This window comes from Hymenobacter caeli, assembly GCF_013294115.1.
Classification (GTDB): Bacteria; Bacteroidota; Bacteroidia; order Cytophagales; family Hymenobacteraceae; genus Hymenobacter; species Hymenobacter caeli.
On record NZ_JABSNP010000022.1, the window covers coordinates 1 to 55,523 of the forward strand.

Sequence of the window (55,523 nt, forward strand, 5' to 3'; positions counted from 1 at the left end):
TCGTTCAGCAAGTGCCGCGCGAGCCATTATAACCGAATTAAAATTGCTATTGACCAGCATAATTTGGAAATCACCCTGCTTTAAGCCACTACCTTATTTTATTGTTTTTTGTATCATCGGTTGCGCCGCCAATTGACAATTATTCGCGCACTCCCTGGCACAGTATGAAATTTGGCACCCTGATGCTTTTTCTATTTGTTGGCTCAACAGGCATAACTGGTTGCCAGCCCAACCAATCACCGTTTGCCTCTAGAACCAGTAAACCAGCAGCTACAACTGACCTTCAAAGACTTACGGGTGTTTGGGTACGTCAGGATACCAGCGGAGAATACAAAGGCGGTTTTCAGTTAATGCGTATCAACGCTGACTCAACCGGCACTTTCGCTTTCTTTTCTGACAATGCAAAGACGAGCGGCAAGGCATTTTTTATTCAGCATCCAGAAGCACCGCGCTACTATTTCAAGGAAGGGCCGATAAAGGTTCGCTACCGGCCAAAACCTCCTGGAAAACTCATTTACATTCCTGATATCGAGGTGCAAGTTTGGACATCTGGGTTTCGATTTGATTATGAGCTGAGTGGTGATACGCTGCGGGAAATCGATAAAATGGGTTACCAAGGCTCGCTGGTGCGGGTTCAGCGCGGTGTAGTTTCCAAGACAAGATAAAGGCCCCTTTAATTAACCGCCCTACCTTTGCCCGCAAGCAGTGCGCCACTCCACCGCGGCGGGGCAACCCGGCGAGGAAAGTCCGGGCAACGCAGGGCACCCTGCTTCCTAACGGGAAGGACCGGCCAATCGGGCCGGGACAGCCAGTGCCACAGAAAATAACCGCCTTTTTTTAGCTGCTGGCTATTAGCTATTAGCCCTCGTTCAACCGAAAAGGCTAACAGCTAATAGCCAGCAGCTAACAGCTAAAAAAAGGTAAGGGTGAAAAGGTGCGGTAAGAGCGCACCAGCGGCTGGGCAACCACGCCGGCTGGGTAAACCTCAGGGGTTGAAAGACCAAATAAGCGGACACGCGCGCTGGCTCCGGCCGGCGGGCAACGGGCGGCCCGCCCGGGTCCGCGGGTAGGTCGATGGAGCCTTTCCGCGAGGACTGGCCTAGATAAATGGTGGGGACGGGGCCCCCGGGCCCCGGACAGAACCCGGCTTACCGGCGCATTGCCTAGTTTTGGCGGCCGCTCCTGCTTCAGCGGGGGCGGCCGTTTTTTATTTAAGCGAACTTTAAGGTCTTGGCGTACGCAACTCCCGGCCCCTGCCGTTTTAAGCGCTTCGCCCTCCGCTTACTTTTCCTGCCAATTTCCCGCCCATGCCCCGCATCCTCATCATCGACGACGAAAAAGCTATCCGCAACACGCTGAAGGAGATTCTGGAGTTTGAAAGCTACACCGTGGACCAGGCCGAGGACGGCCCCGCTGGCCTCGACCTGCTCATCCAGCACAAGTACGACCTGGTGCTGTGCGACATCAAGATGCCCAAAATGGACGGCCTGGAGGTGCTGAGCCGCGCCCAGACGCTGGCCCCCGACACGGCCTTCATCATGGTGTCGGCCCACGGCAACATCGAAACCGCCGTGGAAGCAACTAAGAAAGGGGCCTACGACTTCCTGCCCAAGCCGCCCGACCTCAACCGCCTGCTCGTGACGGTGCGCAACGCCCTGGACCGCACCAAGCTGGTGACGGAAACCAAGACCCTGAAAAAGAAGCTCTCCGTCACCAAAGGCTCGGCCATGATTGGCTCGTCGGCGGCGCTGGGGGCCGTGCGCAAGGCCATCGAGAAGGTGGCGCCCACCGACGCCCGCGTGCTCATCACGGGCCCCAACGGGGCGGGAAAGGAGATGGTGGCCCGCCAGCTGCACGACCTCAGCCCCCGCGCCCAGGGCCCGCTGGTGGAGGTGAACTGCGCCGCCATCCCGTCGGAGCTGATTGAGAGCGAGCTGTTTGGCCACGAGAAAGGCTCGTTCACGTCGGCCGTGAAGCAGCGCATCGGCAAGTTCGAGCAGGCCGACGGCGGCACGCTGTTCCTGGACGAAATCGGCGACATGAGCCTCTCGGCCCAGGCCAAGGTGCTGCGGGCCTTGCAGGAAAGCAAAATCACCCGCGTGGGCGGCGAAAAAGAGATTTCGGTGAACGTGCGCGTGCTGGCCGCCACCAACAAAGACCTGCTCCAGGAAATTACCGACAAGAACTTCCGCGAAGACCTCTACCACCGCCTCTCGGTCATCCTCATCCAGGTGCCGGCCCTCAACGACCGCCGCGAGGACATCCCCGACCTCATCCAGAAGTTCCTGGCCGACATCGCCGCCGACTACGGCAACAAGCCCAAGAAAATCGACGCCGGGGCCCTCAAGTATCTGCAAGCCCTGGACTGGCGCGGCAACATCCGCGAGCTGCGCAACGTGGTGGAGCGGCTCGTTATTATGAGCGACGACACGATTACCGAAGCCGATGCGAAGGCATTTGCGGGCAAATAAGGCCCCCTGTACGGCAAAGCGCGGCCGCCCGCCCGGGCCCGCCGCTTCCGTCGTAACTTGTTAGTCTACTAATTATTTCCCGCGCCATGAATCCGCTTTTCGCCGACGAGCCGTTGGTTTTGGACGACCCTTACATGAGCCGCATGAGCGAGGCCGAATTTTTCGACTTCTGCCAGCAGCACCGCAAGTGGCGCGTCGAGCGCAACGCCCAGCAAGAAATCCTGATTATGGCGCCCACGTTTTCGCTCACTGGCAAGCGCAACGCCCGGCTCATCGGTCAACTCTACGCCTGGTGGAACCAGCACCCGGAAGCCGGCGAAATCTTCGACTCCAACGCGGGCTTTACGCTGCCCAACGGAGCCGTGCGCTCCCCGGATGCTTCGTGGGTACCGGCCGCGCAGTGGAACGCGCTGAACCCGGAGCAGCAGGAGAAGTTTGCGCATATCTGCCCGCCGTTTGTAGTGGAGCTGCGCTCCAAAACGGATTCTTTGAAAGTGCTGCTGACCAAGATGAAAGAATACCGCGCGAACGGTACTGCGCTGGGCTGGCTGCTTTCCTGCGACGATGAAACGGCTTACATTTTCCGCGCTGGGCAGGCCGGCTACGAAACCGTGTTAGGGTTTGAGCAAGAGCTTTCGGGCGAAGACGTGCTGGCGGGGTTTGTGCTGGATTTGCGGAAACTGCGGTAAGTTTCTCAACTCACAATTCATGGTTGACTTCGACCCACACAATGAACGTAACCAAACCCTTTTAGCCGCATTAGACTTTAATCCACCGGCTGACTATTTGAGCTTTGTCGCTTCCAACAATATTATTTACAACGACCAACAATACAGTTATTTAAGCGAATGTGGTGATTATCTCTGCGCGGTTAATGAACTTATTAAATTTAATTTAGAATACAATAACGCCGAAATTTATACCGGCTATTTCTTAATTGGTTCGGACGGTTGCGATGAAGCATATGCTATTGAAAAGACCACCGGATATTTTGTCAAAACCCCATTTATTGGGCATGACGACGATACACCAATTGTAGTCGGCCAAACCTGGCCAGAGTTTCAAAAACACCTCTACGACAACGCCGCCTAAAAGCCCCGCCGCCCCCGCGCCGGGGCTCTTTCGTACCTTTAACCTACCGTTTCCCACCCGAAAACCTGCCCATGCACCCCGCTCCCACCGCGCCCTATAAGCCCAAAAACCACCTGCGCATCGTCACGGCCGCCGCTTTGTTCGACGGGCATGACGCGGCCATCAACATCATGCGCCGCATCATCCAGAGCAGCGGCGCGGAGGTCATCCACCTGGGCCACAACCGCTCGGTGCAGGAAATCGTGGATTGCGCCATCCAGGAAGATGCCCAGGCCATTGCCATCACCAGCTACCAGGGCGGGCACAACGAGTACTTCAAGTACATGCACGATTTGCTGAAGGAGCGCGGCGCGGGCCACATCAAGCTCTTCGGCGGCGGCGGCGGCGTGATCTTACCCACCGAGATTGCCGACCTCATGGACTACGGCATCACCCGCATCTACTCGCCCGACGATGGCCGCGCCATGGGCCTGCAAGGCATGATTAACAACCTGCTGGAGCAGGCCGACTTCCCCACCGGCCAGAACCTGAACGGCGAGGCCAGCCACGTCAAGGAAAAGGACGCCCGCAGCATCGGCCGCCTGATTTCGGCGGCGGAGAATTTCCCGGAAGAGTTTGAAAAAGTGCGCGGTCAACTAGCTATCGGCGCAGAGCCGTTAGCTGATAGCTCCGGTTCTGACGAAAAGCTAACAGCTAACAGCTCTCAGCTAACAGCTCAAAACATAGCTCCCATCCTCGGCATCACCGGCACGGGCGGCGCGGGCAAATCGAGCCTGGTGGATGAGTTGGTGCGGCGGTTTCTGATGGACTTCCCGACCAAGACCATCGCCATCATTTCGGTGGACCCCAGCAAGCGCAAAACCGGCGGTGCGCTGCTCGGCGACCGGATTCGAATGAATGCCATCAACTCGCCGCGGGTGTACATGCGCAGCCTGGCCACGCGCCAGAGCAACCTGGCCCTGAGCCGCTACGTGCAGGACGCCGTGGACGTGGTGAAGGCCGCCAACTACGACCTTATCATTCTGGAAACCAGCGGTATCGGCCAATCCGACACCGAGATTATCGAGCACTCCGACGCCAGCCTCTACGTGATGACGCCCGAGTACGGCGCGGCCACGCAGCTGGAAAAAATCGATATGCTCGATTTTGCCGATGTCATTGCCCTCAACAAATTCGACAAACGCGGGGCCCTGGATGCCCTGCGCGACGTGCGCAAGCAGTACCAGCGCAACCACAACCGCTGGGATTCGCCCACCGACACGATGCCCGTGTTCGGCACTATCGCCTCGCAGTTCAACGACCCCGGCATGAACCGGCTCTACCGGGCGGTGCTGAAGATGCTGGAAACCAAAACCGGCGCCACCTTCGCCTCGCACCTGGAAACCAGCACGTCGGACTCGGAGAAGATTTACATCATCCCGCCGCACCGTACGCGCTACCTCTCGGAAATTGCCGAAACCAACCGCGCCTACGACCAGCGGGTGCGCGAGCAGGCTAACATCGCGGAAGTGGCCGGCGCGTTTGCCAAACTGGAGCAGCACTACCGCGACGAGAAAAAGAGCAGCGCGGGCATGGTGGAGGAATTCGCCAAAAATAAGCAAACCCAGCTCCGCCGCCTCGATGCCGATAGTCAGAGCATCCTCGAAAACTGGGCCGGCACCTTGCAAAACTACCGCAACCCGGAGTATGTGTACTCGGTACGGGGCAGGGAAATCCGGGTGCAAACGCACACCAAGTCACTGTCGGGCAACATGATACCGAAGGTGTCGGTGCCGCGCTACACGGGCTGGGGCGACCGGCTGCGCTGGGCCATGCAGGAGAACTTCCCCGGCGAATTCCCCTACACGGCGGGCGTGTTCCCGTTCAAGCGCGAGGGCGAAGACCCCACCCGCATGTTTGCCGGCGAAGGGGGCCCCGAGCGGACAAACAGACGTTTTCACTACGTGAGCATGGGCCTGCCGGCCAAGCGCCTGAGCACCGCCTTCGACTCGGTGACGCTCTACGGCGAAGACCCGGACGTGCGGCCCGACATCTACGGCAAAATTGGCAACGCGGGCGTGAGCATCGCCTGCCTCGACGACGCCAAGAAACTGTATTCGGGCTTCAACCTGGCTAACCCTGGCACGTCGGTTTCGATGACGATAAACGGCCCGGCGGCGACGCTGGCGGCGTTTTTCATGAATGCGGCCATCGACCAGCAGTGCGAGCTATATATTAGGGAGCACGAGCTGACGGAGGAAGTTGATGCCAAGGTCGACCAGATTTACGCGGCCAAAAACCAGCCCCGCCCCCGCTACCAGGGCGAGCTGCCGGCCGGCAACGACGGCCTCGGCCTGCTCCTGCTCGGCGTGACGGGCGAAGACGTGCTGCCCGCCGACGTGTACGCCGCCATCAAGGCCCGGACGCTGACGCAGGTGCGCGGCACTGTGCAGGCCGACATTCTCAAGGAAGACCAGGCCCAGAACACCTGCATTTTCAGCACCGAATTTGCGCTGCGCCTGATGGGCGACGTGCAGGAATATTTCATCACCGAAAAGGTGCGGAATTTCTACTCCGTGTCGATTTCGGGCTACCACATTGCCGAGGCGGGGGCCAACCCCATCACCCAACTGGCCCTCACGCTCAGCAACGGCTTCACGTTTGTGGAATATTACGTGAGCCGGGGCATGAGCGTGAACGACTTCGCACCGAACCTGAGCTTCTTCTTCTCCAACGGCATCGACCCCGAGTACGCCGTGATTGGGCGGGTAGCGCGCCGCATCTGGGCCAAGGCCATGAAGCTGAAGTACGGCGCCGACGCCCGCAGCCAGATGCTGAAGTACCACATCCAGACGTCGGGCCGCAGCCTGCACGCCCAGGAAATCGACTTCAACGACATCCGCACCACGTTGCAGGCCCTCTACGCCATCTACGACAACTGCAACAGCTTGCACACCAACGCCTACGACGAGGCCATCACCACGCCCACCGAGGAATCGGTGCGCCGGGCCATGGCCATTCAGCTCATCATCAACCGCGAGCTGGGCCTGGCCAAAAACGAAAACCCGCTGCAAGGCTCCTTCATCATCGAGGAGCTAACCGACCTGGTAGAAGAGGCGGTGCTGCTCGAATTTGACCGCATCACGGAGCGCGGCGGCGTGCTCGGAGCCATGGAAACCATGTACCAGCGCGGCAAAATTCAGGAGGAAAGCATGCACTACGAGATGCTGAAGCACACCGGCGAATACCCCATCATCGGCGTGAATACCTTCCTCTCGTCCACGGGCTCGCCCACGGTGGTGCCGGCCGAAGTCATCCGCGCCACGGAGGAGGAAAAGCAGTACCAAATCGACATGCTCACCCTGCTGCACCAGCGCAACGCCGCCGAAACCCCGGCGCGCCTCCAGCAGCTCCGGCAAATCGCCGTGGCCAACGGCAACCTCTTCGCCGAGCTGATGGAAACGGTGAAATACTGCTCGCTGGGCCAGATTACGAATGCGCTGTTTGAAGTCGGTGGGCAGTATCGGCGGAATATGTAGGATCACCGATGGAACGGATTTTAACGGATTGAACGGATTTTTTTACAACGATTAGCATGGAACAAGGTCCGTTCATTCCGCTCACTTCCGATTATGGCTTCAAGGCCACGTTTGGGAATGAAACCAACGACTTGTTTTTACGCACGGCTTTGCAGGCGCTCATCAAATCGCCGGTGCCGATTCGGGAGGTGCAGTTGGACAAGAATGCCTTTGAAGCCCTGACGCTGGACAGTCGCAGCGGCATTTTTGATTTGGCTTGCACCGATGCGGAAGGCAACCATTTTATCGTGGAGATGCAGCTGGCGCACAGCCCGCATTTTGTGCAGCGCATGAAATTCTACGCCCTGCACAAATTCAACACAGTGGTGGAACGGGGCCGGTTTGACTATGCCAACTTGCCGCGCATCTACTGCATTGCCATATTGGAGAAGGGCATTCTGCCCACGGCCAACTACCACACCCTGGCCAACCTGCGCGACGAGCAGGGCGCATTAATAGACGGGCAAATGGCGTTGATATTGGTGGAATTGGCTAAATTTGACAAGCCCGTCGTCGCCATCACCACCGACCTGGATAAGCTGATTTACACCATGAAAACGCTGCACAACGCCCCCGCCGACCCCATTCAGTGGCCCAAGTTCTGGAACGAGGAATGGCTGCAACGAGCCATCGACGAATTAAACACCCGGAAGATGACACCGGAAGAACGGTTCCAGTTTGCCCGCTACACCGCCATCAACGCGGAGGCAGTGAATGCGGAGCGCACCCATCTGCGCGGCATCATCCAACGCAGCCTGCAAAAAGGCCTGACGCTGGAAGAAATAGCTGAAATCCACGAGTTAAACCTCGACTACGTGCGGGAGCTACATACAGCACCAGACACCCAATGATGCTAGCACCGGCCGAAGTCATCCGCGCCACGGAGGAGGAAAAGCAGTACCAAATTGACATGCTCACCCTGCTACACCAGCGCAACGTCGCCGAAGCCCCGGCACGCCTCAAGCAGCTCCAGCAAATTGCCATGGCCAACGGAAATTTATTTGATGAATTGATGGAAACTGTGAAATTCTGCTCGCTAGGGCAGATTACCAACGCACTATTTAAAGTCGGCGGGCAGTATAGAAGGAATATGTAATTACGATAGGCATCAAAATGACACTGTACAACAAATCATTCTACAGCAACCTAAATCTTCAAACCGGCAGTTTTCCATCTTGGGATTCTATATCCGATGAAGAATGGCGAAAAGTGCTCAGCAATTACGTATTCAAGATTGCAGACAGTTTTGCTTTCAGTAGCGTTTTTAAAAAGGCGGATTTATATCCAGATGGCTTAAACTATTTTGCTGACTGGGTGCTTGATATCACGGACTTGGCCGAAGCCGATGGGGATATAGTTTGCAAATTCCAGCTCAATGATAATTGCCGCTCTAAACTTTTAGAATATGAATTCGCAGTTCATCATTTTGAAAGCAAGAAGTTTCTCAATTATTACGAATTCGATTGCCTTTATTTTTTCAGTGGCGAACGATTAATCGCAATTTACATTAATCATGAAAGCGAGATTATGTTTCTCGATTTGAATGATGATGAAGCAGCGCTAATCGAAACTTTGGAACCACATATAAAAGGTTCTTTTGTCGATTCTTCTGTTTTTAGAGCAGCTGTAAGAGCGAGCAGAGAATCTTGAGTCAGGAAACGCAACTTACACCCTGCCCTCCCGAGGTTGGGAGAGCAGGGTGTTGTGCGTAAAGGGGCACTACCCACGCGGGCCAATCGGACGCAGCACGGCGATTCATCAACAGCTTCCCCCGCCTCCCCAGCCACTCAAGCGGCGGCGGGGGCGCTGGGGGCGGGGCGGGCGGGAGCAAATAATAGGGTGTGAACTATCGAACCAATCGTCTCAATATATTTCTATCAAGCTAATAACCAGCACTTGCATGGTTTAAGCTGCGTTAAACTCGCGCCAGTGCAGTTGCTATTTCGCCGCGTTGAACCGGGCGCGGTACACGGTGGTGTCACCGGGGCCGAAAACGATGCGGCGATTGTCTTTTTCTTTTAACTCGTAATCGCCGTTCACGGTGAATTTTATTTCGGTGACTTTGTAGCCGGTGTGCGTGGTGACGACGGCTCGGTAAATGCTGTCTTTGCTGGTGGGAATCAGGGCAAGGTCGTGGTCCCAGCTCAGGGGTTTGTCGCGGCCGCGCAGGCCCACTTGCCGCACGTTGGGCAGGCCGCGCACGTCGAGCAGGTACACCACGGTTTTGTCGGTGGCTTTTTGCACGCAGCTAGGCAGCGCGGGGGCCGCCAGGGCGAATGCTACCAGGCGGGGCCGGACGCGCGGGGCGGGCGACTTCATCAGCAGGTAGTCGAGCCCGAAGCGCCCGGAGCCGAGCACCAGTGCCGGCAGGGCGGCCCACAGGAAGCCCATGGCGGGCAGCATGTTCCACAGGCCCTGGTGAAACTGCTGCATGAACACGGCCACCAGCATGGTGCAGCAAACCAGAAACGCCGCCGGCCGCGTGAGCAGGCCCAGCACCAGCAGCAGCCCGCCCACGGCTTCGCTGAAGCCGCCCACCCAGGCAAAAAAGACGGGAAACTGGGCGAAGATGCCCCCGTAGGCCGCCACGTCGTGCGGGAACCAGAAGGCCACCTCGAACAAGCCCAGGTTGTTGTCGGGCGGCGACCAGGGCAAGCCGAATTTGGCGGCCCCGAAGTCCGACGTGAGCAGGTAGCCGCACACCACGCGGGGCAGGGCGAGCAGGGCATCCTGCCCCCAATGGGGCAGGGCGAGGGGGCGGAGTAGTTGGCGCATCTAACGTAAAAGAGGGAGTGAAACCAGTGCCCCCCGGCGGCCGGGGCGAACGGGTGCAAAGCACGCCGCTGCCGCGAAGCCCCGCGTCCCACATCATGATGTGGGCCCCGTAATGCCGCGATTTTGGGCCTCATCGATTGATTTGAGCCTTCTGCCGTGGGAGGGGGCACGCCTTTTTGCCTGGGTGCTCGAACATTCGGATGGGTAAACCGTCTTGCACGGCACACTCCATCACTAGCGCCATGACCATTACCATTGCCCCCAACTCGGCCCATCCCCTCACCGTCAGCCGCCTGGGCTACGGCACCATGCGCCTCACGGGCCCCAAGATATGGGGCGAGCCCGCCAACCGGCCCGAAGCCCTCGCCATTCTGAAAGCCGCCGTGGCCGGCGGCGTCAACTTTCTGGACACGGCCGACTATTACGGCGACGACGTGACCAACCGCCTGATTGTGGAGGCCCTGCACCCCTACCCGGCCGATTTGGTCATCTGCACGAAAGTCGGGGCCACCCGCCGGCCTGATGCCAGCTGGGTGCCCTTCAACACGCCCGCCAACCTGCGCACCAGCATCGAGAACAACCTGCGCACCCTCAAGCAAGAGCAGGTGCAGCTGGTGCACCTGCGCCTGATGGGCCACGGCGCGGTACCGCTTGACGAGCAGCTGGGGGCCATGTTCGAGATGCAAAAGGAAGGCAAAATCCAACACGTGGGCCTGAGCAACGTGGGCCCCGAGGAGCTGGCCGCCGGCCTGAAGATGGGCGAAATTGCCACCGTGGAGAACATGTACGGCTACGCCCAGCGCACCACCCTGCGCGAGGCGCACGGTGAAACCCGCGGCGGCGAAGAGGTACTGGCTCTGTGTGAGCAGCACGGCATTCCGCTGGTGCCGTTTTTCTCGCTCATCCACGGCCTGCCCAAGGCCGGCGACAAGCTGGCCGCCCTGGCCCGCGAGCGCAGCGTGTCGGAAGCCCAGCTGAACATCGCCTGGCTGCTGCACAAATCGCCGCTGCTGCTGCCCATTCCCGGCACGTCGTCGCTGGCGCACCTGCGCGAAAACCTACAGGCCGCCGAAATTCAGCTAAGCGCAGACGACATGGCGCGGCTGGGCTAGCCCGCGGCGGGCGCGGATGCCCGGGGCCGGCGGCGTGGGCAGCGCCCGGGGCCCGCCGTATTTTCACGGCATGAGACGTAGTTTTTGGTACGGATTGGGGGCCTGGCTGCTGGCCGGGCCCCTGCAAGCCCAGTCCCTGGCCGGGGTGTGGCAGGGCGTGGAAACCGACACTGGCGTACCGGACGGCTACTGGCCGGCGGTGCTGCGGGTGCAGAAAAGCCGGGGCAACGGCTTGTTTGGGGTGCTCTACCAGGAGTTGGGCGGCAGCCCGGGCGTGTCGGTCACGTTCCAGATGCAGGGCGTGCGCGCCGGCGGCGGGATGCGACTCGAACACGTCCGCAAGCTCAACGAAACCGGGCACGCGCGCTCCAGCTACTGGTGCGATGGCTCCATTACGTTCATTTACGACGCGAACCTGGAAAAACTGACCGGCCACGCCACCTACCGCCCGGTGGGCGACTGCGACGTGGGCACGTTCGCGCTGTACCGCATCAAACTAAAATCGGCCGCCACGGTGCCGGCCGGGGCCCTCAGCACCGTGCGCGTGTCGGGCCGCGACGTGCAGTGGTTTGCCGACGCCGACCTAAAGCAGCCCCTGGCCACCGGCAACACCTACCGCACCAAGCTCGGCAAAACCACCACCTTTTATTTAAAACAAGACTACTACCCCACCGACCAAAGCGCGGTGGTGCCCATTACCATTCGGGTGGCCGGGACCAAGGCCAAGGCGGGGCCCCCGCCGCCCGCGCCGCCCGTTGCGGCCCCGCCGGCTTCGGGGCCGCCCGCGGCGGCGCGGGCGGATACTGCACGCCCCGCCCCGCCGCCCACCGCCGCCCCGCCGCTGGCGGGGCCCGCGCCGGTGCTGCTGCCCACCGTGCTCTTTCAGGTGGGCAAAGCCAAGCTGCTGCCCAACGCACGCCCCGCCCTGGACCAGCTGGCGGCCGAACTGAACAGCCGGCCGGCCGTGCGCCTGCGGGTTCTGGGCCACACCGACCGCGTGGGCGAGCCCGACAAAAACCAGTTGCTGTCCGAGCAGCGGGCCGCCGCGGTCAAGGCCTACCTGGTGAAAGCGGGCGTCGCGCCCGAACGCGTCGACGCCGTCGGCTACGGCGATGCGCGGCCGCTGTACCCGTCGCCCGACGCCCGCAACCGGCGCGTGGAGGCGGAAGAAGTAAATTGACGGTTTGGCCACAATCTTTAAAGCAGTTGGGCATTTCCTTTACTTTTGCCCGGAGCCCTTTGCCCAGGGGCCCTTCTCGCCAACTCCCCGCAATGCTTAAAACCCTGCTTTCCGTGCTAGCTTTTTGCCTGCTGGCTTCGCGGCTCGTGGCCCAACAGGTCCCCGGCCCGGCCCCCGTCCCCGCCCCGGCCGCCCCGGCCCCCGACCCGCTGCGCACCGACTGGGCCAACCTCGCCCGTTACGCACCCGCCAACCAGCAGCTGCCGGCCCCGGCGGCCGGTAAGCCGCGCGTGGTGCTGATGGGCAACTCCATCACCGACGGCTGGCCCCGGGCCGACCCGCCGTTTTTCGCGGACCCGCGCTACGAGCTGGTCGGCCGCGGCATCGGCGGGCAAACGTCGCCGCAAATGCTGCTGCGCTTCTGGCAGGACGTGTTGGACCTGCACCCCGCCGCGGTGGCCATCATGGCCGGCATCAACGACATCGCCGAAAACACGGGGCCCTACCAGCCCCAGGCTACGCTGAACAACCTCATGGCGATGGCCGAGCTGGCCCACGCGCACGGCGTGCGGGTAATTCTGTGCTCGGTGATGCCCGCCGCCGAGTTTCCCTGGCGTCCCGGGTTGGGCCCGGGGCCCAAGGTGGTGGCCCTCAACGACCAGATCAAGGCTTACGCCCGCCAGCACCGCTTCGTGTACCTTGATTACCACGCGGCGCTGGTCGACGACCATTTGGGCATGAAGGCCGGCCTGGCCAGCGACGGCGTGCACCCCACCCTGGCCGGCTACCGCGTAATGGAGCCGCTGCTGCAACAAGCCGTGGCCGAGGCCCTGAAACACAAGCAATAGGCGGGCCGTACGGCGCAGGCCTCTGCCCGGCGCCGTACGGCCCGCGCCACCCCAAGCTGCGTCCAGGGGATTTAGGCGACTGTGTGGCAGCGTGCGGCAACTATTTTTGGCTACGCAATCGTTTACTTTACGCTGCATGCATAACAAATTATGCAGCCGGTCGTACCTTTGTACCACTACGCTACCCACTTATCTTGTCATGTCATGAAGAAGACTACTGCTTTCTCATCGCTCCTGCTGCTCGGCGGCTTTGGCTCGCTGGGCCTGTTGGTTGCCCGCCTGCACTCACTCAACCTGCACTTTAGCCTGCACGGCGAAGAGGCGGCCGATTACTGCTAGCCGGCAGCTTTTTTGTGCGGCGGCCCGTAATGGGAGTAGCCCTGCCCGGCGGCAGGGCTTTTTTGTGCGCCGTGCGCGACCTTTGCGGCCGGTTTTTTTCATCTCCCAACACTTTTTTTACATGACGCTTGACACCAACCAGCAGCAGGTGAGCTACATCATCGGCCGCGACCTGGCCCGCAATTTTTCCCAGCAAGGCCTGGAGCTGGACGTGGACATCCTGGCCGCCGCCCTGCGCGAAGGCCTCCAGGGCCTGCCCAGCCGCCTCACCCCCGAGCAAATGCAGGCGGCCATGCAGCAGCTGCAGGAGCAGCTCGGCGGGGCCCCCGATGACAACGACGACGACGACGACAACCCTGACCCCACCGCCATGACCAACAACAAAGCCGAAGGCGAAGCCTTCCTCGCCGCCAACGCCCAGAAGCCCGGCATCACCACGCTGCCCAGCGGCTTGCAGTACGAAGTACTCACCGAAGGCACCGGCAAAAAGCCCACCCTGAAGTCGTCGGTGACGACCCACTACCACGGCACGCTGCCCAGCGGCACCGTGTTCGACAGCAGCTACCAGCGCGGCCAGCCCGCCACCTTCCCCGTGAACGGCGTAATTGCCGGCTGGACCGAAGCCCTGCAACTGATGCCCGAGGGCTCGAAGTGGCGCTTGTACATCCCCGCCGACCTGGCCTACGGCAAGCGCGGCGCGGGCCGCGACATCGCCCCCGACTCGGCCCTGGTGTTCGACGTGGAGCTGCTGAAAGTGAACAACTGAGGGGCCGCCATCGACGACGCCCCGCCCCCCGAAGCCGCCGCGGAGCCCTCCGCGGCGGCTTTTGCGGCCCCGCCCCCGCCTGCCGACGAGCCCGCTGCGCTTCCCTTGCGCGGCCCTAGCGGCCAAGTACTGCTCACGGCCACGGCCCTCACCGTGGGCGGCCAGTCGTTTGCCCTGCGCGAGCTGGAGCGGGCCGAGCTGGCGCGGGTGCGCTGGTTGCTGTGGTACCTGCTGGGCGGCTTGGGCCTGGCCGCCGTCATGATTGCCTTTTTGCAAAACTGGCTGCGCACGGGGCCCGCCATGCTCGGCATGGCCCTCACGGCCCTGCTGCTGGCCCACGGGCAGCGCGGCACCAACCGCCTGCGCCTGCTGCGCCTGGGCCGCGAGGCGGCCCACTTCGCCCTGCCCGGCGACACCGCGCCCTGGCAGCGCTTCGCCGCCGAGCTGAACCGCCGCATCGGCCGGGCCCACGACAGCGCCGCCGCCGAAGCCGCCGCCCTGCTGGCCGCCGCCGATACCGCCCGGGCCGCCGCTGCCCAAGCCGCGGCGGGACCGGACGGAGCCGGTTCTTCGGGCCCCGGGCCCGGTTGAGGCAATAACCCGGCGGTACTGGGCCGGGTTTATCTTAGCGTCCGCGCCCCGCGCACACCCAAGCTTCACTTTGTTTTATGGATTCCAAACATTCGCACACGGCCGTTTCCGGGGCGGGGCTGCTCATCGCACTGGGCATCATTTACGGCGACATCGGCACCTCGCCGCTGTACGTGATGAAGGCCATTGTACCGGCCCTCATCGACCCACGGCTGGTGCTGGGCGGCATCTCGTGCGTGATTTGGACGCTCACGCTCCAGACCACTATTAAGTACGTGCTCATCACCCTGAACGCGGACAACAAGGGCGAGGGCGGCATTTTTTCGCTCTACGCCCTGGTGCGGCGGCGCGGGGCCTGGCTCTCGGCGGTGGCCATCGTGGGGGGCTCGGCCCTGCTGGCCGACGGCGTGATTACGCCGCCCATCTCGGTGGCCTCGGCCATCGAGGGGCTGAAGCAGGTGTACCCCGGCCTCACCCAAAACCTGGTAGTGTACATCGTCATCGGCATCATCGCGGGGCTGTTTCTGCTCCAGAGCTTCGGCACCCAGATTGTGGGCAAGGCCTTCGGGCCCATCATGCTGCTGTGGTTCACGATGCTGGGCGTGCTGGGCGGCGGCTGGGTGCTGCAACACCCGGCCATCCTGCGGGCCTTCAACCCGTACTACGCCTACGATTTGCTGGCCCACTACCCCGGCGGCTTCTGGCTGCTGGGGGCCGTGTTCCTGTGCACCACCGGGGCCGAGGCCCTGTACTCCGACCTGGGCCACTGCGGCAAGGGCAACATTCGCATCAGCTGGACCTTTGTGAAAACCACGCTGCTGCTCAACTACCTGGGCCAGGGCGCGTGGCTGCTGGCGCACCAGGGCCAGCAGCTGGCCGGCCGCAACCCGTTTTACGAGCTGATGCCGGCGTGGTTCCTGCTCATCGGCATCGGGGTGGCCACCATCGCGGCCATCATCGCCTCGCAGGCCCTCATCACGGGCTCGTTCACGCTCGTGGCCGAGGCCATCCGCCTCAACATGTGGCCCAAGGTGAAGCTCAACTACCCCACCGACGTGAAGGGCCAGCTTTTCGTGCCCAGCATGAACCGGCTGCTGCTGCTGGGCTGCATCGGGGTGGTGCTGTTTTTCCGCGAAAGCGCCAACATGGAGGCCGCCTACGGCCTGGCCATCACCCTCACCATGCTCATGACCACGATTTTACTGAGCACGTGGCTTAGGTTGAAGAAGGTGGCCCTGCCGCTCATTGTCTTGTTTGCGCTGGTGTACGGCCTCATCGAAGGCGCGTTCCTGGTGGCCAACCTGGTCAAGTTTCCGCACGGCGGCTGGGTGTCGCTGGCCATCGGGGCCACGCTGATGAGCGTGATGTACGTGTGGCTCAAGGCCTACTACATCAAGCGCCGCCTCACCGACTTCGTGCGCCTGGAGCCCTACGTGGAGGGCCTCAAGCGCCTGAGCGACGACGAAAGCATCCCCAAATACTCCACCCACTTGGTGTTCCTGACCGGGGCCGAGCGCAATTCCGAAATTGAGCAGAAAATCATCTACTCCATCTTTCAGAAACGCCCCAAGCGGGCCGACATCTACTGGTTCGTGCACGTCGAAACCACCGACGAGCCCTACACGATGGAGTACAAGGTGACCGAGGTGGCCCCCGACGACGTGTTCCGCATCAACTTCCGGCTGGGCTTCCGGGTGCAGCAGCGCATCAACCTCTACTTCCGCAAAGTGGTGGAAGACCTCGTGCGCAACAAGGAAGTGGACATCACCTCGCGCTACGAGTCCCTGAGCCAGCGCCACATCACCGGCGACTTCCGCTTCGTGGTGCTGGAAAAATTCCTGAGCGTGGAAAACGACTTCCCCGCCCTGGAAAAGCTCGTCATGCAGGCCTACTTCTACATCAAGCAGTTCATTGCCTCCGAAGACCAGTACTTCGGCCTCGACACGTCCTCGGTGAAAGTAGAAAAAGTGCCGCTCGTCATTGCCCCGCCCCGGGAAGTGGCCCTCACCAGAATTCGCTAAATCTTCATCCCGTGCCGTTTACATTGGCGGGGCCGCTACGTGGCGGCCCCGCTTTTTTGTATCCTATGCTGTACGCAGGTTGGGAATTGCTGAACTGGGTAGCGCTGTACCTGGTGGCCCGGGCCGTTTTTAAAGCCTTGAGCCTCGTCGTTAGCGAATGGGGGATTCTGAAAGCAGGCGCGCTTTTCATCATCTTGCTCAGCACCTGCCACGGCCGGAGCCCGGCCCCCGCGGCCGGACAAGCGACATCGGTGGCGGCCACCGGCGACGCCAGCGGCGTAGACAGAGGCCCCCATCTCGTGACGATAGCCGAGGAGCCGATGGGTAGCGTCGTGCTGCTGGTGACCAAAGGAGCGCTCATCAACCCAACCGGCTTGCAGGTGGCCCGGTCGGTTTCCGGCACCTTTCCGGGCGGCCACCGCTGGGAGCCCGTTGGCCTTGGCAGCTACCACATCGAAAAGGACCGGTTCACTTACGGCACCACGGAGCTGCTGCACTGGCAGCTGCTGGGCACGACTGTCTACACGCAAGTAAAAGATTTGCACGGCACCGTAGCCATAAAATGAGTTTATTTTTGTCACAGAAAGGCCCTGCACAAGCTGTGCGGGGCCTTTTTACCTTTAAATACTTTCCTTACATCTCCGTTTGGCACGACGGCCTCAAGGCTAAATTGTGGCCAATTTACTAATACTGGTTATTTGCAATCGATTACTTCAGCCACTTGGCCAGCACCTTTTGCTGGGCGGCGGTGGGGTTGGGCAGGGGCTGGATTTGGTAGCGCAGGTCGGGGTCGGCGCGGTAGGTCAGGGTGAGGTCGCGCAGGAGGCCGTCGCGGCGCACCTGGAGCTTGAGGGGCGTGCCCACGGCCCCGCCCAGCAGGGCCTTGGCCGATTCTTCGCCGGGGGCCGCCCCGTTGATGAGCAGCACCTCGTCGTTCACGTTCAGGCCGTCGGTCCAGGCCGCGCCGTTGCGCTCGGTGCCCGCCACCAGCAGCTTGCCGGTGCGCGTGGAGAGCGTGGCCCCCAGCGTGCCGTTGGGGTTACTAGGGGCGCTGGTGCAGGCCAGGCCCGCGTAGGCGAAGGCCGTGGCGTAGTCGATGGTTTTGGTGCCGTACACGCTCTGCCGGAAGAAATCGTCGAAGCGCCGGCCGGCCACCGCGGCCACCGCGTCCTGGTACTCCTGGTCGGTGAAGCCGCGGCCCAGCTTCTGGTAGTACGTGGCGTAGAGCAGGCGGAACACGTCGTCGAGGTGCTTCTGGCCCTGGGTGGCGTTGATGATCATCAAATCGAGCACCGCGCCGATGGTTTCGCCCTTGTCGTAGTAGCTGATGCCCGTGTTGGACGAGTTTTCGTTGGGCCGGTAGTACTTAATCCAGGCGTCGAAGCTGGCCTCGGCAGCCGACTGCACTTTGTTGCCGGGCGTGTTTTCGACCGTGCCGATGGTGCTGGCCAGGTGCTCGAGGTAGCCCGGCTGGTCGTAGTAGCCGGCCCGCTCGTTCATCAGGTTGGCCATGTACTCGGTCATGCCTTCGCTCACCCACAGCATGTGGGTGTAGTTCTCGTGGTCGTAGTCGAAGGGCCCCAGGGCCACCGGGCGGATGCGCTTCACGTTCCAGAGGTGGAAGTACTCGTGGGCCGCCAGCCGCAGGAAGCTCTTGTAGCCGGCCTCGGTGCCGTAGGTGGTACGGCCCACTTCCAGGGTGGTGGAGTAGAGGTGCTCCAGGCCCCCGCCGCCGCGCTCCAGGTTGTGCACGATGAACAGGTAGTGGTCCAGGGGGTTCTGGCCCACCACGCCCTGCGCCGTTTCGCAAATCTTCTGCATGTCGGCCAGCAGGCGGGGCTCGTCGGCCTGGTAGGTGCCGTACATGGCCATTTGGTGCACCGTGCCGTTGGCCGTGAATTGCAGCACTTTCTGGTTGCCGATTTCGATGGGCGAGTCGGCCAGCTCGTCGTAGCTGGCGGCTTTGTACGTGAACTTCGCGCCGCCCGGGGCCGCCCGCAGCGCCGTGCTCACCTGGGCCCAGCCGGGGGCCGGCTGCACCACCAGGGTGCTGGCCAGGCCCTTGTTCAGGGCCGGGTACACGAACACGCTGCTGCCGTTGAGGTAGCCGTGGTCGGCGTCGACAAAGCTCGTGCGCACGCTGATCTCGAAGGCGTACACGCGGTAAGCCACCTGGAAATCGGCCTGCTTGGGGTGGCGCACCCGCCAGGTATTCTTGTCGATTTTCTCCACCGCCAGCGCCTGGCCGCCGGCCCCGGTGGCCCGGAAACCCTCCACGTTTTTGGCGTATTCGCGCACCAGGTACGAGCCCGGGGCCCAGACCGGCAGCTTCACGTCGGTGTAGTCCTGGGCAAAGCCGCTTAGCGCCACGCCCACCTCGAAGTAGTGGGTTTGGGGCGCGGGCATGGCCAGGGTGTAGCGCAGCGCGGGCGCAGCGGCGGCCCGGGTTTGGGCTCCGGCGGGCGCGGCCAGCAGCGCGGCGGCCAGGCCGCCCAGCAAGCGGAAAGAAATGGGCATACGAAGAAGGAATTTTAGCATTGAGACGGGCCGCAAAGTACGGGCCGCAAAGTACGGGCCGCCGCCGGCCTCCAACCTAGCGGCCCCCGGCTGCGTTTAGCGGGCCAGGCTTTGCCCCCGCCCCTATGCGCATCATCTGGTTGATTTTCATTGGCCTGGCCCTGGCCATTGCGGGGCTGTTGCCCCGGCACCGGCCGGCCGCGCCGGCCCGCCCCGCCGCTACGACCGGGCCCGCCGGCCCCCCCGCCGGGCCCCGGGGCCGCGCCGACAGCGTGGTGGCCTTCGCGCTGCGGCAGCTGGGGGCCCCCTACGCGTTTGCCGGCACCAGCCCCGCCACGGGCTTCGACTGCTCGGGCTTTGTGCAGTACGTGTACGGGCACTTCGGCGTGGCCGTGCCGCACTCCACGGCCCTGCTCATCGGCGCGGGCCGGCCGGTGCCGCGGGCCGAGGCCCGGCCCGGCGATTTGGTGGTGTTTGCCGGTACGGCCCCCGGCAGCGCCACGGCCGGCCACGCGGGCATCGTGGTGTCGGCGGCGGGGGCGGTGCCGGTGCGCTTCGTGCACGCCTCCTCGGCCCGGCGCGCGTCGGGCGTGAAAACCAGTGCCATCGAGGGCAGCGGCTACGAAACCCGGTTTTTGCAGGTGCGGCGGGTGCTCAACTAACCGTTCTGGCCGGCCCGCGGCTGGTACCCCTAAAAAAGCGATGCCCGGCTCGCCAACGAGTGGCAAGCCGGGCATCTAATCCTTCAAATCTTACCAAACAGCGCAGCTGGGGTACAGCTCCGGCGTGTCTCTAACAGTAAGACCTGGGCCAACGTAGGCCGCGATAGAGACTAAAGCGGCCCCGCGAAGCTGTTATCTAGGCGCGCACGGCGGTGATGCGTACGACATTGGACAGGCTTGGCAGGATTTGGTTGGGACTACTAGACATTTTGTACCTCCTTTCTTTACGTTCCACATAACCCCGGCCGCGCGGCCCAGCACATTAGGGCTACTTGGGCGGGGGCGTAGCACTCGCTACTGGGCCCCAAAGTTAGAAGCCGGGCGTAAGGTTCAAAATTTTCGGGGCGCTTTTAGGAAAGAAAGCTTGTTTTGGCCGGTGGGAGGCTGATTTTCAGGCCTATTATTTTTGCGCTGCCAACCCAAAAATTCATCTGCCGTGCCAGCGGCCAACTCTGGCCGCAAACTTGCCCTAGCTGGCGGGAAAGGCGGCATTCGGCGGGCCCGAATATTTACCTTACCTTTTCCCCGTCATTCTTTTGCCCGCTTTTCTTTTATTCCATCCCTCTCTCCTTGCCCACCCATGAAAAAATTTGCCTTTCTGTTGGTTGTTTTGGCGCTGGCCGGCGCGCGCCTGGCCTCGGCCCAAACCCTGAGCCCGCTGGGCGTGTGGACCAATGCCGAGAAAAAAGCCACGTTTGAGATTTATAAGTGCGGCGACAAGCTGTGCGGCAAAATCGTGACCCTGACCATTCCCAACGACCCGGCAACCGGCAAGCCCAAAACCGACACCCAAAACCCCGACCCCAAGCTGCGCAGCCGCCCGCGCCTGGGCTTGGTGCTCATGGAAGGCTTTAAGTACGACGACGATAACAAGTGGGACGACGGCAAGATTTACGACCCGGAGAGCGGCAAAACCTATTCGTGCTACATGAAAATGGAAAGCGCCAACGCCATGGAAGTGAAGGGTTACATCGGCTTCTCGCTCATCGGCAAGTCGCAGACCTGGACGCGGGTGAAGTAGGCCGCACCGCCCAAAACGGCCGGTTTCCTCGCGGGAGCCGGCTTTTTTGTGTTTTTTTCGGGCCCCAACCGCGGCCTTTTTGAAAACTATTTGAAAACGCCGGGGGTTGCACACTGCTCCCTCTCCTCACTCTTGCTCCGTCCGTGCGGTCTTTCCTGCGCTCTTTATTTTCGTCGGCTCCAACGGCCCGCTCCGGCGAGTGGCGGCCGTTTGCCCTGACGGCGGCGCAGGCAGGCCGGCACCAGCAGTGGGTGGAGCAGCGCATTTACCGCAACTGGCTGGGGCCCTACTTCAAGGCCTACCACCTGCACCGGGCCGGCGCGGCCGGGCGGCGCGGCCTGCGGGCCGAGCCCCTGCGCGAAGAGGGCCGCCAAGGGGCCATGCTGTACTACGACGACAGCATCAACCCCGTCAATTTCCGCCATTTTTACGAGCTGGTGGGCGAGCGAATTGTGGGCCTGGGCTACCTCCGCGCGGCCGCCGACGAGTGCACCCGCCGCCACGAAAACCTGCACGAGCACACCTACAAGCTGCATTTCAAGCCGCCGCCCGTCGACTGCCCCGACTGCGGCCTGTGCGACCAGCGCTACGGCCTCGTCACGCTCGATTTGGTGGCCCTCAACGGCCAGCCCCTGTTCATTCGCCTGGCTGCCAACCCCGTGCTGGAACCCGGCTTCACGGCCGCCGTTTCCTTTGAGGAACTGCTGCGCACGGTGTTCGACGAGCCCTTTCCTACCCCGGAGGAAGAAGTCAACCGGTTGGAGTACACGCAGTTTTAGATCAATTGATTAATTGTTGCATGGTTAGTTGTTAAACAATTAACCATGCAACAATTAATCAATTGATCTAAACAATTTATTCTCGCTCGAAGCGGGCCTGGCCGAGCGCCGCGCCGGTGGCGCTGGTCAGGCGCAGCAGGTACAGGCCCGGGGCCAGCGCCTGGGTGTTGAGCCGGGCGGCGGGCGGCACGGGTTGGGCCAGCACGCGGCGACCGGTGGCGTCGAACACCTCGGCCGTGGCGGGACCCGGCAGCGCGGGCAGTTGCAAGGCGTCGCGGCAGGGGTTGGGGAACACGCCCAGCGCGGGGCCCGCGGCCGGCCGGGTACTCAGCACCAGGCTGTTGTCTTCCGCGCTGGCATTGGCCAGGAGCAGCAGCGCGAGGTCGGGGTCGGCCGCCACGCTGGCCAGCTGGCGGGCCCCCACGGGCACGTCGAACGCCTCCTGGGCCTGGGCCTGGCGGTGGCGCACGCGCTGGGTAGTGCCGTCGGCGAAGGTGAGCAGGTAGTCCACGTCGAGGTCGAAAAAGGGCGTCACGGCGGGCTGCGACGCAGTTTCGCGGGTGCGCACGGTGGCCGAGGGGCCCACCTGGTGCCAGGCCACGGCCAGCGACGGGTAGCCCTGCCCCCGGAACCACTGCTGAAAAAAGTACCCCAGCGGCCGGCCCGCCTCGCCCTCGAACACGGCCTGCAAATCGGCGGTGCGGGCCGTGCCGCCCCCGAACCGCTGCTGGTAGGTGCGCAGGGCCCGGAAAAACCGGGCGTCGTCGTTCAGCAGGCCGCGCAGCATGTGGATGACCAGCGCGGCCTTCCGGTAGCTCAGGTCCGAGTTGAAGATGCGGGCCACGTCGGTGGTGTCGGGCACGGCCACGCTGCCGGGGTTGCGCAGGGCCCGGAAGCGGGCGTCGGCCAGCCAGGCGGGCACGCCGGCGGGCTGGAAGGCCTGGTACGAGAGGTACTCGCCGTAGGAGGCAAACCCTTCGTTGAGCCAGACGTCGGTCCAGCTCGCGCAGGTCACGTTGTCGCCGAACCACTGGTGGAACAGCTCGTGGGCGTTCAGGCCGAAGTCGAACCCGTCCTGGGTGGTCATCGTCTGGTGCTCCATGCCGCCGCCGATGGGGGCCATGCTGTGGCCGTACTTGGTGGCGGCAAACGGGTAGGGCCCCGCCAGCCGGGCGTAGTTTTCGAGGAAGCCCGCCGTGCGGTCGATGTCGGCCTGGTAGAAAGCCAGGGCCCCCTGGTCGTACACGTAGTCCACGATGGGCACGCGGGGGCTGCCGGCGGGGTTGGCGTAGCTCACGGCTTCCAGGTAGGGGGCCACGGCCACCGAAATGAGGTAATAGGCAATGGGTTGGCGCGATTTCCACTCGTAGCGCACGCGGTTGCCGGGCAGCGGCACGGTGCGGACCAGCGCCCCGTTCGAGCCCACCTTGTTGGGCAGCGTCGTCGTCACCCACACGTCCGACGAGTCGGCCTTGTCGGTGAGCACCTGCTTGCACGGGAACCACTCGTGGGCCGAAAACGGCTCCGACAGCGACCAGAGCACCTGGTAGCGGTGCCAGGTGCCGGCGTAGCGCACCGAGTCGCGGCGGTCGAGGGCGTTGCCGATGGCGGCGGTGCTGCCGTGCGGGGCCGTGCCGTGGTAGTAAATGCGGGCGTCGGCCAGGGAGCCCGCGGGGGCCGGCGCGGCTAGGGCGGCGGTGGCCTCCAGCCCTGCCCGCCGCACGCCGGGGGCCCGGCGGCCGTTCACCACCACCGAGTCAATCAGCAGCGTGGGCGTGCCGGCGGGCGCGCCGGCCGGGGCCTGGTACAGGTCGAAGGCCAGCGAGTCGAGGGCCCGGGGCCCCACCCGCACGCGCAGCCACGCCGAGCCGGCCACGTCGCGCGAGGTGGGCTCCAGGGCCAAGTCGAGCTTGTAGTAGGTGACGTCGTAGCGGGCGAGCTGGGCGCGGCGGGCGGGCGAGGCCGCGGGGGCCGCCGCGCCCAGCCCGCCCGCCCGCAGGTGGGCCGTGGCGCAGGCCAGCCCGGCGGCGGCGGGGCCCACCTGGGCCGCGGCCCGCAGGCCCGCCAGCCCCGCCAGGAGCCCCAGCCCCCAGCGCGAAAAAATATGGGAAAACGCCATGACCGTGAAGGCAATAAGAAACAGCGGAGCGCCGTTTTTCGGTGGTTGAAAGATACGCGCTGCGCCGCGGACGGCCGGGCCAGGCGGGCCCGCCGGCGGGGCCATTTTTTTGGCCCGGGCCGCGGTGTTTTCCGGGGAGGGCTGGTTAACTTGCGGCAATGATGAAAACAATTTTTACCCGCCTGATTACCATTTTTTGTTTTGCCCGCGGCGGGCCCATGGCCCTGGTGCTGGCCGGGCTGCTGGGGCTGGCGGGCCCGGCGCGGGCCACCCACATCGTGGGCGGCGAGCTGGAGCTAGAGCACGTGAGCGGCGCAACGTACATCCTGCGCATGAACCTGTACTTCGACGCCGTGAACGGCCAGCCCGGGGCCCTGGACAACGAGCTGACGGCCAGCATTTTTGACCGCACCACCAACGCCCGCAAGCTCGACGTGGTGCTGCCCCTGACCACCAGCTCCTACGTGAACTACACCAACCCGGCCTGCACCGTGCCCGTTCTCAGCACCCGCAAGCTGGTATACGCCCAGACCATTCAGCTGCCGGCCGGCACCTACGGCAGCCCGGGCGGCTACTACGCGGCCGTGGAGCGCTGCTGCCGCAACAACACCATCAGCAATATCGAGTTGCCATTCGCGGCGGCCCAGACGTTTTACCTGGAGTTTCCGGGCGTGGTGCGCGGGGGCCAGCCGTTCGTCGATTCCACGCCGCGCATCTTCCCGCCCCTGGCCGACTACGCCTGCCGCAACGAGCTGTTTTACTACGACTTCGGCGGCACCGACGCCGACGGCGACTCGCTGGCCTACGACCTGGTGACGCCCCTCAACGGCCACTCCAACACGGTGGTGCCCAAGCCCGCGCAGGCCGCCCCGGCCCCCTACGCCCCCATCGACTGGAAGCCCGGCCGGAGCGCCCAGGACCAGATTCCGGGCACCCCCACGCTGCAAATCGACGGCCGCACCGGCCGCCTCACCGTGCGGCCCAGCACCCTGGGCCTGTTCGTGTTCGGGGTGCGCTGCGCGGAGTACCGCCGGGGCGAGAAAATCGGCGAGTGCCGCCGCGACTTCCAGCTCATGGTGCTCAACTGCCCCGCCAACAACCCGCCCAGCGTGCTGGTGCTGCCCCAGGCCGCCGGCCACCCGGCCCCCTACCGGCCCGGCCGCGACACGCTGCGCCTGCGCCCCGGCGGCGACCATTGCTACCAGCTGCGCTTCACCGACCCCGACCCGGGCTCGACGCTCACGCTCTCGCTGCACCCGGTGAACTTCGCCGGCAACCTGCCCACCTTCGCCGCCACCGCCCCCACCACGGGCCGGGTGCACGCCGCCGGGGCCCCCGACACGCTCACGGCCACGCTGTGCTTCCCGGACTGCCTGAACTCGCGGGGCAAGGTGTTTTTGCTCGACGTGATTGTGGCCGACGACGGGTGCAGCCTGCCCCGGCGCGATACTGTGCGGGTGGCCTTCATTGCCACGCCGCCGCCCAACGGGCCGCCCGTTATCAGCAGCACGGCGGGGCCCGCCCTGCCCCTGCACGCCAGGGTGGGCGATGTGGTGAGCTTCGACCTCGTGGCCAGCGACCCCGACAACGACGCCCTAACCCTGGCCATGACCGGGGGCGACTTCGCCCCGGCCGCCGTGGGGGCCGCCCTGGCCCAGGGCGGGGCCGGCGGCCGCGTGCAGGGCCGCTTCACGTGGCGGGTGCCGTGCGCGGCGGTGCGGGCCGCGCCGTATGTGTTCACGTTCACGGCCGCGGCCGCGCCCTGCGGCGAGCCGCAGGCGGCGGCCCTGGCCGTGCCCGTGGTGGTGGACTACGCCAACGCGGCCCCGGTGCTGGCGGCCACGCTGCCGCCCCCCCCGCCCGCCGACGGCCCGCCGCCCGTGGTGCGCCTGGCACTGGGCGGCACCTACGCCGCCACCCTGAGCGGCACCGACGCCGACCGCGACGGGCTGACGATGACGGCCACCGGCCGGGGCTTCGACCTGGCCGCGGCGGGCATGTACTTCGCGGCCCAGAACGGCACCGGCCAGGCCAGCGGCACCTTCCGCTGGGAGGCCAGCTGCGCTGCCGTGGGCCTGCCGCAGCCGCTCATCGTAGATTTTGGCCTGGTGGACGCCACCTGCCGGCCCCTGCCCCAAACCCGCGCCGTGCGCTTCGAAGTGGCCAAGCCCGACTCGGCGGCCGTGACGCTCTACAACGTCATCACCCCCAACGGCGACGCCCAGAACGAAACCTTCCGCCTGCCCGGCCTGCCGCCCAACTTCTGCAACGCGGAATTTGCCAGCCTGAAAATTTTCAGCCGCTGGGGCCAGCAGGTGTACGAAACCGCCGACCGCGACTTCCGCTGGGGCGGCCAGGGCTCGGCGGGCCTCTACTACTACGTGGTGGCCTACACCGACGGGCGGCGCTACAAGGGCTGGCTGGAAGTGCTACGCTAAGCCCGGGGCCACCGCAAAAACTTGGGGCATAAACTACTTGGCTCTCAGAAGGCCCGGTAGTAGCACGGCCGCGGTTAGGCCCAGGGCGCGTAACGCCGGGGCCGTTGGGCCGTTGAACGGGGGAAATCCGCCCACTTTTCCCGCCTCCGCGCATGTTTTCTTCGCTTACCCGCGCCGCCCTGCTGGCGGCCTGCCTGCCCGCCGCCGCGCCGGCCTTTGCCCAAACCCGCCCCGAAACGCCGTCCAAACCCCTGGGGACCATTGTGCTGCCGGCCGCCAAGGGCCTGAAACCCGTGCGGGTGGCCGCCTTCCCCGACCAGCGCGTGACCGGCGTGACGGTGTCGCGCCAGGGCCGCATCTTCGTCAACTTCCCGCTTTGGGAAGACGGGCACCGCGAGTCGGTGGCCGAAATTGTGCCCGGCCAGGCCCCCAAGCCCTACCCCGATGCCGCCTGGAACAGCGCCGTCACCGACCCCAAAGCGCCCGCCAGCCCGGCCCAGCGCTTCGTGTGCGTGCAGAGCGTGGTGGTGGACGACCAGGACCACCTGTGGGTGCTCGACCCGGCCTCGCCCAAATTTACGGGCGTGGTGCCCGGCGGGGCCAAGCTGGTGGAAATCGACCTGGCCACCAACAAGGTGCTGCGCACCATCGTGTTTACCGACAAGGTGGCCCCCTCGAAAAGCTACCTCAACGACGTGCGCTTCGACACCAAGCGCGGCTTTGCTTACCTCACCGAGTCGGGCACCGGGGCCCTGGTGGTCCTGAACCTGAAGAGCGGCCGCGCCCGCCGCGTGCTCGAAACCCACCCCTCGGTGCACCCCGAGCCGGGCTTCGACCTGGCCGTGGACGGCTACGTGCTGCGCGAGCCCGACGGCAAGAAACCCAACTTTCAGGTGGACGGCATCGAGCTGAGCGCCGACGGCAACACCCTGTACTACCAGGCCCTGATGGGCCGCACGATGTACCGCATCGGCACCGAGTTCCTGCGCGACAGCACCCTGAGCCCGGCCAAGCTGGCCGCCCACGTGCAGAAATTTGCCGTGCCCAGCGCCTCCGACGGCTACGGCCGCGACGCGGCCGGCAACCTGTACACGTCGGGCATCGAGGACAACAGCATCCACCGGGTGACGGCCGCCGGCAAGATCGAAACCATTGCCCAGGGCCCGGAAATCTCCTGGCCCGACACGTTCGGCTACGGCCCGGGCAACACGCTGTACTTCACCACGTCCCAAATCCAAACTCAGGACAAGTACCACAAGGGCAAGAGCACCCGCACCCAGCCCTACGGCCTGTGGAAGCTGGCGCTGGACCCGGCCAAGTAAGCGCCGGCTGCCCCCACACTCAGCACCGAAACGTCCCGCCGGAAGCCCCGGCGGGACGTTTTTGTATTCAACGAACGAACTTCGGGCCGGCCCGGGCCCGCGAACCATGCCTTCCCCTGCCCTGCCCGCCTGGCTGCGCGTGTTCGTGCGGCCCTACCCCAGCGCCAACAGCGTGCTGCTGCTGGCCCCCCGCCCCATCCTGGTCGACAGCGCGGGTTCGGGGCCGACGTGCCGGCCCTGGAGGCGTGGCTGCGGGCCCAGGGCGTGCCGCCCGGCGCCCTGGCGCTGGTGGCCAACACCCACTGGCACTGCGACCACGCGGGCGGCAATTACCACCTCCAAACCCGCTACGGCACCCCCGGGGCCGCCGCCGGGCCCGACGCGGCCCGCGTCAACGCCCGGGCCCCGGACGCCTGCGCGGCCGCCTGGTTGCACCAGCCCGTGGAGCCCTACGCCGTGGCGCGCACCCTGGCCCCCGGCGACGTGCCCGACACCGGCCGGGCGCAGCTGCGGGTGCTGGCCACGCCCGGCCACACCGCCCACCACCTCAGCTTCTGGGATGCAAAAAGCGGCGTGCTGCTGGCCGGCGACCTGTTCCACGCCCACGACGCGGGCTGGCTGAACCCCTGCGACGGGCCCGCCGCGCTGCACCAAAGCCTGGCGTCGCTGGCCGCGGTGGCGGCCCTGCCGCTGCGCCTCGCCGTATCGGGCCACGGCCCGGTGCTGGCCGCCCCCGCCGCCGCGCTGGCCGCCGCCCGGCAGCGCCTCACCCGCTGGCTGGCCGAGCCCGAAGCGGCGGCGCGGCACGCGGCCAAGCGCGTTTTCGCCTACGCGCCCATGCTCGAAGCGGGCGGCTGGGGCCCGGCCGCGTACCGGGCCTACGTGGCGGCGGCTCCCTGGCTGCGCGACGTGGCCGCCGTCTCGTTCGGCACCACGGCGGCGGCCCTGGCCGAGCAACTCACGGCCGGTTTTCGGGCGGCGGGCGTGTTTGTGGACGGGGCCAACGGCCACTTGCAGGTCACGACGCCGCACGTGGCCCCGGCCGCGGGCTGGGCCCGGGGGCCGGGGCGCGTGGCCGATTGGCCACCCGCCGGACCCGTAAAAATGCGCTTATGAAACGGTAGATGACTATTAACCAGGGGGTAAGGAGGGCCCTACTTTTGAGCTGCGTTTAGTTTTTTCCTCCCACCCTCCTAATCCCACCAATCCATGACGGACATTCATGCAATCGTTCCCACCCGGTTAGCGGTTCGCCGCACCGCGCCCCTGCTGCTGGGCCTGGTTTTGCTGGCCGGGTGCAGCACCCGCAGCACCGACATGCCGGCCCCGCAGGCCGCCGCCGCCACGGCCGCCGACCTCACCAGCGGCCTCGGCAACGGCGTCAACTTGCAGCCCTCGTACTACAACGGCGGCAACCCCAACTTCGGCTTTTCGCTGATGAAGCAGCAGACGAAAATCAAGACCGTCCGCATCGAAATCGAGCCCGGCTACGTGAGCCAGGCCAAAAGCTGGATTTCGCAGGCCAAGTCCAACGGCTACGCCGTTATCGCCACCTACCACAAGTCGTCGGTGCTGGGCTCCGACAACACTTCCGAGCTGGCCACCGCCGGCACCTGGTGGAAGACCAACTACAACGCGCTCGGCGGGGGCTTCACCATCAACCTGATGAACGAGTGGGGCAGCCACAACATCTCGTCCAACGCCTACGCGGCGGCCTACAACACGGCCATCAGCTCGGTGCGCGCGGTGTACAGCGGGCCGATTATCATCGACATCCCCGGCTACGGGCAGGAAACGTCCACGGCGGCCGCGGCCGTGAAGGGCACGGGCGGCACCAAAATCAACGACACCAACATCATCCTTTCGGCCCACGTGTACCCCAACGGCTACAACCAGGGCAAGGGCCACACCCTGCAAAACTCCGACCTCGACGACTTGGGCTCGGCCGGGCGGCCCTGCATCATCGGCGAGTTCGGCAACTCGCCGTCGGGGTCGGCCAACTGGTCGGGCATCGTGAGCTACGCCAAGTCGAAGGGCTGGACGGTGCTGGGCTGGTGCTGGAACGGCGACGGCGGCAGCATGAACATGGTGACCCCGTCGTGGTCGTCGAACGCCACGGCTACTTCGTTCTCGCTCAGCTCGTACTTCAGCACGGTGTACAACCTGCTGTAAGCGGCCGCTGCTGATTGTTAGAAAAGCCCCCTGGCAGCAGGGGGCTTTTTTGCGCAAAACGGCGCGGTTTCCCGTTTTCGTCGGGGCCGCCAAAAGGAAAGGCTTGGGCCGCCCCCGCGCCGGAAGCCGCGCGTGCCGACCCAGCGCCCGGGCTCCGCACCAAAGACCGCGCCCCGCCGCCGCGCCCAAGGCCCCGGCTGGTTCATCGGCGCGCGGCCCGCCAAGCCGGTGCAAACCGGACTATAAATAGGCAAATGATTATTAATCAGGGAAGGAATAAAGATTTACTTTTAATCCTCCTTTGGTTTCTTTCCATCCACCCTTCACCCTCCTACCCATGACGAATTCCCGTGCAATCGTTTCTGTACTCGCCGCCGGCCGCCGCGCCGCGCCCTTGCTTCTGGGCCTGGCCCTGCTCAGCGGCTGCAGCTCGCACAACGACGAAGTGCCGACCCCGCAGGCCGCCGCCGCGGCCGACCTCACCAACAACCTGGGCAACGGCGTCAACCTCCAGCCCTCGTACTACAACAACGGCAACCCCAATTTTGCCTGGTCGCTGATGAAGCAGCAGACCAAAATCAAAACGCTGCGGATCGAAATCGACCCCAGCCGGGTGGGGGCCAGCACCGCGGCCAACTGGATTTCCCAGGCCCGGTCCAACGGCTACACGAACCTGATTTGCACGTACCACTACTACGGCGGCTCCGACAAAGCGAGCGACCTGATGACGGCCGCCAACTGGTGGAAAGCCAACTACCGGGCCCTGGGCGGCAACTTCACCATCAACTTGTGCAACGAGTGGGGCAGCCACAACATCACGCCGAGCGCCTACGCGGCGGCTTACAACAGCGCCATCAGCACCGTGCGGCAGGTGTACAGCGGGCCCATCGTCGTCGACATCCCCGGCTACGGGCAGGAGACGGCCACGGCCGCGGCGGCCGTGAAGGGCACGGGCGGCACGAAAATCAACGACACCAACATCATTTTGTCGGTGCACGTGTACCCCAACGGCTACAACCAAGCCAAGGGCCACAACTTGCAAAGCGCCGACCTCGACGATTTGGGCTCGGCCGGCCGCCCGTGCATCGTCGGCGAGTTCGGCAACACGCCCTCCGGCTCCGTGGACTGGCAAGGCGTGGTGAACCACGCCAAGTCGAAGGGCTGGACCGTGCTGGGTTGGGCCTGGAACGGCGACGGCCTTGGCATGAACATGGTGAGCCCCGCCTGGTCGTCGAACGCGACGGCCACCTCGTTCACGCTCAGCTCGTACTTCAGCACGGTGTACAACCTGCTGTAGCCGCGGCGCCGGCCGGGCCCCGTAAAAAAAGCTCCCCGTGGCCGGGGAGCTTTTTTTACGGGGCCCGGCCGGCGCCGCTTCGCGGGCCTAACCTAGTAAAAGAAAAGGAACACCCCGAACAAGAGCACCCACAGCGCGTCGACGAAGTGCCAATAGGTGCCCAGGGCCCGCAGCTGGCGCAGGTGGTAGGGGTTGCGGATGAATACGAGCTGGCGCACGGCGTCGCGGTCGGCGTGCAGTACGCGCAGGGCCAGGGCCAGCAGGTACAGCATGCCGCCGAGCAAGTGGGCCACGTGCAGGGCCGAAATCAGGTAGATGTAGGTGCCGCTGGCCTTGCCCCGGAAGGGCGCGTACTGCTGCAGCTCGTGCCAGCCCAGCGCCTGGAGCCCGGCAAATACGGCCCCCAGCAGCAGCGTGGCCAGCAGGCACCGGCCCAGGGTGGCGAGGTCGTCGCGGGCGTAGAGGCGCGGGGCCTGCGCCACGGTGTAGCTGCTGACGAGCAGCACGATGGTGCTCAGCGAGAAGTACTTCGGGAACGGGTGCGGGCTGGTGGGGGCCCCGCTGGCCAGGCGCGTGCTGATGTAGAGCACCACCAGGATGGTGAACATGATGGTGACGGCCAGCAGCGCCAGGTACAGGACCATCAGCAGCGGGGGCAGCCGCTCGATGCGGGCAAAGGCCGACGCGGGCGGGCGGGTCCCCACTTGTTTGTTGCGGTCGTAGTCGGAATTCCTCATGAACGGGGGCGCGAGAAGTGCAGTATCCAAACCAAACGGAGCGGCTTTGGTTCCGGCCGGGGCCGGGCCTAACGGAAGAAAGAGCCCAGCTTGCCCAACACTGCATTCAGGGTGATTTTGGGGCCGGTGCGGCCGGGCAGGCCGAAGGTGACGTAGGTTTTGCCGCCCACCCGCAGGTCGAGCACCAGGCCCAGGCGCTGGCCCAGCTCGTGGAGCTGCTGCAAAGGGTCGGGGCCGGCGCTTTTGGGCGGCTTGGGGGCCCCGGGCGGGCGCGGCGGCCCGGCCGTCAGCGCGTCGAGCACCTGCTGGCTGGGCACATTTAAAATCAGGTACGCGCCGGAGCCGGCCAGCTGCAAGGGCTGCCCGTTCCAGGTGAGGACCAGCTGGGCCTCTACCTCGAGGCCGCTAGCCAAGGGGCTGCGGGTGGCCGCTGGGCGCGGGCGGGTCGATGCGCAGGGCGGCGGCGGGGGCCGGCTGGGCGGCCGGCGCGGCGTCGCCCCTGGTGCGGATGCGCAGCGAGCCGTTGAGGCGGTAGGTGCCGGGCGTGCCGTTGGGGTTGGGCACTTGCAGCTCCACTTGGTCGAAAGCCAGGTTCAGCTCGACGCCGCCGGAGAGTTTGGAGAGCAGCGACGCGGCGGTGTCGGCCCAGGAAGGGGAATCGGGCATGGGTTCGGGGATTGGGTGGTGCGGGGGCGCAAAGTACCGCTACCAACAATTAAAACGACTTATTTAACAAATTTACAATTGATGATTTTACCGGTTTTGGGGTCAAGTATGCAACAGAAACAATCCCAGGTGGTGACTTTCAACGATTGTCCATCACCAGCAAAGCCGGTGAAAAAGTCGCCGGGCCGCCGTTCCTCCGCAATCCACAAACGTTCCCCGTGGGCATCGTAAGCGTAAAGATTACGGATTGAGTTCTTCTGAGGAAACTGCATCCAGTCGTAGATAACCAGCAGGGTATCGCCAAACTGAAAGGTACGGAGTGCATTGAATTCCACGCGGCAAGATATCGTGCGTTCGCCAGCAGTGATTAACTGCCGCAATCCAAGCAACAATTTTGCGGTCATCCGGCTTCAAAACTCTGCGTTCGGGGCCCTGACCCAAGCCCCTAGCCGCCCAGCACGGCCGCCTGGCCCGCTACCTTTGGGCCCCGCTCACCCGCCCTTTCTGCCGTCCATGAAACTCATCGAATGCCCGCGCGACGCCATGCAGGGCCTGCCCGGTTTCATCCCCACCGCCACCAAAACGGCCTACCTCAACGCCCTGCTGCGCGTGGGTTTTGACACGCTCGACTTTGGCTCGTTTGTGTCGCCGAAGGCCATTCCGCAGCTGCGCGACACGGCCGAGGTGCTGGCCGGCCTCGACCTGAGCGCCACCAAAACCAAGCTACTGGCCATTGTGGCCAACCGCCGCGGGGCCGAAACCGCCGCCCAGCACCCCGAAATCCACTGCCTGGGCTTCCCGCTGTCGGTGTCCGAAACCTTCCAGCGCCGCAACACCCACCAGACCCGCGCCGAGGCCCTGGCCGACGTGGCCGCGATGCACAACCTGTGCGAGCAAGCCGGCAAAACGCTGGTCGTGTACCTGTCGATGGCCTTCGGCAACCCCTACGGCGACCCGTGGAGCCCGGCGCTGGTGGTGGAGTACGCCGCGCAGCTGGCGGCGCTGGGCGTGCGCGTGGTGGCCCCGTCCGACACGGTGGGCACTGGCAGCCCCGCCACCGTAGTGGCCCTGTTCGCGGAGCTGATTCCGGCCTTCCCGGCCCTGGAGTTCGGGGCCCACCTGCACACCACGCCCACCACTTGGCGAGCCAACGTGGCCGCCGCCTACCAGGCCGGCTGCCGCCGCTTCGACGGGGCCCTGGGCGGCCACGGCGGCTGCCCGATGGCCGCTGACGCGCTGACGGGCAACGTGGCCACGGAGAATCTAATTAGTTTTTTGGCGGAGCAGGGCGAGGTTTTAGGACTGAATTTGGGGGCCCTGGGGGAGGCGCGGGAGCGGAGCGCGGCGGTATTTGCAGGCCACTGAGGGTTCGCGCAATAAGCAGCCGGGGCCAGCCGATTTGGTCGATGCAACCAAATCGATTGGCCCCGGCTCTACTCCCCGGGCCCTCACTGTTTCCTCATGAAAAACATTACCGCTTATTGCCTGCTGGGCACCTTGCTACTGGCGGCCGGCTGCAAAAAAGACCAGGACGCACAGGGCCCCTATGGCACCTGCGCCCCGCAGAGCCAAACCGTAAAAACCGTAGCCGACGTCGTAGGCACCGTCCGGTTCGACGCCGCGGTGCAGCAATACCTTATTTACCGGGCCGTGCCCGGTACCTACGACTCGGTGGACCTGGGCGTGGTGTGCGGCGCGCTGCCCGCGGCCCTGCAGGTGGCGGGCACCCAGGTGCTGTTTAGCGGCACGTACCGCGCGTACAGCAACCCGCCCCGAATGGGCCCCGTGGGCCAAGACTACTACTACCTGGAACTAACGAAGGTGGTGGCCCGGTAGCACGGCCACGGGGCCGGGCCGGCTTACTTTTGCCCCATGCCCGCGCCCGCTCCCATCGTTGATATTTTCGTGCCCTGCTTTGTGGACCAACTCTACCCGGCCACGGCCATGAGCATGGTAAAAATCCTGGAGGCCGTGGGCTGCGACGTGCGCTACAACCCCGACCAGACCTGCTGCGGCCAGCCCGCCTACAACGCCGGCCACCTGGGCCCGGCCCGCGCCGTGGCGGCTAAGTTCCTGGATGACTTCACGCCCGCCCCCGACGAGGACGTGGCGGGGCCCCGCTACGTGGTCAGCCCCTCGGCCTCGTGCATCGGCATGGTGCGCAACGCCTACACCGAGCTGTTTGCCGGCCAACCGGAAGCTGCCGACTGCCGCGCCGTGCAAACCCGCGCCTACGAGCTGACCGAGTTTCTGGTGGACGTGCTGGGCGTGACGGCCATCGCCGGGGCCCGGCTCGACGGGGTTTATACCTACCACGACTCGTGCGCGGCGCTGCGCGAGTGCGGCATCGGCCCGGGGCCCCGGCAGCTGCTTGCCGGCGTGGCCGGCTTGGTGCGCCGCGAAATGGCCGAAACCAGCACCTGCTGCGGCTTCGGCGGCACGTTCGCCGTCAAGTTCCAGGCCATTTCGGTGGCCATGGCCCAGCAGAAAGTCGAGCACGCCCTCGACACCGGGGCCGACTTCCTCGTGAGCACCGACGTGAGCTGCCTCATGCACCTGGAGGCCTACATCAAGCGGGAAAAGCTGCCCCTGCGCTGCCTGCACATCGCCGACGTGCTGGCCAGCGGCTGGTAATTTCATTTAACAGTTGTCAATTAACAATTAACAGCCGTTCCACTAGCCAATTATGCCAGCGGAATAACTGTTAATTGATAACTGTTTATTGATTAAAGCAGCTTCTGGATGCGGTCTTGCAGGCCGGGGGTGGCTTCGAGCAGGGGCAGGCGCACGGCGGGCTCGCACACGCCCAGGTCGGCCAGGGCCGCTTTTACGCCCACGGGGTTGCCCTCCTCGTACATGAGCGGGTTGAGGGGCAGCAGCTCGAAGAGCAGGCGGCGGGCCTGGGCGAAGTCGCCGGCCAGGGCGGCGCGGGTCATGTCGGAAAAGCGGCGCGGCCAGGCGTTGGCCATCACCGAGATAACGCCCACGGCCCCGGCCGAGGCCATCAGCGAGAGCGTCATCATGTCGTCGCCGCTCAGCAACACGAAATCTTTCGGCTTAAGGGCCCCGATGGCTAGACATTGCTCCAGGTTGCCGCTGGCTTCCTTGATGCCCACGATGTTGGGGTGGCGGGCCAGGCGCAGGGTGGTGTCGGCACTGAGGTTGGAGGCCGTGCGGCCGGGCACGTTGTAGAGCACCAGCGGCACGGGGCTGGCGTCGGCCAGGTGCTGGTAGTGGGCCACCAGGCCGGCCTGGCTGGGCTTGTTGTAGGCGGGGCTGGCCGAGAGCACGGCGGCCACGCCCTGCAAATCGACGGTGCGGAACTGCTCGGCGGCGGCGGCCGTGTCGTTGCCCCCAATGCCGTACACCAGCGGCACGCGGCCGGCCACGTGGGCCTTGGCCGTGCGCAGCAGCTCGGCCCGCTCGGGGGCCGTCACGGTGGGCGACTCGCCGGTGGTGCCGTTGATGACGAGGTACTCCACGCCCCCGTCGAGGCAGTGGTCGAGCAGGCGGTACCAGGCGGGGTAGTCGACGGTGAAATCCGCGGCAAAGGGGGTGACCAGCGCCACGCCGGTGCCGTGCAAAATGTTCATGGAGGAGGCTTAAATGGGGTACCTTTGCGGGCAAAAATACACGCCTTTTACGCCCTGCGCCTTTTCTTTTGAACCGCTCCGCTTCCCTCCTGCTCCTCACCCTGGCCCTGGCCTCGGCCTGCGAATCGAAAACCGCCACCACCGGCGAGGCCCGCGTGGCCGCCAAAACCGCCACGCCCGCCGCCACCCTGGCCGCCGAGAGCCCCGCCGACGCCCCCACCTCGGGCACCGCCGCCACCGCCACCGACGAGGCCAACGCCGCCCCGGCCCCCGCGCCCGGCACCATCCCGGCCGCCAAAACCGGCGACGCGGCCGCCATCTACGCCCGGCCCCAGGTGCCCATTCTGTGCTACCACCAGATTCGCGACTGGACGGCCCGCGACTCGAAGGGCGCCAAGGACTACATCACGCCCATCGCCACGTTCAAGGCCCACATCAAGATGCTGGCCGACTCGGGCTACCACACCGTTTCGCCCGACCAGCTCTACGCCTACCTCACCACCGGGGCCCGGCTGCCCAGCAAGCCCATCATGCTCACGTTTGACGACACAGATTTGGACCAGTTCACCATTGCCCGGCCCACGCTGGCCCAGTACGGCTACAAGGCCATGTACTTCGTGATGACCGTGAGCCTGGGCCGCCCCCACTACATGAGTAAGGCCCAGGTGAAGCAGCTTTCCGACGAGGGCAACATCATCGGCTCGCACACCTGGGACCACCACAACGTGAAAAAATACCAGGGCCAGGACTGGGTAACGCAAATCGACAAGCCCACCAAAACGCTGGAAGACATCACGGGCAAGAAAATCAACTACTTCGCCTACCCCTTCGGCCTTTGGAACGAGCAGGCCTTCCCCGAGCTGAAAAAGCGCGGCTTCGTGGCCGCCTTCAGCCTGGCCGAGAAGCGCGACCAGCAGGACCCGCTCTTCACCATCCGCCGCATCATCGCCAGCGGCTACTGGAGCCCGCGCACGCTGCACACCAGCATCGTGCAGAGCTTTTAACCCCCGCTACGCATTGCCCGGGGTACCCGGGCGCGGAGACGCGCGGCACGTTGTGGCCGCAGCAGGCCCCGGCGTCAGTGGACGCCGGGGCTTGGCGTTTCAACCGAAAAATAAGCGGGCGGCAACGCGGTTAAATCGGCCAGCACCTGGTCGCGAACGGCCTCGCTGCGGCACGCCAGCGACAAGCTCCAGTTGTCGTAGTGCAGCGTGGCGTCTGCTCCCGCCAGCTTGAAATCGGCCGCGTAGCCGTCCAAAAGGTCTGTTAACGGCGGCGGGGGAAAACGATAAGTGGCCGCCAGATGCGCGAGTAGCCGCAGAAACAAGCTGCCATCGAAGGGTTCGGCGTCGATGCAGGGCCATTGGTTGCCTGACCACCGGTTGGGGAGGAAGCGTATTGCGGGCACGGGCGGAAAAGTGATGCTTTTGGGTAAGGATTGCAACGGATTGCAAATTACTTTTTTGGGGCCGTGCCCATTGCCAGCAAGGCGCGCTTATTAGTGCGCACCCAATTCAGGGCCCTGCTGCGGAGGCGTAATTATTGCCAGGATGATTGCAACTGATAACGGGGTTGGGCCGCGGTTGAACGATTGGTGTAATGGAATATACATTTGGGCGATTGTAGGCCCGGTACTGCGCCGTTACCGAGCGGCCGGCCATTCGTTCGTTCCCTTTTTCACCTTACCCAATCCATGAAAACCCTTACTTTTTCCTCGGTTGTGCTGGCGGGCCTGCTCGCCGCTTGCGGCAGCAAAAAGACCAGCGACGTGACGACCACCACGACCGCCGCCGACGCCCCCGCCGCTACGGCCCCGGCGGCCCCGGCCGAAACCCCGGCCGCCGCGCCGGCAACGGCCGCGGCCCCGGCCGCCACGTTCGACATCAATACCGTGCCAATTTCGGCGGCCAACCTGGGCGGCTTTCCTTACCTGAGCAAGCTGCCGGGCTACAAAATCAACGTGTCCTCCGACAGCGTGGCCTTCGATTTTGACCGTACTTACGTGTACGATGGCAAGGGCATCGTGCCCGTGGAGGGCCGCGTGCTGCGCCGCGAATACATACCGGTGAACGCAGACAAGAAAACGTCAGATCTGATGATCCAGCGCAACTACGAAAACCTGGTGAAAAGCCTGGGCGGGGTGCAGGTGTCGTCGGCGGCGCTGCCCGTCGAGCCGGTGGACAAAATGGGCCGCGAAGAGTTCAACAAGCACAGCGGCGGCATCGACCCCGGCAACCAGGTCGACACCTACGTTATCCGCCAGAAGGACAAGGAAGTGTGGGTGCAGGTGTCGCCCGACGGCTACCACTACAAGCTGAACGTGACCGAGCGGGCCGCCATGCCCCAGCAGGCCACCACCGTGCCCGCCGCCGAATTAAAAAAAAACTAGCGGCGGAGGGCCACGTGGCCCTCTACCTCAACTTCGACACGGATAAGGCCACCCTGCGACCCGACGCCCAGCCCACGCTGGCCGAGGTACTGAAACTGCTCCAGCAAAACCCCGGCCTGCGCCTGGCCGTGCAGGGCCACACCGACAACGCGGGCACCCCCGCCCACAACCAAACCCTGAGCGAGGACCGCGCCCGCGCCGTGGTGGCGGCCCTCGTCGGGGCCGGCACGGCCGCCACCCGCCTGGAAGCCGCCGGCTTCGGCCAAACCCGGCCCGTGGCCGACAACGCCACCGACGCCGGCCGGGCCCAAAACCGCCGCGTGGAACTGGTGCAGCGCTAAAAGACCTGACGCAAAAGCGCCCCGCCGATTGGTGGGGCGCTTTTTCTTTGTCGGGTCGCCGCCGGGGGCCGGCCCCGGTGGGGCTGGTCGTGCCGGCCGGCAACGAGCGGGCGGGCACTTCTTCCCGCAGGGGGCTGGCCCCGGGCTGTGGCTTAGTTTTGGGGCCCCGGGGGCATTTTTGCGCCGCGGGCCGCACCTCTTTTCTTATTATCCGATGTCGCAACCCGTTGCTTTCCGCCGCTACCTTTTCCCGCTGGCCGCTTTTGGCCTGGCCGCCGGCTCCGGCCTGGGCCTGGCGGGCTGCGCCCGCACCGCGCCCGCCGCGAGCAGCGGGGCCAGCGAGCTGGTGTACATCGGCACGAACGTGGCCTCGGCGCAGGAAAACACCATTTACCTCTACCGGCTGAACCCGGCCACCGGGGCCCTGGCGGCGGCCGGGGCCTACAAAGGCGGGGCGCAGCCATCGTACTTGACGATGGACGCCGCCCACCGCCACCTCTACGCGGTGAGCGAAACGGGCACTTTCAAGGGCCAGGACCACTGCGGCGGGGTGAGCACGCTGGCCATCGACGGGCGCACGGGGGCCCTCGCGCTGCTGGGCCAGCAGCCGTCCACGGGGGCCTCGCCCTGCTACATCAACCTCGACCACACCGGTAAAAACGCCTTGGTGGCCAACTACATGGGCAGCGCCACCGGCGGCAACGTGGCCCTGCTGCCCGTGCAGCCCGACGGCCAGCTGGCCCCCGCCACCGCCACCGACCAGCACCAGCCGCCCGTGGGCCCCCACCCCAACCAAACCACGCCCCACGCCCACAGCCTGCTGCCCGACCCGGCCAACCGCTTCGCCTTCGGGGCCGACCTGGGCACCGACAAAGTGTACGGCTACCGCCTCGACGCGGCGCGGCACACGTGGCAGCCGCTGCCGGCCCCGGCCTTCGTGGCCAAGCCCGGCGCGGGGCCCCGCCACCTCACCTTCCACCCCAACGGCCGCTACGCCTACCTGGCCAACGAGCTGAACTCGACCGTGACGGCCCTGGCCTACGACGCCGCAGCCGGCTCCTTCCGCGAGCTGCAAACCCTGACCACGCTGCCCGCCGGCTTCGCCGAAACCAACTCCGTGGCCGACGTCCACGTGGGCCCCAACGGCAAGTTTTTATACGTTTCGAACCGGGGCCGCAACAGCATCGCCGTGTTCGCCATCGGGGCCGACGGCCAGCTCGCGCCCGTGCAGGACGTGGACACGCAGGGCAAAACGCCCCGCAACTTCGCCCTCGACCCCAGCGGCCGCCTGCTGCTCGTGGCCAACCAGAACTCCAACAACGTCTTCACCTACCGGGTAGACCAGCAAACGGGCAAGCTCACGCCCACCGGCCAGCACGTGGACGTGCCCTCGCCGATGTTCGTGGAGGTAGTGCCGGATTTTACGAGATAATGGACGGCGCGGGCTGCGCCGCCAACCTGCTTAAGTCAGCTAATGTTTGCTCTAAACGGTCATGCTAAACGGTCATGCTGAGCGCAGCCGAAGCATCTTTCCCGCGTAACTAATTATAATTACTGCCGTGGGAGAGATGCTTCGGCTGCGCTCAGCATGACCGTTTTTTAACAGCACCCTACCCAAACAGCTCGCCCTGGGCCCCAGTTGCCGGGGCCTCGGGCGCATCGGCATCGGCTTCCGTTTCGCCAGCTACGGGCAGCAGGGCCATCAGGTCAGCTTCGGAAATGATGGGCACTTTGAAGCCGGTGGCTTTTTCGCGCTTGGCGGGGCCCATGTTTTCGCCGGCCACCAGGTAGCTGAGCTTTTTGGAGATGGAGCCAGTGATTTTGCCGCCGTTCGAGACGATGATGTGTTGCAGTTCGTCGCGGCTGTGCTCGGCGAATACACCGGAGAGCACGAACGTGAGGCCCGCCAGGCGGTCGGAGGCCGGCACGGGGGCCTCGCCGACGAGGGCCAGCTGCACGCCGGCCCGGCGCAGGCGCTCGATGTGGTCGCGGTTTTGAGGTTCTTGCAGCCAGGCGGCGGCGGCCACGGCAATCACGCCGCCCACCTCGGGCACGGCGGCCATGTCCTCGGCCGGGGCGGCGGCCAGCGCGTCGATGTCGCGGTAGTGCTGGGCCAACTTCTGGGCCACGGTTTCGCCTACGTAGCGGATGCCCAGCCCGAAGAGCACCCGCGGAAACGGCACCTGCTTGCTGGCCTCGATGCCGGCCAGCAGGTTGTCGATGGACTTCTCGCCCAGCCGCTCCAGCGTCACCAGTTCGGCGCGGCGCTGGGGCAGGTCGTAAATGTCGGCCGGCGTGGCCACCATCCCCAAGTCGAAGAGGCGGCCCACGGTTTCGGCCCCCAGGCCGTCGATGTTCAGGGCCTTGCGGCTCACGTAGTGCTCCAGCCGGGCCTTGCGCTGGGGCGGGCAGCCGCGCTCGTTGGGGCAGCGGAAATGGGCCTCGCCCTCGGGCCGCACCAGCGGGGTGCCGCAGGCCGGGCACTCCGTAGGATAAACAATCGGCACCGCGTCGGCGGGCCGGGCGTCGAGCACTACGCCCGTGATTTTGGGAATGATTTCGCCGCCCTTTTCCACCAGCACCGTGTCGCCGAGGCGCAGGTCGAGGGCGGCTATCTGGTTGGCGTTGTGCAGGGTGGCGCGTTTCACCACGGTGCCGGCCAGCGGCACGGGGGCCAGCAGGGCCACGGGCGTCACGGCCCCGGTGCGGCCCACGTTGTACTGCACTTCGCGCAGCACCGTGCGGGCCGCTTCGGCCGGGTACTTGTAGGCAATGGCCCAGCGCGGGCTCTTGGCCGTGAGGCCTAGCTGGTCCTGCTGGCGCAGGTCGTCCACTTTAATCACGATGCCGTCCGTGGCCACCGGCAAGGTGAAGCGCTGCTTCTCCCAGTGGTGGATGAAGTCCAGCACCTGTGCCAGCGACGCGCACACGCGCCACGTGTCCGACACCGGCAGGCCGTAGGCGGCCAGGGCCCCCAGGGCTTCGCTGTGCGACGCGAAGTGGCGGCCGGGCGTGAGCAGCGAGTAGGCATAGAAGCGCAGCTTGCGGGCCGCCACCTGGGCCGAATCCTGGAGCTTGAGGGTGCCGCTGGCGGCGTTGCGCGGGTTGGCCAGCAGGGCTTCGCCGTTCTGCTCGCGCTCGGCGTTCAGCTCGGCAAACACCGGCAGGGGCAGGAATATTTCGCCGCGCACCTCGAAGTCGGCCGGCCGGCCGGGGGCCGGGCGCAGGTGCAGCGGCAGCGTGCGGATGGTGCGCACGTTGGCCGTCACCACGTCGCCGCGGGTGCCGTCGCCGCGCGTCACGCCCTGGTGCAGCTCGCCGTTCTGGTAGGCCAGGCTCATGGCCACGCCGTCGAATTTCAGCTCGCACACGTAGCGGTACGGGGCCCCTTCCAGGCCCTTTTGCACCCGCTCGTCGAACTCGCGCAGGTCGTCTTCCGAGTACGTGTTGCCCAGGCTGAGCATGGGGAAACGGTGCGCGGCGGTGGCAAACTGCTTCGTGACGGTGCCGCCCACGCGCTGGGTGGGCGAGTTGGGCAGGGCCCATTCGGGGTGGGCCGTTTCCAGGGCGCTCAGTTCGGCCAGCAGCCGGTCGAACTCCTGGTCCGATACCTCGGAGGTGTCGCGCTGGTAGTATTGGTGGTTGAGGTGGTGCAGCCGCTCGGTGAGGGCCTGGATTTGGGCGGGAATGGCGTCGGACATACGGGCTAAATAAGCCGCGGGCGGGCCGCGGCGGCGTAACGCAGCCGGCGGGCCCCGGGGCCCGCCGGCCCGGCAAAGTAACGCACCCCGGCCCGGGCACGGCGCAAAAAAGGCCGCCCGAGGGCGGCCTTTTTGTTAACGCAAAGCGCAAAGCGGAGCTAGCGCGTCGGGGGCACCGGCGCGGCCGGGCCCGGGGCGGTGGGCCCCACGGGCACGTCGGCCCCGTGGCCGTGCACTTCGGTCTGCGGGCCGATGGGCAGCACCGGGTTGATGGGAGCCGACGACGGGAAGAACCGCTCGTACAGCAGGATGGCCACCAAAACGGCCAAAAAAGAGACAAAAAATTTCATCTTGGGAAAAACTGGTAAAAAAATGCAACGCGGCTGTCAAAAGCCAGCTACTGGCTCAGCACCACGGCTTTGCGCAGCTTGCGCACGTAGGTGAGGCGGCGCTCCGAGCCGTCGGGCCCCGGGAAGTCGAAGGCCACGGCGGTGGGGTCGGCCCGCAGGGCCTGCCACACGGCGGCGTCCACCTCGGCGGGCTGCTCTTCCTTGGCCGCCACGGCGGGCTGCGAGAAGTGGCTGGCGGCAAAAAATACGTTCATGCCCCGCAGAATGGCAATTTCCTGGTCGCGGGTGGTGCTGGGGCGGGCATCGGACTGCTCGCTAAGCAGGGCGCGGGCGGGCATCACCTCGTGGCGCAAGGTGTCGCCGGCCGGGCTGGTCACGATGAAGTGCACCTGCCCGGTGAGGATGCGCGCGCCGCGCAGCTGAAGCGTGAAGTTGTCGCGCGTTTTGGGGTTAGAAAATGCGTGCGTGGTGCGCACCGTGTTCAGCACCGTCTGGCTGTTGAGGTGGTTGCGGGCCCCGGGGGCGGGCGGCACGTAGGTGGTGCGGGGGTCTTTGTTGGTGTTGGCAGCTTCGCGCTCGGTAGTAGCGCACGCAAAGGCCAGCGGCAGCAGGGCCGCCGTGGCCAGGCAGCGGAGTAGTGTGTTCATAGCAGGCGAATAGAAATACAGCTGGAGAGGAACTCAAAAGTAATGCCGGAAAGGATAGCCGCCGGGCAAACGCGGGGCAGCGGCGTTTTTAGCTAAAGTAATTATAGTACGGGTGGTGTACGCGGAAAGCGCGGCCGTGGATGCGGCGGCCGCCCGGCCTCAGAACAGCCCAATTTCGACGCCCACCACCCACGGCGGCAGGCCGGCCGCGGCGGGGGCCGCGCCGGGCCGCAGGGCATCGGTAAGGCGGCGGCGGGCCACCAGGGCGTAGCGGTCGAAGCCCAGGCGGGCCCCCACCCCGCCGGTCCAGCGGCGCAGGTAGGGCAGGCCGGTTTCGGTGGTGCTGGTGGCGGCGGGGCCGCCGGGGGGCGGGTCGTCGTCGGTGGTGTGGGCGGTGGCGGCCACCCAGCCGCCCCAGGCCAGCAGGTCGAGGTACGAGCCCACGGTGTTGCCCCGGCGGCCGGCGTTGAAGCGCAGGCCCGTTTCGGCCTGGAGCTGGTGCAGGCCCAGGGCTTCGGCCCGATGCAGCCCGGGGCCGGGGAAAGCCTTGGCCGCCGTTTGGGCGAAGCCGTAGCGCAGGTAGGCGTAGCGGACGTCGGCCATCAGGGCCACGTTTTGGGTGAAGCGCCGCTTGAGCCGGGCCCCCAGCTGGATTTCGTGCGACGCCAGCCCGTAGCGCAGCGGCGCGGCGCCGGCGCTGCCCCCCGCCACCAGCCCGGCCCCCGCGTAGAGGTGGCCGAAGTAGCGGCGGTTGGGGCCCGTGAGGTTGGTCAGGGTGTCGTCGGCCACGTCGGCCCGCAGCAGTACCTGCTGGGCCCGGGCCCCGGCGGGCCGCAGCAGGGCCGCGCCCAGGGCCAGGGCCCCGGCCAGCCGGCGGCCGGCGGCCCGTGGTATCAAAGTGCGCAGGCTCATTTATTTAGCAGGTGCAGCAGGTTCGGTGTACGTGGCCGTGTAGCCCTTGAATTCGACCTGGAGCGCGTCGCCGCCGCGCAGCAGGCGGCGCGGCACTTGCAGCACCAGGCGCTGGGCCACGGCCCGCACCTCGTAGCGGCGCAGCACGCCGCGGCGGTCGGCCAGGTGCCAGTAGATATAAGCGGGAAAGTCGGGGTCGGGCGCGAGGGGCGGGCCGCCGGGCCCCGGGCCGCCGCTGGCCTCGGGCAGCTCGGCCACCAGGGGCAGCGCCTCGGCCGGCCGCACGGCCGCCGCCGGCCGGATGATGACGGCCACCAGCGAGTCGCCGGCCACGAAGTCGAACGTCGGCCCCGCGGGCCGCGCCGGGGGCCCGTCCAGAAAATACGCGGCCCGGGGGGCCCCGTAGCCGTGGGCGTAGTCGAAGTACGGGTAGAGCTGCCCCGCCGCCCGCAGCTGCCCGTAGAGCTGCGCGGCCGTGAGGCGGCGGTTGTGCTGCCAGGCGCAGGCCGCGAAGCCCGCCACCAGCGGCGCGGCAAACGAGGTGCCTTCCAGCCGCTCGTAGCCGCCGCCGGGCGTGGTGGTCAGCGCAATGCCGAAGGCCGACACGTCGGGCTTCACCCGGTGGTCGGCGCTGGGCCCCACCGAGCTGAAGGCCAGGTGCAGGCCGGTCACGGGGTCGAGCCCGCCCACGGCCAGCACCGAGTCGGCGTCGGCCGGCGTGCCGATGCGCACCCAGTCGGTGTCGCCGTCGTTGCCGGCGGCGCAGACCACCAGCATGCCCTTGTGGGCGGCCAGGGCGGCGGCGCGGGCCACCAGGCTGCGGCGGCCGTCCATCTCCTCGGGGAAGTAGCGCTGCTCGGTGTAGGCCAGCGAGGAATTGATGATGTCGGCCCCCTCGCGGTCGGCCCACTCGGCGGCGGCCAGCCAGGCTTCTTCCTCGCTCAGGGTTTCGCGCAGGGCCCGCTCGGTGCGGGCCAGCAGGTACTCGGCGGCGGGGGCCAGGCCCAGGGCGGGGCCGGCGGCCACGGCGGCGTCGGGGCCCCCGGGCAGGCGGCCGGCCAGGCAGCCCAGCACCTCGGTGCCGTGGCTGCCGCCGCGGTACACGTTGGGCCCGTTGGCCAGAAAGTCGTGGGTGGCCACGATGCCGTGGCGGGCCCGCAGCGCGGCAAAGGCCGGGTGGCTTTCCACGCCCCGAAACCCGACGTCGAACAAGGCAATGCGCAAGCCGCGCCCGGCGAGGCCGGCGCGGGCCCAGGCGGCGGCCCCCAGGGCGGCGGTTTGGCGGTGGGCCAGGCGGTAGTCGTCGGGCGAGATGTAGGGCGGCTCGTCCCCAGCAAAGCGGGTTGCCGCAGTCCTACCCGGGCGAAGCCGCGCCGCCGCCACGCCCCCGCCCCGCTGGGGCCACGCCGCCACCTCCCGCACGCCCGGCAGGGCCCGCAGCGCGGCGGCCTGCGCCGGGGTGGCCCGCACGGCCACGGCGTTGAACCAGCGGCTGACGAGCGTCACGGTATCGACGGCGGCGCGGACGCGGGCCAAGTAGTCGGGGCGCACGGGGCGGTCGGTGGCTTCGGCGGCGGGCAGGTGCTGGCGGGCCCGCCGGGCGCGGGCCGGGGCCGAAAAGTAGGCGTTGGGGTCGAAGGCCACGCCGTCTTTGTCGGCCAGCGACACCCAGTAGCGGGCGGGCGGCGCGGCGGCCGCCGCCGGCTGGGCCCGGGCGGCGAAGCCGGTAGCCAGGGTCCCCAGAAAAGCAACGAAGAACAGGCGGCGCACGGGCGGAAAGGAGGCGAAAGCCCAAAGATAACCCTGGCCGGCCGCGTCCGTTTCAAGCCCAACCATTCGTGGGCGCAACTGCCCCGGCCGGTCCCGCGCCTTCACCCCCATCCATTCTTTTGCCCATGACCCGCACTTTCGCCCCCGCCCTGCTCCTGGCCACCCTGCTGGCCCTGCCCGGCTGCAACCAAAAAGAAATTGCCGCTTTGCAGCAGCAAAACAACGACCTGACCAAATCGCGCGACCAGCTCCAGCTCGAAAAAACCAACCTCGCCGCCGAAAACGCAGCAAAGGCCCGCAGCGAGGAAAGCCTGCGCGGCAGCCTGCTCAACAAAAACAACCAGGTGAACCAGCTCAGCAACACCCTCGGCACCACCGAGCAGGACCTGGCCGGCAAAAACGCCCGCATCGCCGAATTGCAGCGGGTGCTCGACGAGAAGGACGCCGCCACCAAGGCCCTGCGCCAGCGCGTGAGCGACGCCCTGCTCGGCTTCAACGCCCAGGACTTGCAAGTGAACGTGAAAAACGGCAAGGTTTACGTGTCGCTTTCCGAGCAGCTGCTGTTCAAGTCGGGCTCGACCAAAGTGGACCCCAAGGGCCAGGACGCCCTCATTAAGCTGGCCAACGCCCTCAAAGACAACAAGGACGTGAACGTGCTCGTGGAAGGCCACACCGACAACGTGCCCATCAAAGGCGTGGTGAACGGGGCCAAAGACAACTGGGACCTGAGCGTGCTGCGGGCCACCGAAATCACGCGCCTGCTCACCACCGCCGGCATGGACCCCGGCCAGGTCACGCCCTCCGGCCGCGGCCAGTACCAACCCGTCGCCGCCAACGACACGCCCGCCGACAAAGCCCTCAACCGCCGCACGGATATTATTTTGACGCCGAAGCTGGACGAACTGTTCTCGATTTTGAACCCGAATTGATTGATAAGTTTTTGTTGCAAATTGTTGAATAAAAAAGCCTGGCAAATATTTGCCAGGCTTTTTTATTTTGATTGACATTACTACATTACGTATTATGATATTTATTGAGATATTTTTTAATCTACTACTAACCGGTTATTGATTAATATATTAACTATTTTATATTGTTCTGTTAAAGCTATACAAATTAGTTTTCTTTAACAGAATAAAATTTCTTCATTATAGCTATTTTGCCACCAGGATCATTTGGGAGTACTTCAACTAAGAGAGAATCACCTGCTTCGCAACTAAATTCGGTAATGTTAGAACTTTGCTCATACATTTTATTTTTGTAATAATAATTATAATCGATATTATAACCTCTTGAATGAACAACGTTTGTAATTTTAGCGTGAAGTATTACGCCTCTTGTATTAAGTATGCTAAGATTGTGATACCTCCACATTTCAGAAGCAGCAGCAATAATTACTATTAAGCTCAGCGTTAACCACGCCCCAGAGAGTTTATAACGTTCTAAAATTCTATCTATGTTGTTCATTTCCAAAAAAATTAACTTTATACTTTAATATCATAATCTACAACGAATACTTCGCCAGTAAATAAACCAGCGCGGCCATGCTGCCGGCCCCTAGTTCCAGCTCGCGGCGGTTCACTTTGTCGAAGGTGTCGGCGGCGGTGTGGTGGATGTCGAAGTAGCGCTGCGAGTCGCAGTCGTAGCCGATGAGGGCCTTGGGGTGCACGGCGGCTTCGAGGGGTTCGATGTCGGTGCCGGCGTGGCCGGCGGCCAGGTCGGCGGCGTGGTAGGGGCGCAGCAGGGGGCCCCAGGCGGCAATTTTGCGCATCGCCTCGGGGCTGCCCTGCACCACGAAGCCGCGGGGCGTGAAGCCGCCGCCGTCGCTCTCGATGGCCGCCACGTGGGTTTCGTGGTTGGCCTGGGCCAGGCGGGCGTACTCGTTGCCGCCGCGGGTGCCGTTTTCCTCGTTCATGAAGAGCACGGCCCGCACGGTGCGCTCGGGCTTGAGGCCGGCGGCGCGCAGCAGGCGCAGGGCCTCCATGCTTTGCGTCACGCCGGTGCCGTCGTCGTGGGCGCCCTGGGCGAGGTCCCACGAGTCGAGGTGGCCGCCGACGGTGATGATTTCCTGCGGGAACTTCGAGCCCCGGATTTCGCCCACCACGTTGTAGCTTTTCGCGTCGGGCAGCATCTGGCAGCCCATTTCCAGCTCAAACTGCAAAGCTGGGTCGGCTTTGAGCAGCAGGCTGAGGCGGTCGGCGGCCAGGGTGCTGAGGGCCGCGCCGGGCACCTGCGGCACGCCGGCCACGTACTGCGTGGCCCCCGTGTGGGGGTTGTCGTCGCGGGCGCTGGTGAGCGAGCGCACGAGGGCCCCCACGGCCCCGCGCCGGCCGGCTTCGGCGGGGCCACTGCGGCGCTGGTCGCCGGCCGCCCCGTAGGCCTGGCCGGGCTCAATGAGCGCGTCATCAAAGGGGCGGTTGAAGAAGATAAACTTGCCTTTTACGGCGGCGTCGGGCAGCTTTTTCAGCTCGTCGAGGCTGTGCACCTCCACCACGCCGGCCCGCAGCTTGCCGCCCGTGCCCACCGAGTTGCCCACGGCGCACACCGCCACGGGGATGCTCTTGCCCTTGTTGCCCACGATTTCGCCGCGCTCCTTGGGGCCCCGCACCCAGTGGGGCACCATCACTTCCTGCAAGTACACTTTGTCGAAGCCCGCTTTTTCCATCGTGCGCTGGCCCCACTCCACGGCCAGCTGGGCCTGGGGCGAGCCCGAGAGCCGCCCGCCGATGGTGCCTGTGAGGTAGCGCAAATTATCGTAGCACTGCCCCCGCAGCAGCGCCTCGTCAAATAGGCGGCGGATGTTGAGCGAGTCAGTTTGGGGCCCGGCGGGGGCAGTTTGGGCGCGGGCTGCGGGGCCGCTGGCCAGCAGGCCAGCCAGGAGCAGAGCGAAAAAGTAGCGCATTGAAAAGCAGGGTTGGAATGACGTAATCAGCCAAAAGTACCGACGGAGCCCGTTCACCCCACCAAACCGGGCCGGGCGGCCCGGCAACCGTTGTCCGGGGCGGGTGAAGGCGGTTGAAACTACCGCCGGAGCGGCACCAGGGCTGGCGTACTGCTTCAGCGATTAGCGGGCAGCCGGCGGAAAAGCCGGCAGCCCGCGCCGCTACTGCCTCAGCGGGCCCCGTAGTGCCGCACGCGCACCGTGGCAGGGCCCCGGGCCGGCACGCGCACCTCGAACAAGTAGCGGTACTCGGCGTCGCCGATTTCGGGCACCGGCAGCGGGGCCCCCAGCGCCGCGATGAGCGGCAGCAGCGTGTTGGAATGGCCCACCACCACCACCGCCCGGCCAGCGTAGGCCCGCCGCAGCGTGTCGGCCAGGGCCCGGGGCTGCCGGGCGTCGTAGGGGCGCGGGGCCAGGCCAGTGGCGGCGGCCAGCGGGGCCAGGGTGGCGCGGGTGCGCAAGGTGTTGGTGGTGAACAGCGCCGCGGGGTGCGCGCGGCGCAGGGCCCGGGCCAGGGCGCAGGCCCGCGCCTGGCCGGCGGCCGTTAGGGGCGGGTCGGCGAGGCCGGGGGCCAGGTCTTTTTCGGCGTGGCGCACCAGGTACACGGTTAGGACGGCGGGCGGCGCGGGGGGAACAGCTCCCGCCCACGCGGCGGCCAGGCCCAGCAGGGCCAGCGCAATGCAAATGGTCCAGCGTTGCAGGGCAGTCAAGGCATTCAGAAAATAAAAAAACCGCCGCAAATTACGCGGCGGGCGGACCTGGGCGGGCCCGACGCTTGTTTCTTCATCAAACCGACAGCAAATCTTCATCTTTACCTAACGGCCGCGTACCGAACGTTGCAGCATTGTTCCTGCCTGTCACCTCACCTCCCCCACCCCCGAAGCCATGCACGTGCTGCTTGTCGAAGACGAAAAAAGCCTCCACCAGGAAATGCGGCAGTTTCTGCGGCAGGCCCAGTACCTGGTCGATTCGGCCTTTACCTACCACGAAGCGTCGGAAAAGCTGTTCGTCAACAGCTACGATTTCGTGCTGCTCGACCTGGGCCTGCCCGACGGCGACGGCCTGGAGCTGCTGCGCGAGGCCCGGCCCCGCGAGGGCCAGGAGGCGTCGTTCATCGTGCTCACGGCCCGCGGGGCCCTCGACGACCGCATCCGCGGGCTGGATTTGGGCGCGGACGACTACCTGCCCAAGCCCTTTTCGCTGCTGGAGCTGACGAGCCGGATGCAGGCCATCACGCGCCGCAAGTTTGGGCTGAAGCGCTCGGAAATTACTTTTGGCGACGGGTTCAGCCTCGATTCCACGGCCCGCATCGTGCGCCAGAACGGCCAGGAAGTGCCCCTCACCAAAAAGGAGTTCGACCTGCTGCACTACCTGCTGCTGCACCGCGGCCGGGTGCTCACGCGCCTGCAGCTGGGCGAGCACCTGTGGGGCAACGTGCTCGAAGACGATTCCGACTCGAATTACATCGACGTGCACATCAAAAACGTGCGCAAGAAGCTGGCCCAGTTTGCCCCCGCCGACTTCCTCGAAACCGTGCGCGGCATCGGCTACCGAGCCTCGGAGGCGTAGGCAATGGGTGAATGAGTGAATGGGTGAATGAGTGGATGTTATATGGTCAGGGATTGAGGTTGGGCACTGCTGGTTTTAGGATATCCTGAGGCCAGTAAAGGGGCGCAGAGGCCTAAACCTACTGTAATTGCGCCCCAGTCGCTCATTCCATCATTCACCCATTCAATTATTCAACCCAATGCGCCTCGAAGCCAAGCTGGCCCTGTTCAACGCATTGTCGAAGCTGCTGCTGGTGCTGCTGGGGGTGCTCATCATCACGCCCATTGTGCAGCGCGTGGCGGTGGCCCACACCGATTTGCGCCTGCGCGAAAAACAGCGGCAGGTGCTGGCCCTGGTGCGGCGCGACGGCCTGGCCGCCTTCGTGCGGGCCGAGCGCAGCGAGGCCTACGCCGACTACAACATCCTCAAGCAGGAATACATCAGCCTGACGCCGCTGCCCGGGGGGCCCGCCGCGGCCGCCGAGCGCATTTTTGAGGAGCCCCGGCAGGTAGACAGCGACGTGGAGGACTTCCGCATCCTGAGCGCCGTGGTGCCGGCCGGCGAGGTGGGCAACCGGGCGTTCCGGCTCGAAATCGGCTCGTCGCTGGGCACTCTGGAGCTGCTCACCCACACGCTGCGCCAGCTGGCGCTGTGGGTGCTGGTGGCCGCCTCGCTGCTCACGGTGCTCTCCGACGTGGCCTTTGCCCACTACCTGCTGGGGCCCCTGCGCGAGCTGGCGGTGCGCAAGCTGCGCGGCATCCGCCAGCCGTCGGAGTTTTCGTTCGAGCCCATCGCCACCAGCACCACCGATTTTCGCCGCCTCGACGACGGCCTGAACGCACTGATGCGCCAGATTCAGTCGGCCTTCGAAAAGGAGCGCGAGTTCATGAGCAACGTGAGCCACGAGCTGCTCACGCCGGTGAGCATCTTGCAGTCGCGCTTCGAAAACATGCTGCAAGACGAAACCCTGCCCGAGGCCCACGCCCGCCAGATTGTGGAGTCGCAGCGCACGCTCTACCGCCTGCGCAACACCGTGCGCACGCTGCTGCTCATCGCCAACATCGAGAACGAGCAGTACCTGCGCGACGAGGTGGTGAGCCTCTCCCAAACCGTGCGCGACGTGGCCGAGGAACTGGACGACCGCCGCCACCAGCGCGACCTGGCCCTGGCCCTCGACCTGGCCCCCGACCTAGTGCTGCCCCGCGCCAACGCCACGCTGCTGCACACGCTGCTGCGCAACCTGCTGGCCAACGCCATCAAGTACAACCACGTGGGCGGGCGCATCGGCATCGTGGGGCGGGCCACCCCCGCCGGCGGCTACGCCCTGCGGGTGGAAGACACGGGCCCCGGCATCGCGGCCGAGCACCTGCCCCACCTCTTCGACCGCTTCCGGCGCTTTGCCACGCCCGGGCCGGGGGCCCCCGAGGGCTACGGCCTGGGCCTGCCCATTGCCCAGACCATTGCCGGCTTCCACGGGGCCACCCTGCGGGCCGAATCAACGGTGGGCCAGGGCACGGCCTTCGTGCTGGATTTTGCGCCGGTGGCGAGTTAGCGGCCCCGGCCCCGGTTTCACGCGGGCTTCACCCCCGGCCCCCTAAATTTAGGATTCTGCTTTCTACTCAAAGGCAGTTGTTTATGAGGTACGCGTTGCTTTTGCTGCTCACGCTGGCCATGAGCCTGCTGGCCCCCGGCCACCGCTGGCGCGCCGGCCCGGCCCGCGGCCGGCCGGCCGGTCGGGTGGTGGTGGTGGTGCGCAAGCCCGGTTGGGCCGCCGGCCAGGTCAAAACCGTGCGCCGGGTGGCCCCGGCCGTCCCGCTTTAGTCGGCGGCCGGCTCGGCCGCGGCGATGCCGTAGTCTTCGGCCGCCACGGGCTGCGGCGGGGTGGCCGCGGGGCCGGCGGCGGGCAGGGGCAGCTGCCACTGGTGGCTCAGGAACTCCAGGCCGCGGTAGGCCGTCAGGTCGAACTGGCAGGGCACCACCGACACGTAGTTGTGGGCCAGGGCCCACTCGTCGGTGTCGGCGCCGGCGTCGAGGTTCACGAACGAGCCGATGAGCCAGAAGTACGGGCGCTGGTAGGGGTCGTGGCGCTCGTCGAACTCCTCCTGCCACTTGGCCCGGGCCTGGCGGCTCAGGCGCAGGCCCGAGATGGGCCCGGCCGAGTTCTTGGGAATGTTCACGTTCAGGGCCGTGCCCGGGGGCACGCCGTGGGCCAGGGCGTGCTGGCAAATCTGGGTCACCCACTCGGCCACGTGCGAGAAATCGGCGTCGTCGCCGTACTCGCAGAGCGAGAAGCCGATGGCCGGCAGCCCCTCGATGGCCGCCTCGATGGCCGCCGACATGGTGCCCGAGTACAGCACGTTCACCGAGGCGTTGGAGCCGTGGTTGATGCCCGACACCACGAGGTCGGGCGTGCGGTCCTTCAGCACGTGGTGCTTGGCGATTTTTACGCAGTCGGCCGGGGTGCCCGAGCACTGGTAGGCTTCCACGTCGGGCCCGAACACCGGGCTTTTGGTGAGGCGCAGCGGCTCGCCGATGGTGATGGCGTGGCCCATGCCCGACTGCGGCGAGTCGGGGGCCACCACCACCACTTCGGCCCCCAGGGCCTGCACGGTGCGCACCAGGTGCCCGATGCCGGGGGCCGTGATGCCGTCGTCGTTGGAAACCAGGATGAGCGGACGGATGGCGGCGGAAGCGAGGGGCGAGTCGGACATGGGTAAAGCAACGGTACGGGCCAAAGGTACGGGCGGCCCCGGGCGCGGCTCGGCTTTTTGGCGAAATTTGCGGCCATGTTCGCCCCTTTCCTCGCCGCCCTGGTGACCCTTGCCGCCCCCCTGCCGCCCGCGCCGGCCTGGCGCACGCCGTTCGAGAACGACCCGGCCCGCAACACCACCGCCACCTACGCCGAGTGCGTGGCCTACTACCAGCGGCTGGCCGCCGCCTACCCGGCCCACGTCAGCCTGCGCGAGGCGGGGCCCACCGACTGCGGCCTGCCGCTGCACGAAGTGGTGCTGACGGCCGACGGCGACGCCGACCCGGCCCGCGGGCGGGCCCGGCACCGGCCGGTGCTCTTCGTCCAGAACGGCATCCACCCCGGCGAGCCCGAGGGCATCGACGCCAGCATGATGCTGGCGCGCGACCTAGTGCAGCAGCCCCGGCTGCAACAGCTGCTGGCGGGCGTCACGGTGGTCATCGTGCCCATTTACAACGTGGGCGGGGCCCTGAACCGCAACGCCACCACCCGCGCCAACCAGGACGGGCCGGCCAGCTACGGCTTCCGCGGCAACGCCCGCAACCTCGACCTGAACCGCGACTACGTGAAGCAGGACTCGCGCAACGCCCGCTCGTTTGCGGCCCTGTTTCAGAAGTGGCAGCCGGAGGTTTTCGTGGAAACCCACACCTCCAACGGGGCCGACTACCAGTACACCATGACGCTCATCCCGACCCAGCACAGCAAGCTGGCCCCGGCCCTGGGAGCTTATTTGCAACAGGAAATGCTGCCGGCGCTGTACCACGGCATGGACCAGAAAAAGTGGCCCATGACGCCCTACGTGGACTTTGCGGGCGAAACGCCGGAGAGCGGGATGCAGGCGTTTCTGGAAAGCCCGCGCTACTCGACCGGCTACGCGGCGCTGTTCCACACCATCGGCTTCATGCCCGAAACCCACATGCTGAAAGCCTTCGGGCCCCGGGTGCAGGCCACCTACGACTTGCTCGTGACCGTGCTCGAAACCGTGCAGCGCCAGGCCCCCGCCCTGCTGGCGGCCCGCGCCGCCGCCCTGGCCGCGCAGGCCACCCAAACCACGTTTCCGCTGGCCTGGGCCCTGGACGACAAGCCGAGCGAAACCGTGCGGTTCCGCGGCTACGAGGCCGGCCACCGGCCCAGCGCGGTGAGCGGCCAGCCGCGCCTGTACTACGACCGCGCCCGGCCCTACACCCGCCCCGTGCCGTACTTCAACACGGCCCACGCCACGGCCACGGCCCCCGCGCCCACGGCCTACCTCATCCCGCAGGCCTGGGGCGAGGTAATCGACAACCTGCGCCGCAACGGCGTGCGCCTGGAGCGCCTGGCCCAGGACGTGACCGTGCCCGCCGAAACGTATTACGTGGAGGATTTTCAGACCGCGCCCCGCGCCTACGAGGGCCACTACCTGCACAGCCAGGTGCGGCTGCGCCCCGTGGCGGGCCCCGTGGCCTGCCGCGCCGGCGACTACGTGGCCCGCGTGGCCCAGCCCGCCGCCCGCTACCTTGTGGAAACCCTGGAGCCCCAGGCCACCGACTCGTTCTTCGCCTGGGGCTTCTTCGACAGCATCTTGCAGCAGAAAGAGCACTACTCCGACTACGTGTTCGAGGACCTGGCCGCCGACCTGCTGCGCCGCGAACCCGCCCTGCGCCAGCAGCTGGACGAGGCTAAAAAAGCCGACGCGCAGCTGGCCGCCAGCGGCCCCGCCCAGCTCGAATGGGTGTACCAGCACTCGGCCTACCACGAGCCCACCCACAACCGCTACCCGGTGGCCCGCTGGCTGGGCGCGGGCACGCTGCCCACGCAGTAAGCGCTTCCTTCGGTTTTTATTCGGGGCTGCTGGCTAGGGCTTTGCCCGAAGTTGATGCGGTTGAAAGCTTCTGGCGCAATCGATTGGGTTTAGCAAAATCGCGCTTACCTTAGGGCCCGATTCCCACCCAGCACCGTTCATTTACGAGCAATAGCCACCGGGCGCGGTGCGGTCCCCGGGCCGCTGCCGGGCGCGGGGGGCCCGGCGGCTTGCGCCTGGGGCGAGGCCTGCGAGCCCTG

At 65.7% G+C, this 55,523-nt stretch carries 54 protein-coding genes and 1 other RNA gene; 37 read left to right on the forward strand and 18 right to left on the reverse strand.

Annotated elements, in window-relative coordinates; translation table 11 throughout:
• The first annotated feature begins 164 nt into the window (after positions 1-164).
• The 9 genes from HNP98_RS18315 to HNP98_RS18355 all read left to right on the forward strand — a co-directional run bounded on the left by HNP98_RS18315 (position 165) and on the right by HNP98_RS18355 (position 8,770).
• On the forward strand, positions 165-665 hold the full coding sequence (locus HNP98_RS18315) for a hypothetical protein (protein ID WP_173811633.1): 501 nt from the start codon (positions 165-167) through the stop codon (positions 663-665).
• Positions 666-702: 37 nt separating this feature from the next.
• Positions 703-1,167, forward strand: an RNA gene (gene rnpB / locus HNP98_RS18320) — RNase P RNA component class A.
• 140 nt (positions 1,168-1,307) lie between these two features.
• The gene (locus HNP98_RS18325) at positions 1,308-2,471 is read left to right on the forward strand and encodes a sigma-54-dependent transcriptional regulator (protein WP_173811634.1); all 1,164 of its coding nucleotides are present in this window, start codon (positions 1,308-1,310) and stop codon (positions 2,469-2,471) included.
• An 86-nt stretch (positions 2,472-2,557) separates the two neighbouring features.
• On the forward strand, positions 2,558-3,160 hold the full coding sequence (locus tag HNP98_RS18330) for a Uma2 family endonuclease (protein ID WP_246275212.1): 603 nt from the start codon (positions 2,558-2,560) through the stop codon (positions 3,158-3,160).
• 19 nt (positions 3,161-3,179) lie between these two features.
• Positions 3,180-3,563 carry a hypothetical protein gene (locus HNP98_RS18335; protein WP_173811635.1) on the forward strand — a complete coding sequence of 128 codons (384 nt, stop codon included), beginning with the start codon at positions 3,180-3,182 and terminating at the stop codon, positions 3,561-3,563.
• Between the two features lie 71 nt (positions 3,564-3,634).
• Positions 3,635-7,081 carry a methylmalonyl-CoA mutase family protein gene (locus tag HNP98_RS18340; RefSeq protein WP_173811636.1) on the forward strand — a complete coding sequence of 1,149 codons (3,447 nt, stop codon included), beginning with the start codon at positions 3,635-3,637 and terminating at the stop codon, positions 7,079-7,081.
• Positions 7,082-7,137: 56 nt separating this feature from the next.
• Positions 7,138-7,971 (forward strand): Rpn family recombination-promoting nuclease/putative transposase, encoded by an 834-nt coding sequence (locus tag HNP98_RS18345; protein ID WP_173811637.1) that lies wholly within the window; start codon positions 7,138-7,140, stop codon positions 7,969-7,971.
• Entirely contained in the window at positions 7,968-8,216 is a 249-nt protein-coding gene (locus HNP98_RS18350) for a methylmalonyl-CoA mutase (RefSeq protein WP_173811638.1), read from the forward strand. Before HNP98_RS18345 ends, HNP98_RS18350 begins: the two co-directional genes overlap by 4 nt.
• Positions 8,217-8,233: 17 nt before the next feature.
• Positions 8,234-8,770, forward strand: coding sequence for a hypothetical protein (locus HNP98_RS18355; protein WP_173811639.1), 537 nt, complete (start codon positions 8,234-8,236; stop codon positions 8,768-8,770).
• A gap of 288 nt (positions 8,771-9,058) precedes the next feature.
• Here HNP98_RS18355 and HNP98_RS18360 read toward each other — a convergent pair whose 3' ends face one another.
• Complete coding sequence (locus HNP98_RS18360; RefSeq protein ID WP_173811640.1) at positions 9,059-9,895, reverse strand: DoxX family protein; 837 nt, start codon at positions 9,893-9,895, stop codon at positions 9,059-9,061.
• 242 nt (positions 9,896-10,137) lie between these two features.
• Here HNP98_RS18360 and HNP98_RS18365 point away from each other — a divergent pair, with 242 nt between their 5' ends.
• From HNP98_RS18365 to HNP98_RS18395, 8 genes are all read left to right on the forward strand, one after another.
• Positions 10,138-11,007 (forward strand): aldo/keto reductase, encoded by an 870-nt coding sequence (locus HNP98_RS18365; protein ID WP_173811641.1) that lies wholly within the window; start codon positions 10,138-10,140, stop codon positions 11,005-11,007.
• Positions 11,008-11,077: 70 nt separating this feature from the next.
• On the forward strand, positions 11,078-12,187 hold the full coding sequence (locus HNP98_RS18370) for an OmpA family protein (RefSeq protein WP_173811642.1): 1,110 nt from the start codon (positions 11,078-11,080) through the stop codon (positions 12,185-12,187).
• Between the two features lie 92 nt (positions 12,188-12,279).
• Positions 12,280-13,035, forward strand: a complete 756-nt coding sequence (locus HNP98_RS18375; RefSeq protein WP_173811643.1) for a GDSL-type esterase/lipase family protein — start codon at positions 12,280-12,282, stop codon at positions 13,033-13,035.
• Between the two features lie 204 nt (positions 13,036-13,239).
• Positions 13,240-13,374 carry a hypothetical protein gene (locus HNP98_RS22270; RefSeq protein ID WP_262889141.1) on the forward strand — a complete coding sequence of 45 codons (135 nt, stop codon included), beginning with the start codon at positions 13,240-13,242 and terminating at the stop codon, positions 13,372-13,374.
• A 121-nt stretch (positions 13,375-13,495) separates the two neighbouring features.
• Entirely contained in the window at positions 13,496-14,140 is a 645-nt protein-coding gene (locus HNP98_RS18380) for an FKBP-type peptidyl-prolyl cis-trans isomerase (protein WP_173811644.1), read from the forward strand.
• 105 nt (positions 14,141-14,245) lie between these two features.
• A complete protein-coding gene (locus HNP98_RS18385; protein WP_173811645.1) occupies positions 14,246-14,731 on the forward strand; it encodes a hypothetical protein in 486 nt (161 codons plus the stop codon).
• Between the two features lie 77 nt (positions 14,732-14,808).
• Entirely contained in the window at positions 14,809-16,752 is a 1,944-nt protein-coding gene (locus HNP98_RS18390; RefSeq protein ID WP_173811646.1) for a KUP/HAK/KT family potassium transporter, read from the forward strand.
• 65 nt (positions 16,753-16,817) lie between these two features.
• Complete coding sequence (locus HNP98_RS18395; RefSeq protein ID WP_173811647.1) at positions 16,818-17,318, forward strand: hypothetical protein; 501 nt, start codon at positions 16,818-16,820, stop codon at positions 17,316-17,318.
• Positions 17,319-17,460: 142 nt separating this feature from the next.
• On the opposite strand, the gene HNP98_RS18400 is transcribed toward HNP98_RS18395, so the two are convergent.
• Positions 17,461-19,269: a M61 family metallopeptidase gene (locus HNP98_RS18400; RefSeq protein WP_246275213.1), complete on the reverse strand. Its 1,809-nt coding sequence runs from the start codon at positions 19,267-19,269 to the stop codon at positions 17,461-17,463.
• A 125-nt stretch (positions 19,270-19,394) separates the two neighbouring features.
• On the opposite strand from HNP98_RS18400, the gene HNP98_RS18405 reads away from it, so the two are divergent.
• The 3 genes from HNP98_RS18405 to HNP98_RS18415 all read left to right on the forward strand — a co-directional run bounded on the left by HNP98_RS18405 (position 19,395) and on the right by HNP98_RS18415 (position 21,791).
• On the forward strand, positions 19,395-19,931 hold the full coding sequence (locus HNP98_RS18405) for a C40 family peptidase (RefSeq protein WP_173811648.1): 537 nt from the start codon (positions 19,395-19,397) through the stop codon (positions 19,929-19,931).
• Between the two features lie 640 nt (positions 19,932-20,571).
• A complete protein-coding gene (locus tag HNP98_RS18410; protein WP_173811649.1) occupies positions 20,572-21,012 on the forward strand; it encodes a DUF2147 domain-containing protein in 441 nt (146 codons plus the stop codon).
• A gap of 143 nt (positions 21,013-21,155) precedes the next feature.
• The gene (locus HNP98_RS18415; RefSeq protein WP_173811650.1) at positions 21,156-21,791 is read left to right on the forward strand and encodes a hypothetical protein; all 636 of its coding nucleotides are present in this window, start codon (positions 21,156-21,158) and stop codon (positions 21,789-21,791) included.
• Between the two features lie 76 nt (positions 21,792-21,867).
• Here the strand turns inward: HNP98_RS18415 and HNP98_RS18420 are convergent, their stop codons facing one another.
• Complete coding sequence (locus HNP98_RS18420; protein WP_173811651.1) at positions 21,868-23,910, reverse strand: M1 family aminopeptidase; 2,043 nt, start codon at positions 23,908-23,910, stop codon at positions 21,868-21,870.
• Between the two features lie 161 nt (positions 23,911-24,071).
• On the opposite strand from HNP98_RS18420, the gene HNP98_RS18425 reads away from it, so the two are divergent.
• The 5 genes from HNP98_RS18425 (at position 24,072) to HNP98_RS18445 (ending at position 31,139) form a co-directional block, all read left to right on the forward strand.
• Positions 24,072-26,348: a gliding motility-associated C-terminal domain-containing protein gene (locus HNP98_RS18425; RefSeq protein WP_173811652.1), complete on the forward strand. Its 2,277-nt coding sequence runs from the start codon at positions 24,072-24,074 to the stop codon at positions 26,346-26,348.
• A 152-nt stretch (positions 26,349-26,500) separates the two neighbouring features.
• Positions 26,501-27,670: an L-dopachrome tautomerase-related protein gene (locus HNP98_RS18430; protein ID WP_173811653.1), complete on the forward strand. Its 1,170-nt coding sequence runs from the start codon at positions 26,501-26,503 to the stop codon at positions 27,668-27,670.
• Between the two features lie 228 nt (positions 27,671-27,898).
• On the forward strand, positions 27,899-28,786 hold the full coding sequence (locus tag HNP98_RS18435; RefSeq protein ID WP_173811654.1) for an MBL fold metallo-hydrolase: 888 nt from the start codon (positions 27,899-27,901) through the stop codon (positions 28,784-28,786).
• A 93-nt stretch (positions 28,787-28,879) separates the two neighbouring features.
• Positions 28,880-29,842, forward strand: a complete 963-nt coding sequence (locus HNP98_RS18440; protein ID WP_173811655.1) for a glycoside hydrolase family 5 protein — start codon at positions 28,880-28,882, stop codon at positions 29,840-29,842.
• 337 nt (positions 29,843-30,179) lie between these two features.
• Positions 30,180-31,139: a cellulase family glycosylhydrolase gene (locus HNP98_RS18445; RefSeq protein WP_173811656.1), complete on the forward strand. Its 960-nt coding sequence runs from the start codon at positions 30,180-30,182 to the stop codon at positions 31,137-31,139.
• A 92-nt stretch (positions 31,140-31,231) separates the two neighbouring features.
• On the opposite strand, the gene HNP98_RS18450 is transcribed toward HNP98_RS18445, so the two are convergent.
• The 4 genes from HNP98_RS18450 to HNP98_RS18465 form a co-directional block, all read right to left on the reverse strand.
• On the reverse strand, positions 31,232-31,876 hold the full coding sequence (locus HNP98_RS18450) for a cytochrome c oxidase subunit 3 (protein WP_173811657.1): 645 nt from the start codon (positions 31,874-31,876) through the stop codon (positions 31,232-31,234).
• A gap of 68 nt (positions 31,877-31,944) precedes the next feature.
• Positions 31,945-32,289 (reverse strand): hypothetical protein, encoded by a 345-nt coding sequence (locus tag HNP98_RS18455; protein WP_173811658.1) that lies wholly within the window; start codon positions 32,287-32,289, stop codon positions 31,945-31,947.
• Positions 32,282-32,542: a hypothetical protein gene (locus tag HNP98_RS18460; protein WP_173811659.1), complete on the reverse strand. Its 261-nt coding sequence runs from the start codon at positions 32,540-32,542 to the stop codon at positions 32,282-32,284. Before HNP98_RS18460 ends, HNP98_RS18455 begins: the two co-directional genes overlap by 8 nt.
• 59 nt (positions 32,543-32,601) lie before the next feature.
• Positions 32,602-32,946, reverse strand: coding sequence for a hypothetical protein (locus HNP98_RS18465; protein WP_173811660.1), 345 nt, complete (start codon positions 32,944-32,946; stop codon positions 32,602-32,604).
• A gap of 109 nt (positions 32,947-33,055) precedes the next feature.
• On the opposite strand from HNP98_RS18465, the gene HNP98_RS18470 reads away from it, so the two are divergent.
• From HNP98_RS18470 to HNP98_RS18480, 3 genes are all read left to right on the forward strand, one after another.
• Entirely contained in the window at positions 33,056-33,907 is an 852-nt protein-coding gene (locus tag HNP98_RS18470; RefSeq protein WP_173811661.1) for a hydroxymethylglutaryl-CoA lyase, read from the forward strand.
• A gap of 96 nt (positions 33,908-34,003) precedes the next feature.
• Entirely contained in the window at positions 34,004-34,378 is a 375-nt protein-coding gene (locus HNP98_RS18475; protein WP_173811662.1) for a hypothetical protein, read from the forward strand.
• Positions 34,379-34,414: 36 nt separating this feature from the next.
• Positions 34,415-35,176, forward strand: a complete 762-nt coding sequence (locus tag HNP98_RS18480) for a (Fe-S)-binding protein (protein WP_173811663.1) — start codon at positions 34,415-34,417, stop codon at positions 35,174-35,176.
• A gap of 92 nt (positions 35,177-35,268) precedes the next feature.
• Here the strand turns inward: HNP98_RS18480 and dapA are convergent, their stop codons facing one another.
• Positions 35,269-36,135, reverse strand: coding sequence for a 4-hydroxy-tetrahydrodipicolinate synthase (gene dapA, locus HNP98_RS18485; RefSeq protein WP_173811664.1), 867 nt, complete (start codon positions 36,133-36,135; stop codon positions 35,269-35,271).
• 68 nt (positions 36,136-36,203) lie between these two features.
• Between dapA and HNP98_RS18490 the strand changes: the two genes are divergently transcribed.
• Positions 36,204-37,139: a polysaccharide deacetylase family protein gene (locus HNP98_RS18490; RefSeq protein ID WP_246275214.1), complete on the forward strand. Its 936-nt coding sequence runs from the start codon at positions 36,204-36,206 to the stop codon at positions 37,137-37,139.
• A 74-nt stretch (positions 37,140-37,213) separates the two neighbouring features.
• Here the strand turns inward: HNP98_RS18490 and HNP98_RS18495 are convergent, their stop codons facing one another.
• Entirely contained in the window at positions 37,214-37,579 is a 366-nt protein-coding gene (locus tag HNP98_RS18495) for a hypothetical protein (RefSeq protein ID WP_173811665.1), read from the reverse strand.
• 249 nt (positions 37,580-37,828) lie between these two features.
• Between HNP98_RS18495 and HNP98_RS21605 the strand changes: the two genes are divergently transcribed.
• From HNP98_RS21605 to HNP98_RS18510, 3 genes are all read left to right on the forward strand, one after another.
• Positions 37,829-38,524, forward strand: coding sequence for a hypothetical protein (locus HNP98_RS21605; RefSeq protein ID WP_217425833.1), 696 nt, complete (start codon positions 37,829-37,831; stop codon positions 38,522-38,524).
• 14 nt (positions 38,525-38,538) lie between these two features.
• Positions 38,539-38,865 carry an OmpA family protein gene (locus HNP98_RS18505; protein WP_173811666.1) on the forward strand — a complete coding sequence of 109 codons (327 nt, stop codon included), beginning with the start codon at positions 38,539-38,541 and terminating at the stop codon, positions 38,863-38,865.
• 214 nt (positions 38,866-39,079) lie between these two features.
• Positions 39,080-40,297: a lactonase family protein gene (locus tag HNP98_RS18510; protein WP_173811667.1), complete on the forward strand. Its 1,218-nt coding sequence runs from the start codon at positions 39,080-39,082 to the stop codon at positions 40,295-40,297.
• Between the two features lie 178 nt (positions 40,298-40,475).
• On the opposite strand, the gene ligA is transcribed toward HNP98_RS18510, so the two are convergent.
• From ligA to HNP98_RS18535, 5 genes are all read right to left on the reverse strand, one after another.
• Entirely contained in the window at positions 40,476-42,566 is a 2,091-nt protein-coding gene (ligA, locus tag HNP98_RS18515; protein ID WP_173811668.1) for an NAD-dependent DNA ligase LigA, read from the reverse strand.
• A gap of 158 nt (positions 42,567-42,724) precedes the next feature.
• Positions 42,725-42,916, reverse strand: coding sequence for a hypothetical protein (locus tag HNP98_RS18520; protein WP_173811669.1), 192 nt, complete (start codon positions 42,914-42,916; stop codon positions 42,725-42,727).
• 47 nt (positions 42,917-42,963) lie between these two features.
• Positions 42,964-43,563 carry a hypothetical protein gene (locus HNP98_RS18525; RefSeq protein ID WP_173811670.1) on the reverse strand — a complete coding sequence of 200 codons (600 nt, stop codon included), beginning with the start codon at positions 43,561-43,563 and terminating at the stop codon, positions 42,964-42,966.
• Between the two features lie 159 nt (positions 43,564-43,722).
• Complete coding sequence (locus HNP98_RS18530) at positions 43,723-44,475, reverse strand: hypothetical protein (protein ID WP_173811671.1); 753 nt, start codon at positions 44,473-44,475, stop codon at positions 43,723-43,725.
• Entirely contained in the window at positions 44,476-46,245 is a 1,770-nt protein-coding gene (locus tag HNP98_RS18535; RefSeq protein ID WP_173811672.1) for a S8 family serine peptidase, read from the reverse strand.
• Positions 46,246-46,370: 125 nt separating this feature from the next.
• On the opposite strand from HNP98_RS18535, the gene HNP98_RS18540 reads away from it, so the two are divergent.
• The gene (locus HNP98_RS18540; RefSeq protein ID WP_173811673.1) at positions 46,371-47,174 is read left to right on the forward strand and encodes an OmpA family protein; all 804 of its coding nucleotides are present in this window, start codon (positions 46,371-46,373) and stop codon (positions 47,172-47,174) included.
• 187 nt (positions 47,175-47,361) lie between these two features.
• On the opposite strand, the gene HNP98_RS18545 is transcribed toward HNP98_RS18540, so the two are convergent.
• The 3 genes from HNP98_RS18545 to HNP98_RS18555 all read right to left on the reverse strand — a co-directional run bounded on the left by HNP98_RS18545 (position 47,362) and on the right by HNP98_RS18555 (position 49,896).
• On the reverse strand, positions 47,362-47,712 hold the full coding sequence (locus HNP98_RS18545) for a hypothetical protein (RefSeq protein WP_173811674.1): 351 nt from the start codon (positions 47,710-47,712) through the stop codon (positions 47,362-47,364).
• A 37-nt stretch (positions 47,713-47,749) separates the two neighbouring features.
• Positions 47,750-49,147, reverse strand: a complete 1,398-nt coding sequence (locus HNP98_RS18550) for a M20/M25/M40 family metallo-hydrolase (protein ID WP_173811675.1) — start codon at positions 49,145-49,147, stop codon at positions 47,750-47,752.
• 209 nt (positions 49,148-49,356) lie between these two features.
• Positions 49,357-49,896 (reverse strand): histidine phosphatase family protein, encoded by a 540-nt coding sequence (locus HNP98_RS18555; protein WP_173811676.1) that lies wholly within the window; start codon positions 49,894-49,896, stop codon positions 49,357-49,359.
• 175 nt (positions 49,897-50,071) lie between these two features.
• Between HNP98_RS18555 and HNP98_RS18560 the strand changes: the two genes are divergently transcribed.
• From HNP98_RS18560 to HNP98_RS18570, 3 genes are all read left to right on the forward strand, one after another.
• Complete coding sequence (locus HNP98_RS18560) at positions 50,072-50,755, forward strand: response regulator transcription factor (RefSeq protein WP_173811677.1); 684 nt, start codon at positions 50,072-50,074, stop codon at positions 50,753-50,755.
• A 178-nt stretch (positions 50,756-50,933) separates the two neighbouring features.
• On the forward strand, positions 50,934-52,286 hold the full coding sequence (locus HNP98_RS18565) for a sensor histidine kinase (RefSeq protein ID WP_173811678.1): 1,353 nt from the start codon (positions 50,934-50,936) through the stop codon (positions 52,284-52,286).
• Between the two features lie 83 nt (positions 52,287-52,369).
• A complete protein-coding gene (locus HNP98_RS18570) occupies positions 52,370-52,555 on the forward strand; it encodes a hypothetical protein (RefSeq protein WP_173811679.1) in 186 nt (61 codons plus the stop codon).
• Here HNP98_RS18570 and surE read toward each other — a convergent pair.
• Positions 52,552-53,445 carry a 5'/3'-nucleotidase SurE gene (gene surE, locus HNP98_RS18575; RefSeq protein ID WP_173811680.1) on the reverse strand — a complete coding sequence of 298 codons (894 nt, stop codon included), beginning with the start codon at positions 53,443-53,445 and terminating at the stop codon, positions 52,552-52,554. The genes HNP98_RS18570 and surE overlap by 4 nt on opposite strands.
• Positions 53,446-53,520: 75 nt before the next feature.
• Here surE and HNP98_RS18580 point away from each other — a divergent pair, with 75 nt between their 5' ends.
• Positions 53,521-55,284 (forward strand): M14 family metallopeptidase, encoded by a 1,764-nt coding sequence (locus HNP98_RS18580; protein ID WP_173811681.1) that lies wholly within the window; start codon positions 53,521-53,523, stop codon positions 55,282-55,284.
• The last annotated feature ends 239 nt before the right edge of the window (positions 55,285-55,523 follow it).

What these genes read in the sequence shown, in the direction of transcription:
- HNP98_RS18545 (WP_173811674.1), bottom strand. Translation starts at nt 47,712, where the DNA reads ATGAACAACATAGATAGAATTTTAGAACGTTATAAACTCTCTGGGGCG.
- HNP98_RS18550 (WP_173811675.1), bottom strand. Translation starts at nt 49,147, where the DNA reads ATGCGCTACTTTTTCGCTCTGCTCCTGGCTGGCCTGCTGGCCAGCGGC.
- HNP98_RS18395 (WP_173811647.1), top strand. Translation starts at nt 16,818, where the DNA reads ATGCTGTACGCAGGTTGGGAATTGCTGAACTGGGTAGCGCTGTACCTG.
- HNP98_RS18510 (WP_173811667.1), top strand. Translation starts at nt 39,080, where the DNA reads ATGTCGCAACCCGTTGCTTTCCGCCGCTACCTTTTCCCGCTGGCCGCT.
- HNP98_RS18355 (WP_173811639.1), top strand. Translation starts at nt 8,234, where the DNA reads ATGACACTGTACAACAAATCATTCTACAGCAACCTAAATCTTCAAACC.
- HNP98_RS18430 (WP_173811653.1), top strand. Translation starts at nt 26,501, where the DNA reads ATGTTTTCTTCGCTTACCCGCGCCGCCCTGCTGGCGGCCTGCCTGCCC.
- HNP98_RS18330 (WP_246275212.1), top strand. Translation starts at nt 2,558, where the DNA reads ATGAATCCGCTTTTCGCCGACGAGCCGTTGGTTTTGGACGACCCTTAC.
- ligA (WP_173811668.1), bottom strand. Translation starts at nt 42,566, where the DNA reads ATGTCCGACGCCATTCCCGCCCAAATCCAGGCCCTCACCGAGCGGCTG.
- HNP98_RS18525 (WP_173811670.1), bottom strand. Translation starts at nt 43,563, where the DNA reads ATGAACACACTACTCCGCTGCCTGGCCACGGCGGCCCTGCTGCCGCTG.
- HNP98_RS18520 (WP_173811669.1), bottom strand. Translation starts at nt 42,916, where the DNA reads ATGAAATTTTTTGTCTCTTTTTTGGCCGTTTTGGTGGCCATCCTGCTG.
- HNP98_RS18470 (WP_173811661.1), top strand. Translation starts at nt 33,056, where the DNA reads ATGAAACTCATCGAATGCCCGCGCGACGCCATGCAGGGCCTGCCCGGT.
- HNP98_RS18405 (WP_173811648.1), top strand. Translation starts at nt 19,395, where the DNA reads ATGCGCATCATCTGGTTGATTTTCATTGGCCTGGCCCTGGCCATTGCG.
- HNP98_RS18340 (WP_173811636.1), top strand. Translation starts at nt 3,635, where the DNA reads ATGCACCCCGCTCCCACCGCGCCCTATAAGCCCAAAAACCACCTGCGC.
- HNP98_RS18475 (WP_173811662.1), top strand. Translation starts at nt 34,004, where the DNA reads ATGAAAAACATTACCGCTTATTGCCTGCTGGGCACCTTGCTACTGGCG.
- HNP98_RS18400 (WP_246275213.1), bottom strand. Translation starts at nt 19,269, where the DNA reads ATGCCCATTTCTTTCCGCTTGCTGGGCGGCCTGGCCGCCGCGCTGCTG.
- HNP98_RS21605 (WP_217425833.1), top strand. Translation starts at nt 37,829, where the DNA reads ATGAAAACCCTTACTTTTTCCTCGGTTGTGCTGGCGGGCCTGCTCGCC.
- HNP98_RS18380 (WP_173811644.1), top strand. Translation starts at nt 13,496, where the DNA reads ATGACGCTTGACACCAACCAGCAGCAGGTGAGCTACATCATCGGCCGC.
- HNP98_RS18570 (WP_173811679.1), top strand. Translation starts at nt 52,370, where the DNA reads ATGAGGTACGCGTTGCTTTTGCTGCTCACGCTGGCCATGAGCCTGCTG.
- HNP98_RS18325 (WP_173811634.1), top strand. Translation starts at nt 1,308, where the DNA reads ATGCCCCGCATCCTCATCATCGACGACGAAAAAGCTATCCGCAACACG.
- HNP98_RS18315 (WP_173811633.1), top strand. Translation starts at nt 165, where the DNA reads ATGAAATTTGGCACCCTGATGCTTTTTCTATTTGTTGGCTCAACAGGC.
- HNP98_RS18450 (WP_173811657.1), bottom strand. Translation starts at nt 31,876, where the DNA reads ATGAGGAATTCCGACTACGACCGCAACAAACAAGTGGGGACCCGCCCG.
- HNP98_RS18410 (WP_173811649.1), top strand. Translation starts at nt 20,572, where the DNA reads ATGAAAAAATTTGCCTTTCTGTTGGTTGTTTTGGCGCTGGCCGGCGCG.
- HNP98_RS18580 (WP_173811681.1), top strand. Translation starts at nt 53,521, where the DNA reads ATGTTCGCCCCTTTCCTCGCCGCCCTGGTGACCCTTGCCGCCCCCCTG.
- HNP98_RS18360 (WP_173811640.1), bottom strand. Translation starts at nt 9,895, where the DNA reads ATGCGCCAACTACTCCGCCCCCTCGCCCTGCCCCATTGGGGGCAGGAT.
- HNP98_RS18345 (WP_173811637.1), top strand. Translation starts at nt 7,138, where the DNA reads ATGGAACAAGGTCCGTTCATTCCGCTCACTTCCGATTATGGCTTCAAG.
- HNP98_RS18465 (WP_173811660.1), bottom strand. Translation starts at nt 32,946, where the DNA reads ATGACCGCAAAATTGTTGCTTGGATTGCGGCAGTTAATCACTGCTGGC.
- HNP98_RS18335 (WP_173811635.1), top strand. Translation starts at nt 3,180, where the DNA reads ATGGTTGACTTCGACCCACACAATGAACGTAACCAAACCCTTTTAGCC.
- HNP98_RS18375 (WP_173811643.1), top strand. Translation starts at nt 12,280, where the DNA reads ATGCTTAAAACCCTGCTTTCCGTGCTAGCTTTTTGCCTGCTGGCTTCG.
- HNP98_RS18440 (WP_173811655.1), top strand. Translation starts at nt 28,880, where the DNA reads ATGACGGACATTCATGCAATCGTTCCCACCCGGTTAGCGGTTCGCCGC.
- HNP98_RS18350 (WP_173811638.1), top strand. Translation starts at nt 7,968, where the DNA reads ATGATGCTAGCACCGGCCGAAGTCATCCGCGCCACGGAGGAGGAAAAG.
- HNP98_RS18425 (WP_173811652.1), top strand. Translation starts at nt 24,072, where the DNA reads ATGAAAACAATTTTTACCCGCCTGATTACCATTTTTTGTTTTGCCCGC.
- HNP98_RS18530 (WP_173811671.1), bottom strand. Translation starts at nt 44,475, where the DNA reads ATGAGCCTGCGCACTTTGATACCACGGGCCGCCGGCCGCCGGCTGGCC.
- HNP98_RS22270 (WP_262889141.1), top strand. Translation starts at nt 13,240, where the DNA reads ATGAAGAAGACTACTGCTTTCTCATCGCTCCTGCTGCTCGGCGGCTTT.
- HNP98_RS18540 (WP_173811673.1), top strand. Translation starts at nt 46,371, where the DNA reads ATGACCCGCACTTTCGCCCCCGCCCTGCTCCTGGCCACCCTGCTGGCC.
- dapA (WP_173811664.1), bottom strand. Translation starts at nt 36,135, where the DNA reads ATGAACATTTTGCACGGCACCGGCGTGGCGCTGGTCACCCCCTTTGCC.
- HNP98_RS18390 (WP_173811646.1), top strand. Translation starts at nt 14,809, where the DNA reads ATGGATTCCAAACATTCGCACACGGCCGTTTCCGGGGCGGGGCTGCTC.
- HNP98_RS18480 (WP_173811663.1), top strand. Translation starts at nt 34,415, where the DNA reads ATGCCCGCGCCCGCTCCCATCGTTGATATTTTCGTGCCCTGCTTTGTG.
- HNP98_RS18370 (WP_173811642.1), top strand. Translation starts at nt 11,078, where the DNA reads ATGAGACGTAGTTTTTGGTACGGATTGGGGGCCTGGCTGCTGGCCGGG.
- HNP98_RS18460 (WP_173811659.1), bottom strand. Translation starts at nt 32,542, where the DNA reads ATGCCCGATTCCCCTTCCTGGGCCGACACCGCCGCGTCGCTGCTCTCC.
- HNP98_RS18420 (WP_173811651.1), bottom strand. Translation starts at nt 23,910, where the DNA reads ATGGCGTTTTCCCATATTTTTTCGCGCTGGGGGCTGGGGCTCCTGGCG.
- surE (WP_173811680.1), bottom strand. Translation starts at nt 53,445, where the DNA reads ATGTCCGACTCGCCCCTCGCTTCCGCCGCCATCCGTCCGCTCATCCTG.
- HNP98_RS18445 (WP_173811656.1), top strand. Translation starts at nt 30,180, where the DNA reads ATGACGAATTCCCGTGCAATCGTTTCTGTACTCGCCGCCGGCCGCCGC.
- HNP98_RS18565 (WP_173811678.1), top strand. Translation starts at nt 50,934, where the DNA reads ATGCGCCTCGAAGCCAAGCTGGCCCTGTTCAACGCATTGTCGAAGCTG.
- HNP98_RS18365 (WP_173811641.1), top strand. Translation starts at nt 10,138, where the DNA reads ATGACCATTACCATTGCCCCCAACTCGGCCCATCCCCTCACCGTCAGC.
- HNP98_RS18560 (WP_173811677.1), top strand. Translation starts at nt 50,072, where the DNA reads ATGCACGTGCTGCTTGTCGAAGACGAAAAAAGCCTCCACCAGGAAATG.